The following is a 48,521-nucleotide window of genomic DNA, read 5'->3' on the forward strand; positions in this document are numbered from 1 at the left end:
AACCAACCTAGGGAGTAACCACCCTAGCAGTTTTGATTTTGACTTTAAATTGCATGGTTTCAGTTGCTTGAGGTGCTAACGTATCAATAGTATTCGTAAGCGCAGCTCCAGTATCACTCTTTGTACCACTAGTAACCGTTATAGAATCTTCTACATAATCAGCCTCATTCGAGAATTTAGAGAATTCATCTGAGATAATTACACCTGTAATATTAAAACCTGCGCCTGTAGGAGAAGTCGCGTCAGCAGAAGATGTGTTTTTCGCTTGGATCTTATAAACAATACACTGACCAGGCGAAACGTTTTTAATTTCTGTACGGACGAAGTCTGCATCAGCGGGTGTACCCACACAATCGGCGTTTATCGCTTGTGTTTTCAGCAATGTTAGGCCGCGAACAGTGGTTTTATCAGTGACTGAAACCGATTGAGGCGCGCCTTCGTTACCTGGAATCAAGGTAACAATAGTGTTTTCGAATGTAGGTGTAGTAGAGTCTACTGGTGTAAATATTTTTGCATCGGCTGATGACACGTTATATTTAATAGTAACGGTACCATTAGGGGCTATGCCTCCAGGTAAAGCAGTAGAGAGGTCATAAACACCATCAACAGCGGTAATAGTTTGATCTATTACTGTTGGTGTTGTGGTGTCGTTACCATCTGGATAATAAGTGACAGTGACGCTAGTAGGAACTATATTAATTTGATCTGGCGGAGTACCATCGTCGTCAGTGATAGTAAAAGTTAATTCCCCAGCTTTACTGCCCTCGATGTCTTTACCGGTATTGGTAATGACTGTTGCATGAGTCACTTGACCGAGAGTACCTGAAGTCGGTGCAATCTCTCTGAACGTTGGGCCAGTTAGCGTTAGAGCTCGCTGAATAGTCGCTAAGGATAAAGGCAGTGTTGAGTCATCACCTGGGCTGGCTGGTGTCTGACCATTGAGATTATTAATCTCGGTAGTAGGATAGAACGCACTAATCTTTTCTTCTCTACTAGTCTCTGTACTATCGATAAGCGTGTTGTCAGTAGCAGCGTTGTTGTCTAGGTCATCAGTCACGGTCACGTGATTGATAGCGGTTGCAGGATCGAGTGCACCTGGTCCTTTTTTGACTTTAAATTCAATAGTTATTTTTTGGCCTACAGGGATATTAACACCAGTAATATTAAAGCCTTCGCTGTCTACAGCACCCGCATTACTGGAATCGATAGTGCCTGTAGTCGCAGTAGAGCTGGGTTTGATATTGGCTAGTGTTAGTGCCTCTGCCATTACTAGACCATCGGGTAGAATATCTGCAATAGCAATATCAGTCGCATCAGTCGTAAATGCAGTGTTGCCATCGTTGGTGACGACAACTCTATAAGTAGCTGTATCATTAGCAAGATCATTGAGGTCTAAACCATTAATAAGCGTTTTGACGATATTAAAGGTAGGAAGCCTTGTAAAAGAGGTATCAGTATTAACGAGTGTTTCACCTTCACCTAACAACGAACTAACCGCAGAGATTTCTAATGGTTTGGTTTCGCCACCTTTATTACCAGTGGTTTTGGCATTGATAACAAATATAATGTAATGCCCTTTTTCTAAAGGAAATACTCTGCCACTAGAGGCACCATAGGGCGCATTATTTACAGTACGAGCTGTATCTTCAACTCCATTCTCGTTATATATTTTATAGGAGACAGTAGAATTCGCTGTGTCATAACCGTCTGGAGCTGCTGGCGTCGTGATAGCATAGTTATCAGTGCGGTTACCCGTGTTGGTCAAAGTATGCGTAAACTGAACAAACCCATTAGGCGCTACTTCTTTTTCAGTGTTAGTGGCAGCAGGAACCAATGAGAAGGATGTTTGCTCTGTTACCGTTATCTTAACTTCATTGGATTCAACCACAGGCTGCGACTGACCACTAACGTTATAGCTTGCGCTAGCTTTGTTAGTAATCTCTACACTCGTTGATGTCTTATCGGTCTCTACTGCATTAGCAGTCGTGCTCATACCGAGCACAGCTGCGACGCCAACAGCAAGCAAGCTATAATTAAAAGTGTTTGATTTCATGTATTACTCCAAAGGTATTAAAAAGCTAAGGTGAAGGTTAAAAGAAACGCACGGTTAGAAATGGCTTAATTAACGACAGTATTGAGCGCAACGTTTGCTGACTTTTGCGCAGGTAATAACTTGATATTCCAGCGCAGTGATTTGTATTCAGAATAAGGGACTTTGACCATCTTGCCGTTTACCTTGCGCATCAGTGGCATATCGGCGTAGTTCTTATTATCGATGCTGGCTTGAGCGCTAGCGGGAACTGCTTCACCGGTGAACGTCATGTTGGCAGGAATAGGCAACACCACTTCTAAGTCTTGGATATCTTGATTAATGGTATTAGAGTAAGTCGCTTTGTACTGTACAACCGTACCAGCAGGTGCCGTATTAACTGGCACGTAAGAAACCTTACCTTCACTATTGGTCACAACCTTATTAGCAGATAGCTGCATCTTGAGCGCATCTTCAGCATGAGCCAAGCCCATCAAGCTGACTGAGGCTAGCGTAGCGAGTAGTGCATTACGTAGAGTAGTGGCGTATTTCATAAATATATCCTTGCTTATGTCGCGATTATTCGTAAAAGTCATAGTGTTGATTTGGCTTATTTGCGATCTTTAATAATAACTTTAGATAGCTGTTTGAAGTTACATAAGCAATATCTATGCCAACACTATATCTGCGTTCCTTAATATAGACAAATATGGGGCATTTGATTACAGGCTGTATTTTTACAGAGAAGGGCGCAATAATCATCTAAAAACCGATAGATGGTATTGGAAATCTGATAGATGGCAAGGTATTCGTAGGTAGAAAAGTAATTCTTGAATCAGTGCTTTAGATAAGGTACTCAAGCCACAATAGCTGTGACTTGAGTATAGGTAGTGGGATGAGCGATAGGATTGAAGTTAAGGATTGCTACCGTTAGTGGTGCCGTACTGGGTATTGAAATAGAAGGAACGTGGAGCTTCTTTATTTAAACTAAAGGGTTGAGTGGTTATCGTGCCGTTATAACCTATCGCTCGATCAGTAGCGAAGCCATCAGCAGTGCTAATCGCATCAGCTAGCGTTGATGTCACTGTAGCACCGTCAACACCTTCTTTTTGCAAGGTGTCGCTGATAACGATGTTATTAAGCACGATATTGCCGCGATTGGTCGCGGTGATTTTATAGGCGATACACTGACCGGGATCGACTTTAGCCGTCACCTCACTAAAACCCAGACTGGGATCAGTCTCGTTATCAAGAATACTAGAGTAGTTAAGAGTGGCACTACAATCATGGACGTACTGCTGTTTTTCAAGTACCAATGCAGTATTATTAATTTGTACCTCACCGAAATTTAGATTATCGTAGGTATAGTTACCTTCAGTAATCGTGATAGGTATCTCGTTAGCAGTGGTATCGACACTATAAGTCCATTCATTCGGCTCGTCTTGAACTACGCAGCCTGATTGTCCTACACTTATAAAGTTGCTAGGGAAACTAAAGCTGTATTTTCCTTCTTCATTAATTGAAGTTGTAGCGTAGGTTGTATCACTACAATTGGTAAGACGTATTTGAACATTAATGTCGTTTATTCCTGATTCAACTGAGCGATCATAAATGCCGTTAAAGTAAGCTGAGTTACCTGTAAAGGTGCTCGATGTATCAAATTTATCTTCGCTAGAAATACCACCATTATCGTTAAAGACATATCCAGTGAATGTGTAAGACTTTAGACCATTTGTGACTGTACAAGTCCAATCATCACCATAAGTAAGCTGTAAACTATTAGGGTTCAACGTAGTAATTGTCGCCCCATTTGGTCCTGATTTTCTACAAGCATATAAGGCATTATAATCTGCTAAATTTGTCGATCCTGAGCCTGACTCTGTCAATGTATAGGTTTTGGTAGGGTTAACTTTGAAAGTTCCTGTAGTACCTGTACCAGTCGTGACAGTGTTATTCGATCCCGTTGTAGTAACAGAAGTAATGCCACTCGTAACTACCGAATTATCTGCATTGTCTTTAATTTGAACAGTGAATTGATCCGTATTTTTTTTACGAGAAGTTGAAAGCGCTTTTGTATATGTTAGACGCGGCTGCGGTTGATAGCAGTAGCCATCAAACACAATATTAATTAGTTGGTCACCTGGGTTGCCGATACTATTAAAGTCATAATATTCTAAATTAGGATTATTGCCGTAAGTTACATCTACTCTGACTATAGGTTGATCAAAAGCTACCGACACTTTGCATTTCTCGTCTATTGAGTCTGTGCTACATAGAACGTCAGAAGTTGTGGTCGTTTGGCGATAAGGTGCAGTAGTTGTCATTCCAGCACCACTATACTTTCGAATTGGAATTACACTTGTGCCTGAACTAGTAATACCTGTTATCGTAACTTGGTCAGAAAACTCAAAGTATCTGGTACCTGTAAAAATACCAGTTCGAGCGTAATTTGCATCTATATCATAAATACTTAGACTTACATTTTTAAGCGCTTGCGGTTTCTCAGTAAACTTATTATTAAAAGTATATGAAACAGTACGAGTACCTGCTTTATCAGTAAAGTCTTGGAAAAGCTCGAACGACTCGACGCCGCCAGTCAACGTTTTAGGTCTATAAAAATTTGAGCCTCTTGTCTCTAAAGTTCCAGTAGCGACCGTATTTAAACTGTTAGAAGCAATAATATAGCTTTCATTTTTAATACCATTTAAAAGCTGATTAATACCAAGCACAGGTGGAGAGGCATTAGATCCCAAATTTCCATAATCAGCTGGCGCAAACTCATCAGAGACAAAACCAGCATCACAAGTTACTGCTGCTATAGTATAGCTACTAAATACTAATGTAGTAAATATAACCAACAGCTGTTGTAAGTACCTACGATATAAAGACATATCGATAGCTTCTAAAAATTTATGAGACTGACGCATTTTGTCACCTTTAATATAATTATTTATTCGATATCTTTGGCGTAGGCAATACATTTCTTGCTAATGAATGCCATAATTTTAGCTATATTTATGCAGCTTGTTAAACTTTTCGATGAACGGTAGGTATCATAGGATAGAAGGTTATTTAAGTAAACTTATGTTTGTTTTATAGTTCATTGCATCTATTTAATGAAAGGAGTGTTTTTTATACCTCTTTGATAAACGGTTAAATAAAACGATATACCGCTCATACAACTATTACTGACTATAAACACGGCAATAAGTATGCCAAAGCAATCTCTAACTCTTAATATAATTATAGGGAAATACGCTACAGGCCTTTTTGTATAAAGGATTAGCTGCATTTTATAGTGCAGCTTAAAATTTAAGACAGATAAGGTATGACGAGATGACCCAATAACTTTTAGTTATACAGGACAAGTTCTGCATTGACCAAAATTTGTCAAAAACTAGGATGTTAATGATAAATTTGGTCATATTCGTTATCCAGCATAATTATAAAATCAAAAAATTAGACGAGTAGTTTATTAGATTATTACGGATTCACGAACTTATGTTTTTTATATTGCGCTTAAATTGATAAATAGGAAGCAGGTAGATAGCAGGAATATTGTAAGAATAGGATCGCTTTTACAGCGCTATTTTTCTAAAAAATGCCTAACGTATCGGTATTTACTAATAGCCATAAACATTTAGCTCATAAGCGCCTATAATAGAGCTCAGTGATTATATGTAAACTGACTTTTAGATTGCGATTGTTCTCAACCCAATTGACAAAGTCCTCTCATGTCAGCCTCGCATTGAAACCCAAATCAGTAGACAGTACCCTTTGGCAATATAAGGAAGTTGCAAAATTGTCTGTTTCTTCATTATTTTAATGAATAACAGTTATACATAAAGTAATATAGAAGCCTTAATGACAGGCTTTCACCTTATTTTATAACCAATAAGTCTCACCTTAGTATTTAAGCGAAACCACCCATCCTGTAGCAAACAGGAATGACTCATAAAAAGGACAAGTAAAGATGAATTATTACAAGGATGCCGATAGCACCGAAACACAGGAATGGCTAGATGCTTTTGAATCAGTGATTAAGCATGCCGACAAGGATCGTGCCCAGTTTTTATTAAAAGCGCTCTATAACATGTCGGTACAAGAGGGCTTGCCATTTAACCGTTTGGACACCGCTTATATCAATAGTATCGCAGTCGAAGACGAGCCGATGTACCCCGGTGATTTGGGCATAGAGCGTAAGATTCGGGCGCTCATTCGCTACAACGCGCTGGCTATGGTGATGCGCGCGAATAAGAACGATGATGATTTGGGTGGGCATTTAGCGACATTCGCCTCTAGCGCTACGCTGTATGAGACGGGTTTTAATCACTTTTTCCGTGCCGCTAATGATCACTTCGGTGGTGATATGATCTATTATCAAGGTCACTCCGCGCCCGGTATCTACGCGCGCTCATATTTAGAAGGGCGTTTGAGTGAGGATCAACTAGAGAATTTTCGCCGCGAAGTTGGCGGTAAAGGCTTGTCGAGCTATCCGCATCCTTATTTGATGCCTGATTATTGGCAGTTCCCAACGGTGTCTATGGGTCTGGGCCCCATCATGTCGATTTATCATGCGCATGTGCACCGCTATATGGAAAACCGCGGCTTACTTGAGTTTGAAGGCCGCAAGATTTGGACATTCTTAGGGGATGGCGAGACTGATGAGCCAGAGAGCTTGGGAGCCATTTCTCTTGCTGGCCGCGAGAAGCTTGATAACCTCATTTGGGTCATCAACTGTAATCTGCAGCGTCTCGATGGCCCAGTACGTGGTAACGGCAAAATCATTCAAGAGCTAGAGTCGGTATTTCGCGGCGCCGGTTGGCACGTTATCAAGGTCATTTGGGGCGGCCAGTGGGATAATCTACTCGACAAAGATGACACTGGAGTACTCAAGCACCGTATGGAAGAAGCGGTCGATGGCGAATATCAGCTCTATGAGGCGCGTGATCCAAGCTTTGTGCGTAAAGAGTTCTTTGGGAAATATCCTGAGCTTGAAGAGATGGCCAATGAATTATCTGATAAGGATATCTCTCGCTTGAATCGCGGCGGCCACGATCCGGTGAAAGTCTACGCCGCCTTCAGTGAGGCGATGAAGACCAAAGGTCAGCCAACCGTTGTACTAGTAAAAACAGTCAAAGGATATGGTTTATCGACGCAAGCGCAAGCGGTCAATAAATCGCATCAGATCAAAAAGCTCGATCATGAGTCGTTGATGTATTTCCGTGATCGTTTTGATTTGCCGTTTACGGATGAGCAATTAGAGACGCTGCCTTTTTATCGCCCAGAAGAGGATTCTGCGGAGATGAAGTATCTAAAAGGTCGCCGTGAAGCGCTAGGCGGACATCTGCCTAACCGCCGTAGTGGTCATATCCCGCTTAATATTCCGGATTTGTCTATCTTTGATCGCGTGCTTAAGGGTAGTAAAGGTAAAGAGCAATCAACGACGATGGTGTTTGTGCGTCTGCTATCGGCGATGCTAAAGGACAAAGATATCCAAGACCGCGTCGTGCCTATCGTTCCTGATGAAGCGCGTACCTTTGGTTTAGAAGGCATGTTCCGTCAGTTAGGGATTTATTCTGCTTCTGGACAAAAATACACGCCAGAGGATAGCGAAGCGCTGATGGGTTATAAAGAAGCTATCGATGGTCATATGTTAGAGGAAGGCATCAACGAAGCAGGTGCGATGAGTACTTGGATTGCGCTGGCGACCAGCTATTCAGTCAATGCGCTGCCGATGATTCCGCTATATATTTACTACTCAATGTTTGGTTTCCAGCGTGTCGGCGATCTGGCTTGGGCAGCAGGCGACTGTCAAGCGCAAGGCTTCTTATTAGGCGCCACCGCAGGCCGTACCACCCTAAATGGTGAGGGCTTACAGCATCAAGATGGCCATTCGCAGATTTTATTTGGCGTTGTGCCCAACTGCGTGACCTACGACCCGTGCTTTGGTTATGAGCTAGCCGTCATTATGCATGATGGTCTGCGCCGGATGTATGGCGAGGGTGAGCGCGTCTATTATTACTTAACGCTGATGAACGAAAACTATGAGCAGCCAGCGATGCCAGAGGGCGTAGAGGAAGGCATCAAGCGCGGCATGTACTTGCTTGAAGATAATGGCTCAAGCCAAGTGCAGCTATTAGGCTCAGGGGTCATTTTGCGCGAAGTACAAAAAGCGGCGCAAATCCTTAACGATGAGTTCAATATCACCGCAAACGTCTGGAGCGTGACCAGCTTCAATGAGCTGACTCGTGATGGTATGGCTTGTGATGACTACAACCGCTTGCATCCGATGGAGGAAGAGGTCGTGCCTTGGGTCACAGAGCAATTAGCGCCACATAAAGGTATCGTCGTGGCTGCCACAGATTATATGCGGAATTACTCTGAGCAAATTCGAGCATGGCTACCAGATAACCGCCCATATATCACTTTAGGTACCGATGGCTATGGTCGCTCAGATACTCGTGAGCAGCTGCGTAGCTTCTTTAACGTTGATGCCGCTCATATCGTGGTGGCGACGCTCAAGCGCTTAGCAGACGAGGGCGAGGTTGAGATGCGCTTAGTCAAAGATGCGATCTCAAGCTTCGGCATAGAAGTCGATCAGCCGCCTGCTTGGCAGCAGCAGCCCCATTATGATCATTTCCCAGACGCTCCAGCACCAGATAACGTCAATCCAAATCCTGTTCCTGATTTTGTCGGTGAAGATGATGATGAAATCTCTAGCGAAGGCCGCGCCGAAGATCAAGCCGACGCCGAATTGCTAAATGATGATGACATCAAAGAATAGCCCACAATTACGTGACGATATAATAAGGAGAAACTAGGATGGATATTAAAGCCCCCGATTTAGGTGTCGAGAGCGCCGAAGTCAGTGAGATCATGGTAGCGGTCGGTGATATAATTGCTAAAGACGACAATATCATTTTATTAGAGTCTGACAAGGCATCAGTGGAAGTACCAAGCTCTGCTGCTGGTAAAGTCAGCAAAATCAACGTTGAGGTTGGTGACCAAGTGAGCGAAGGCATGGTGCTAATCGAGGTCGATAGCGATGCCGATAGCGGCGCAGATGATGAGTCTGATGATAGCTCTAAAAATGAGCAAAAACAGCCTGAAGCGGATACGGAGGATAGTAAATCTACAGAAGCAGCTGCTACAAATAACGATAAAGCAGAGCAGACAAAGGATAAGTCTGATACTTCTGAGCCTGAAGAGAGTACTGGCAGTACAACGACTCACGCGTTGCCAGACTTAGGCGTCGAAGAAGCGCAAGTGGCGGAGATTATGGTCAGCGTGGGTGATAAGGTCACCGCTGATGACTCTATCTTGCTCATCGAGTCTGATAAAGCGTCGGTGGAAGTGCCCGCACCCGAGACCGGTACTATTGAGAAAATCCTCGTGCAAGCAGGTGACATGGTCGCCAATGGCCAAGACTTTATCGTGATTGTTGGCAGTAGTGCAGATAACACCAATAGTTCAGATGGTTCGACTGCTGATAATCAAACGTCTAAAAAGGAATCAGAAGCTAAGCAATCAGCAAACGAGAGTGCATCCTCAGAGCAGCATAAAACAGGCGAGCCCAAACAAGCTGCAGCGCCATCGGCAAGTAAGTCGACTACTACTGATAGTCAGACTAAAAGCTCTGGCGGTAAGCTTACCGAAGCGCAAGTGAATGAGAAGCTCACAGAGGTGTATGCCGGTCCCGCCGTACGTAAGCTGGCGCGTCAATTGGGCGTAGATATCACCCAAGTATCCGGCTCAGCGCTCAATGATCGTATCTTAAAAGAAGATCTATTTGCTCATGTCAAAAAGAGTCTAACCACTCAAAAAGCTGCGACGACTAGCGGTAGTGTAGAGCGTGGCAGCTTACCAAGCTTGCCAGATATGAGTAATAAAGAGATTTGGGGCGAGACTGAAATAGAAGACTTAAGTCGTCTACAAAAGGTCTCGATTCCGCAGCTCAATTACAATACTTACTTGCCGCAAGTCACGCAATTTGATCTCTCCGATATTACTGAGACAGAAAAACTGCGTAGCGAGCTCAAAGGAGGTATGAAAGCAGAAGGTATTGGTTTTACAATTTTGGCCTTTATTGTCAAAGCGACCGCTTATGCTTTGACCCAGCATCCGCGCTTTAATAGTCATTTAAGCGATGATAATACGCAGCTGATTCTACGTAAAACGGTGAATATGGGCATTGCGGTGGCAACCGATGACGGTCTTATTGTGCCAGTGATAAAAAACGTACAAGACAAAGGTCTCAAACAAATCGCTATCGAGATTGGCGAGCTGGCAGGTAAGGCTCGTGATAAAAAGCTTGGCGCTAAAGACTTGCAAGGCGCGAGCTTTACGATTTCGAGCCAAGGGAATTTAGGCGGTACGGCATTTACGCCGCTGGTCAACTGGCCACAAGTCGGTATCTTAGGCGTGTCTGAAGCCAGTATGCAGCCGCGCTGGAATGAGAGTAAGCAGACTTTTGAGCCGCGTCTGATGTTACCGTTATCTTTATCGTATGATCACCGAGTGATCAATGGCGCTGATGCCGCGGTATTTACTCGCTATATTACGACTTTGTTAGCGGATCCGCGCCGTATTTTGTTATAAATAGCTTCTATCTAATATTTACCATTAATGTTATCAAAAGATCGTCTAAGGACGGTCTTTTTTTATACTTGTTGTGCCCGTCGTTTTTAATATAGGCTTTGAATAACCGTTCAACCAAACAAAAAAAAGCCAGCAAATAAGCTGGCTTTTTCTAGCGTCTGTGGTAAGACCTATTAGCAATATTAGAACTGTTTAACGAAAGCAATACCATAAACCCAAGGGCTGATGTCTACTTCGCCGATGTCATTACCGTCAAGCTTGGCATCAGTTTTGATATCCATGTAGCGCGCATCGATACGGAAGGCTTCTGTTGGTGCAAATGGAATGTCAAGACCGACATGACCGGCAACGCCTACGCTGTCGTCAAGCTCTAAGTCGCCAAGAGCAACCTTTTCTTCAAAAAAAGTGGTGTAGTTCACGCCTACGCCTACAAATGGCTTAAGGTTCATTGGCATATTATAGCCATCGAAGTGATACTGCAGTGATAGCGTAGGTGGTAGGTGCTGGGTTTTACCGTCAACTGTGTCGCCGTTTGCATCGGTCAAAGTGATGTCATGATGAAACGGAATAGCGGCTAGTAGCTCAATGCCAACGTTATTGGCGATAAAATACTCACCACTGATCGTCGGACGAATATCGTCATCAACTTCAACAGAAAAAGCACCGTCAGCCAAAGTACCGTTATCGCTTTTTGGGTCAACCATATGAGCACCGGCAGCGATACTCCAAGTACCAGCAGGTACGGCAAAGGCGGAAGTCATAGTCAGGGCAGTAGCAGCAGCTAAAACTAGGGATTGTAGTTTCATCATTTGATCCTTAAGGTAATAAGTGACTATCAGCGAATGACTAGTGAGGGATGACACCAGTTCTGATATCCTATGTTACAGTGATAAGATAAAGTGTTTATCTTATGTTTATTATAATATAAAAACCTTACAAAGAGTAGTGAATTAAAATATATTAGCAAGGTTTTTTGATTATAGATGGGTCTCAAAAGGATTTAGATGAATATTAAAGTTAAAAAGAGAATGGATATAAAATATTAATAGCGCTTTGTGATAAGGAGGGATAGATGACAGGTTATTGTAGTAATTCGCCGCTTCGTTGTAGCAAAGCGATGTCAATGACAGTCTTAAGTGAGACAAGTAATAGTTGCCCTCAGTGTGGTCTCGCTTTAGTATCTGATACTAGCAATAGCGGCTCAGTTATAGAGCAGCGCGTGCTACAACTAGGGTTAGTCGTTTTTATCCTTTTGCTGTTAGCGCTCATTTATATTTATTATGGACTATCAATCTAAAACAATTTTCTTTATAAGTAATGAACGATTCCGTGTGCTAAATCAGTTTTGATAAGCAATGAAAGTTTGATAAGCAATGAAAGTTTGATAAGCAATGAAAGTTTGATAAGCAATGAAAGTTTGATAAGCCCTAGAATTTTGATAAACATTGAAAGCTTATCAATCAGTGTAAACAGATCTTTTAAGCTCAGGACTTCTAATAAAGTTAGTCACTATTTGCCATAAATTTGATTTTACTACATACCAGCTATGTGCTTAGAGTGGTAAACTTTAAACCTCGTAACGTCTTCTCTGTATTTAACTGTTTTAACTATTTTAACTATCGCTCTTGTTAAAAGGATCAGCATGGCCTTTCACCCCATCAGGCAAACTCGGCTCTTCGTCTATAATGTTTTGCAAAACGATGAACATGACACGCTAGTTAGCCGTAGTGTTGATTACTTCCTAATTTTCTTAATCATGGCTAACGTCACAGCGGTGATCGCTGAGTCTGCTGACCAGTGGTATTACCCTTATCAAGAGTATTTTACGTTATTTGAAAACTTCTCAATCGTGGTGTTTTCGATAGAGTATTTACTGCGGTTATGGAGCGTGGCCGAGGCAAAACCTGATAACACCACTTGGCAGCAACGCTGGGAGTGGCTAAAGAGTCCCTCAGCCTTGATCGACTTGATCGCAATTGCGCCAGCTTTCTTAAACTTCTTTGTGACTATCGATCTGCGCTTCTTGCGGATACTGCGTTTATTTCGTATTTTGAAGCTTACCCGCTATTTTGCTTCAATGCGTATTTTACTGGTGGTCATCAGTAAAGAAAAAGGCTCGTTCCAAGCGGTCATTTTTATCTTAATCATTATGATAGTGACAGCGTCTAGTGGTATCTACTTAGTGGAGAATCACGCCCAGCCAGAAGAGTTTGAGTCGATACCTAAAGCGATGTGGTGGGCGGTGGTGACTTTAACGACGGTTGGTTACGGGGATGTCACACCGATTACCAACGCTGGTAAAATATTAGGCGCGATTATTACCATCTTAGGGGTAGGCTTGGCGGCGCTACCCGCGGGTATTTTGGCCACAGGCCTTGCTAATGAGCTGACGCAGCGCCGTGATGAGCTAGAACAAGACTTTCGTGAGCAGCTGATTGAAAGTGATTTTGATCTGGTGCAAAATCAGGCGATGATCGACAAAATCCGCCGCGAGCTTGGGCTGGATCGCGAGCAGGCGCAAGATATTGTGCTACAAGTGCTGCGTGAGCAGGAGCTTGAGCGCCGCGAAAAAGAAGTCTCTAAAGCAAAAAACTTCTGCCCGCACTGCGGAGAGGCACTACGCTAACGGCTCTCTAAAGAGGAGTGGCCGTTGGCTGTGCAATCGGTAGCGCGCGAGCAAGTTCGTGGGCGACTTGCTGCGCTAATTTTTCGATATCTTTAGCTTCTAGAGGTAGCTGCTGCACCGTTAGATACCAGTCATCAACTCCGCGGCGCAAGTTTGCGACCCAAAGTCCGTAGCAGTCACGCGGCAGCTGTTTTAGATCGACAGTAAAAGCTCGGTTGTATTCGTCGTCACTCAAGTGCACTTCACCGGCTTCTACGCCGGCAAGCGGTTGTTGATTGTAGGAATGGACAATCATAGCCACATGACGAATATGAGCGGGAATATGATCTAAATATAGGCGGATTTGTTCTTGATCTAAGGGCGCATTATATAAAGCCTGCTCACCGCGATCTTTACCATTTAGGCTATCGCCTTGATGCCTTACTGACTCCGCTTTATCACGCAGCTGCTTGAACCAAACGATATCATCTATGACACAATCATTATCATAGAGTACGCAGGCAATATCGACATCGATAGCTTTGTCATTTTGTTTGAGGCGTTTTTTTAGTCCGGTCGCTTTTGGCGGCGTGAATTGATAATTCATCGCAAAAAACAATCTATCTGTGGCGAAACCAAGAGCGCTTAAGCTCTCTGATAAAGGCAGTGTAGGGGTAGAGACTGACATAAATATCCTTCAATAACGGCGGTTTTTATTATTTGTTTGAGCCTAATGAGTTTGGTAAAAGCTTATAGTGGATTATGACTGTTTCCTAAGACCGCTTGATAAAGCAGATCAGGTTTGGCAGCTAGTAAACCGTCACCAAAGCCGCGCAGCCACCAGACCAATTGTGAGGTCATATTGACGGTCGCTTTCACGCTCAAAGTATCGTCATCATTGATAGTGACGGTTTGATCTTCACTGAGCTGGCTTTCGGTCAAGCTTTTACCTGCCCGTCTTGTAAAGGTCAGCTCGACAGCAGTATTCTTGCCATGATCGGGTAGCTGGCTCAGTAGCGGATGGCTAAAGCCCATACCGCCAGCATCTAGATAGCTGTCTAATAGGAAATCCTCAGGCGTTATCGCACTGGTCTCTAATATCTCAACACTCGCAAACCGATGCAGCGCAAAGGTGCGAATAATGAGCTCAGGGTCATCTGTACGCGTGGCTAACAGATAGATAATAACCCCGCGCTGAATAATGGCAATAGGGTTTAGGGTATATTCGCTAGCCTCACTTTTATTGCTACGCGTATAACGAGCTTTGATTTGTTGTTGATAAAATAGTGCATGATAGATGTTGTCTTTACTTTCTATATCGATAGGCGGCGCGATTAGCGGCTGCGTTGCCGGCTCAATACGCACGCGGTCGAGCCATGAATGGGTGACTTTGCTGTTTTTGAGCTGACGGCGCGCCAGATCAAACCAAGGAAATAACTCATCTAAGATAGCGGGCGGCAACAGCTGGGTCAGATTGGCCTCGACCATGTTGAAGGCGACCGCTTGCGATAGATTCATATGCGGCAGGCTCTGTAATGGCGCATCGTCACGCCAGCGCCAGCCTTGCGGATTAGCATTGTTTTTCTCAATAGGAAAGCGCTTAGCTAAGGCGTTGAGATCGCGCTGTACGGTACGCAAGCTAATATCAAATCCGGCTAATTTTAGCTGCTCATAAATATGAGTCGTACCGACCCAGCGATTGCGCTGTAGTTGCGATAATACTTGCCATTGCCGCGCAGTGGTAGCGGCACCATGGCGGCTAGCTGCCGAATCAGCCGCAAGATCGCCAGCTGAACTCATAGCATCAGAGTCGCTCAGTGGTTTTTCCATATTCTTTATGGTATCGGTGTCAGTCGCCTTAGTATGTTGCGCAGTCATTGGCTGATAACCTATATAAAGTCAAAACAAAATCAAAATTTGATATCTGAAGATCAAAGCTCTAGTGCAATATCGACTATAGCATCAAATCTGCTTTGCTTGTGTAGAGCAATACGAATTGACGCGCCATAATCAAAGGGTTTTATCATCGCAGAAAACATGACTAGCGTCTAGGGATGATTGCGCATGCTAAACTATCTGATACGCCTTATCGCTCATCGCTAGCTGCCGCGCTCATCGCTATCTACATTATCGTTGCAGGCTAAATCATCGTTTGCTTGGCTTGAGCTGTTATTATCGCGATCACGTTTTTCGCTGAGCTCATCGCGGCGCTTATCTGCCTTTTTTTGGCGTTTGGCTTTGCGCTTTTTTTTGGCCTTTTTATCAGATTTTTTGTCTTCGATCAGCTCATCCGCTGCTTGACTTTCGTCCCATGAGATAAGGCGCCTTAAAATTTTGCCAAATAAAGTCTCTTTATGGTAGCGACCTTTTTTATTAAGGGTATCAATCGGTAGACCGGTCATCAAAGTCAGCGCTTCATTGATAGTGCGCACGCCATAGATATAAAAGCGACCTGCTTCGACCGCTTTAATAATATCGTCACGGAGCATCAGCTGGTTGACATTGGCCATAGGAATGACCACCCCTTGCTCTCCTGTTAGCGCTTGCTCGCGGCAAGCGTCAAAGAAGCCGGCTATCTTGGCGTTAATACCACCAACGGCTTGTACTTCGCCTAATTGATTCATCGAGCCGGTAATCGCTAAGGCTTGATTGATAGGCACGTTGGCAAGTGCTGATAGGAGTGCACAAGCTTCGCTCACAGTAGCACTATCGCCGTCGATATGAGCGTAGCTTTGCTCAAACGCTAAGGAAGCGCTAAAGTTCAGCGCATGATGTTCGCTAAATAGTGCGCGCAGATAGCTGGTCATAATCAGCATGCCTTTTGCATGTAAGCTGCCGCCTAGATCGACATCACGCTCGATATCTAAGATATCTCCTGCGCCGGTGTTAGGCTGAATCACCGCCGTCAATCGCGCAGGCATGCCAAACTCACTATCAGCGTAGCTGACGACCGTTAGCGCATTGACTTGCCCAACGGCTACTCCCTTCGTTTGAATCAGTTGCTGACCGTTTTTTAACTCATCCCAGTACAAGTCGCGCAGGTAGCCTGAGCGTTCATCCATATCGTTAATGGCTTGCTTGACATGCTGAGCGCTAACGATTGTTTCATTAGTTTGATTCGTGCTTTGCTGCGTAGAAGTCTTGGTATCTAAACGCGCATGACGATGGGACTCGTGTAGCAGCTTGATCAAGCTATCACTATGTAAGCTAAGCCGGTTTTGATCTTCTGCTTGTAAGCTCAAATGCTCTAAAAGCGCCGCTTGTGCGTAGCTATCGAACGGATACAGATTGGCATGATCAATAATATCAGCCATCTTCGCGACTAGCGCGAGCTCATGCTCTTGACTGCGAATGACGTCGTCATGAAAGTCTGCGCGCACCTTAAATACCGCATCAAACTCCGGCTCTAGCTCTAACAGCTCGTAATATAGATCCGCTTCACCCAGCAAGATAACTTTGACATCGAGATCGATAGGGGCAGGCGCTAAAGATAAGCTACCGGTCAAGGTGAGCATTTGCTCAAGACTTGAGAGCTTGATCTTGCGCGATTGCAGCGCGCGCTTGAGACCTTGCCAAGCATAAGGATGCTCAAGCAAGTGGCTGGCCTCTAGCAGTAGATAACCGCCATTGGCGCGATGTAGGGCGCCGGCACGTATCATACTGACATCGGTCGTCACTGTACCTAACTGAGTGATTTGCTCCACATGACCGAGTAGGTTTAAGTGAGTCGGTAAGTCTTCAAATATCACCGGCGCGCCGCTATTAGGCTGATGACTGACCATGACGTTGACCGCATATCGACTCGGTGTGGTGGCCAGTAGCGCTGTGACAAACTCTTCATCATCCCCATTGACGATGTGCGGCGCGTGCGCGATCATATCGTTAAGTAGCGCTTGCAGATAATCAAGCACAGATGATTGGTCCGCGAACTGCTCGCGCACTTCAGTGAATAAAGGCTGCAGCGCTCGCTCAGCGATATCGCGATGCAGAGTTTCAATGGTGTCATTGGCTTCATCTTCTAATTGCTCTAAGGCAATGGTTAGCTGATTGAAGCGTTTTTGCATATGGTTTTTATGAGTGAAGTGACCTTTATCGTTATCGGCTTGCGTATTTTTATTGGCTCTGTTTTGCTCAGTAGCGTTATTTTTGGGGGCATCATCAGTACGGTTCTCAGCTACTGATGCCAATTGGCTAGGATGCACAAACATCGCTTTATTGTCCGAGGCGCGAAAACTCAAAGCTAAGTCATATTGTTTGCCTTCAGCGTTTAAGGCCTCGTAAGCATGGCTTTCTTTTTCATGCGCGTCATTTTTTATCGCTTCAATCTGGCTTTGATAGTAGTCGCTACGAAAGCGCTGACTTAAGCGTTTTTTGGCCTGTAGCCATAAGCTATTGACTTGTTGCTGCAACTGCTTAGCTTGTCCTGCTGGCAGATGTAAGGACAAAGGCGTACGCGGATCGGCAAAATTATGCACATAGACCCAATCATTAGGCGTAGGGTTTTGAGCGGCGATTTGCTGCAATAAGCGGCTGATGATGGTACGTTTGCCAAGCCCATTTTCGCCCGCGGCAAAAACATGGTAGCCACTAGCATCGATATCGATTGCCGTCTGCAAAGCTTTGATAGCACGCTGCTGACCAAAGCCGATATCTAAGGGCGGCGCACAGCGAGTATTATTAGGTAAGGGGTGAGCTTGAGTGTAACGCTTCAATTGCTTGGTATCGATCAGGCAGCGCTGTTTGGTTGCAGCGAAGACAGGATGAGAGCCTATTGATGCTTTATCCTCACTCTGATTGGTATGAGTTGAAAGCTTCGATGGTTTGCTAACAGCAGTGGACGGTTTGATCATAGGGTATAGTAGTCATCTAGATAAAAGAAATGTGGTGAAAAAACAATGTTAGGAGTAAAAGTGATAAGTGCTAGGAATAAACGTGATAAGTAGCAAAAGTAACTGTGACTAACATAACTCAATACAAGGTAGATAGTATAAGATGACCAAGATTGACGCAATCTATAACTATTCAAGTGTTGAGGTGCATGATAAAATAATCGGTTCAATTAAATAATGGATAACGTGTTATATGTCAGCTTCTGCCACTTCCTCATCCGCCAGCCTTACTATTGACCCTACTGGATTTGCAAAGCTTGGCCCGCAGTTGCCGCTACTCGCAGATATCTTGGCGCAGTCAACTGAGCAGTTATCTTTAACACTATCCGCGACCCAGCAGCGCCAGTTATTATTGTACTTAGACCAGCTTTTATTGTGGAATAAAGCGTATAATCTAACCGCCATCACTGATCCTGTCGAAGCCCTTATCAAACACGTTATCGATTGTTTGGCTATTATAACGCATTTACCAGCCGGGGATTTGTTAGATATCGGTACGGGTGCAGGCTTGCCGGCAGTGATTATTGCCATTTGTCAGCCTGAACGCCACTGCACCGCGCTCGATAGTAATCAAAAGAAGATCCGTTTTATCAGACAGATCAGTAGTCAGCTTGGTCTGAGTAATGTGCAGCCTATTGCCGCTCGTATTGAAGTGCACGAAGCACAATATCAAGTAGTGACCTCGCGAGCTTTTGCCAGCTTAACCGATTTTGTATCGGTGGCGCAGCCGCGATTAGCCGAGCAAGGCTATCTGTGTGCAATGAAAGGTAAAGCGCCAAGCGCCGATGAATTATCAGCGCTAAAGCCGGCTTGGCAGATAAAAACTATCAAACTAGCTGTGCCTCGGTTGCAGGATAGCCGACATTTAATTGAATTATGCAATAAAAGTGTCTAAGCTGTCGCCACTTTGTGTATGATAAAGCAGTCGTTATCAAGATAAGGCGACATGGTTAATAATAACAGCCTAGAAACAAAAGCTTGGCAATATTTGCTGCAAGCAGCCTTAGTACTAACCCTATGTTAAAATAAAAAGTTTGATATCAATACCAGTAATAGACCTAATAAATTGAGTGAGTGTATGGAAATCATAGCCATTGCGAATCAAAAAGGCGGCGTCGGTAAAACCACGACGGCTGTGAACTTGACCGCAAGCTTAGCCGATAAGCGTCAGCATGTTTTGCTGATTGACTTAGATCCGCAGGGCAATGCCACTACCGGCACCGGTCTGCATAAAAACGAGCTTGAACTAACCATAGCCGATGTGCTGCTTGATGGTGTGTCGTTACAAGAAGCGATTGTTAAAAGCCCAGCCGGATTCGATGTCATCGCGGCAAACCGTGAGCTGGCTGGTATGGATATTACCCTGATGGGTCAGACCAATAGCCATGAGCTGCTAAAATCAGCACTGAGCGACTTAGTGGCAGAGCAAGCGAATCAGCAAAGCCAGCCCTACGATTATATTATTCTGGACTGCGCGCCAAGCCTGAATCTTTTGACGGTGAATGCGTTGGTGGCGACAGACGGAGTGATTATCCCGATGCAGTGCGAGTACTATGCGCTAGAAGGGTTAGCCGATTTATCACAGACCATAGAGCGCTTAACTGAGCTCAACCCTAAGCTGCATATTCGCGGCGTCGTGCGTACCTTATTTGACGCGCGTAATACCTTAGCCAATGACGTGTCGCAAGAGCTAGATGCGCATTTTGGTGATATTATGTATCGCACCCATATTCCTAGAAACGTGCGTTTGGCAGAAGCACCTGCGCATGGCATACCGGTATTGGCTTATGAGCGTTGGTCAAAGGGCGCTAGAGCGTATCAAAAGCTTGCGGACGAAGTCATCGAGCAAAGCGGTTAGGGTGACAGAGCTGTTAGCGACAAATAGTCGTTAGTGATAAAAAGTTAAAACATTAGGGCGTGTTGAACATTCGACCTTGGCACTGACAGAGACTATTTTTTAGGCGATTTGCAGATAAAAATAGTAAGTTTAGTCGTTCTAAGCGTCTATTTTTATCAATAAAGTGGCAAAAAATAGTCCTGTCCCTGTTGTTGTAGTTAGGGCTGATGCTAAAATCGCCCTAGTCGTTGCGACTGTTTAAATAAAATCAGCTAGCCAATGCAATAAGCATTACCTGCAATTTTAACGACGACTAGAACACAGCTTTGATTAACTAGTAGCGATCAGCAGTGCGCATTTGTGAATGTTCAACACGCCCTAGCATTAATCAGTATTTTTATAAGTGATGGCAGTGTCAAAGAGTCAGTCAATGTCTTCATTATTATCATTTGGTTTTTATTGTAGCGTTAGAGGATAAGGAATCATGGCGAAAAAACGAGGATTGGCTGCCAATCGAGGTTTAGATGCCTTATTAGGGTCAATAAAAAAAGAAAAACAAATTACCGCCTCAGCCTTGCAGGATGACATGGCAGCGCGCGCTGCTAATGCTGAGAACGATGACGCCAATGATAACACGGCTCGTAAGGGTAAGAGTGCTACCACTCCTACAAGCGTTAATGTGACAAGCAGTAAAGCGGCAGCGCCAAAATCGATAGCTGCCAATCAAGATGCCGTTGTTGATACTGATGCTAATAATGATATTGAGCCAGCGCCAGCTAAGCGATCAGCGCGTACTACTCGTAACCCTGTTAAGACGCGCAATAATAAACCTCGTAGCAATGAGCAAGATAATACAGCGACTGAGGATCAAATCAGCTTAGTACAAATAGATGTGGGTCGTCTGCAGGCGGGTAAGTACCAACCGCGCCGCGATATGAGTGAGACGGCGCTCGCAGAACTGGCGGCTTCTATCGAGCAGCACGGCGTCATGCAGCCTATTGTGATAAGACCGCTACTCGCCAATGAAGATAAAAGTACGGATGAGGTCACGCACGAGATCATCGCCGGTGAGCGTCGTTGGCGCGCTGCAAAAATGGCGAATAAAACAGTGATACCAGCGATAGAGCGTGCCTTGTCCGATGAGCTTGCTATAGCGCTAGCTTTGATCGAAAATATTCAACGCGAAGATTTATCTGTTATCGAACAGGCAGCAGCGCTACAACGCTTTCATACTGAGTTTGGTATGAGTCACGCTATGATTGCTGAGGTAGTAGGGAAGGCGCGTACCACAGTATCCAACTTACTACGGCTCAATCAGCTTCATGATACGGTCAAAGACCACCTTTCAAATGGCGCGCTTGATATGGGTCATGCTCGTACGCTTTTGGCTTTATCCTCCAAGCAGCAGCCCATCATCGCCCAAAAAATCATCGATGGGAATATGACGGTGCGCGAGGCTGAAAAGCTGGTGAAGTCTATCTTGCAGCCTACCAAAAAAGCGCAGGATAAAAACGCCGCACAAACTCACGATGTCGAGCGCCTGACCCAGCGTTTGACAGACGCGCTAGGGGCGCAGGTTAAGCTCAAACACAAAAAAGGCGGTCAAGGTAGCGTTGAGATATTCTTCCACAACCAAGACGAGCTATCCGCTCTCATCAAACATCTAAACGTGCAAAGCTAGCCTGTATTGCTGTTATTGATACAGAAACTGGTTAATAAATAAAGCATATTAAAAAATCTCAAAAAAGAGAAGCCTTATGTGGGAGTTGGTAAAAGCAGGCGGTTGGTTAATGATGCCCATTGTCATCTGTTCAGTTGTGGCGCTTATTATCATTATCGAACGGAGTAGTACTCTGCAGTTCAATAAAGTGGTACCGATAAAACTGCGTGAGCAGCTGATCAATCGCTTACGCGAGAACGGAACTATTGGCCGCACTCAGCTGGTCAATGTCAAAGAAAAAACTCCTTTAGGCGATATTCTGGCGACCGGTTTGCTCTATCGCCAGTATGGGCTTGACTCTATGACAATGCATATGCAAAACCGGGCGAGCGTGCAAATTCATCAATTGGAAAAGAATATCAATATGCTCGGTACAATAGGGGCTATAGCGCCGCTATTAGGCTTGTTAGGAACCGTACTGGGTATTATTTCATCGTTTTTAGCCATTACCGATGGCGCTATGCAAGATCCGACTTTGCTGGCCGCTGGCGTCTCGCAAGCGCTGATTACTACTGCTGCTGGGATGATTGTCGCTATACCGGCGCTGGTTGCCTACCGCTACTTTCAGCGGCGTATCGTTGATATTAACGCTCATTTTGAGACTGAAGCGGGGCTGATGATTCAAGAGCTTTATGATTATAAGCTGCTAAATGTCGCTCATAATTCAGCCTATGATCCAGCTCTGTTAGCAGGCGATAAAGCTGGTGTAGAGCGCTCAAATACTCAGCACAGCCATGATCATTCTTTAAACAAATCTTTTAGCTTAGAGTCTTAGTTAAAGATTGGCTCAAATACTGAAATATTGACACTACTTAGCACTATCAAAGAGATTGCTATGCGTTTTAGAAAGCCTACTGTCGAGCCGCTTGAGATCAATCTGACGCCAATGATTGATTGCTTGCTGTTTTTGATTATATTTTTATTGCTTGCAACCTCGTTTAATCACTTCAGCCGCCTCAATATTATCCTGCCTGAAGCAGAGGGCGTTGATGTTGTGGAGCAGCAAGAGAGTATCGAGGTGGCGGTACAAGAAGACGGTAGTTATCTGGTCAATGGTATAGCACTTGCCAGCAGTAATGCCGCAGAATTGACCAGTTTACTTCAGCAAGAGGCAGGAAGTAATCGTCAGCTGCTGTTCGTGATTGCCGCTGATGCAAATGCCACTCATCAATCCGTAGTACAAGTGATGGATGTCGCTGGCAAACTGGGATTTTTAAATATTAATATCAGTACTGTCGTGCCGCTAGGTCAGCCGCTGCCGCCCTAATTACGCGCAAAACGACAGAAAAACCAGCATTATCATTGAGTCATTAAACCATTGATAATACGTTTGTTCATCTGCCATACCCTATATCCACCGTCTTTTGCAGACATAGCTATCTTCTCCCTCATGATGGTATACTTTGTCGCAGTTTTCAGCCGCTCTGGTAAGAGTAATTCCTTTTGTTTTAACTTGGGGCTTTTATGAGCCAATCTCGCCTATCACATACTCATAATAATAAGGCTAAAGCTCAGCCTGAGCGAGTAGCACCGCCCAAACATAAGACCTTACTGCGCTTGCTACGTTATTTAAAGCCATATTGGTGGGCACTATTACTGACTGTGCTTGGCTTTGCGATTAATGCGGCTACTGAGATTTGGATTGCTAAGCTGCTGCAGTACATTACTGACGCAATTAATCAAAACGATCAAGCCAAACAAAACCTATTTCCTTTGTTGATTATTGGTTTATTTTTCGTGCGCGGCGTTGGGAGCTTCTTAGGGAACTACTATTCAGCGCTAGTGTCCAGAAACTTAGTCTATGAGCTGCGAGTAGAGGTCTTTAACAAGCTTTTACGGCTACCAAGCTCGTTTTATTTGGCCAATCCTGCCGGTACCATCTCCTCAAAGCTTATCTTCGATGTCGAGCAGGTCACTGCTGCCAGTACCGACTCTATGAAGACAGTGTTACGCGATGGTCTAACGGTTGTGGCTTTGATAGGCTTTTTACTCTACAGTAACTGGCGATTGACCCTGATTTTGTTTTTGGTTCTGCCGCCTATCTTATGGCTGATCCGCATCGCCTCTAAGCGTTACCTTAAGCTCTCAAAGGGTATTCAGCAAACGATGGGCGATGTCAGTCATATCACCAATGAGGTCATTGGCGGCTATCAAGTGGTCAAAAACTATGGTGGTCAGGCTTATGAGTCGAAGCGCTTTGATAAGACGTCTAAGAAAAACCTACGTCAAGGCATGAAAGTTGTTGTGACCAATAGTATTAATACTCCAGCGGTGCAGCTACTGATGGCGATGGCGATGTCGGTGGTGGTGTGGTTGGCGCTGCGTCCGCAAGTCATCAATAACATCTCGGCAGGGGAGTTTATCTCTTATATTGCCGCCGCTGGACTACTGAGTAAACCGGTACGCTCATTGACAGACGTCAATCAAAAATTGCAAAAGGGCATCGCAGCGGGTGAGTCGATATTTGCGCTGATCGATGAGCCTGAGGAGCAAGATACCGGCACTTTAAACCCCAAACTCTCAGGCGCTCTACAATTAGATAAAGTCGGCTTAGTTTATCCTGACTCAACGGTAGCTTTACAAGACTTTAGCTTAGATATAAAAGCAGGCGAAACGGTAGCGCTAGTCGGGCGCAGCGGCGCTGGCAAGTCATCATTGGTCAATTTGTTGACGCGGACATTAGCGACGTCTTCAGGTCAGATCACGATGGATGGCATGCCTATTGAAGAGATTACTTTGGAGAGCCTACGCTCGCAGATTGCGATGGTCAATCAGCAAGTGGTGCTGTTTAATACGAGTGTCTTTGAGAATATTGCTTATGGTAGTTTGGCGACCAAAAGCCAAGCTGAGGTTGAGCGCGCGGCAAAAGATGCTTTTGCCCATGAGTTTATTATGAAGATGCCGCAAGGTTATCAAAGCCAAATAGGCGCAGAAGGACTGCAGCTCTCTGGGGGCCAGCGCCAGCGCTTGTCGATTGCGCGTGCGCTATTAAAAGACGCGCCTATTTTGATCTTAGATGAGGCAACGAGTGCCCTTGATAATGAGTCGGAATATTATATCCAGCAAGCGCTCGATAATGTTATGAAAGATCGCACCACCTTAGTTATCGCTCACCGCCTGACCACTATCGAGTCCGCTGATCGCATCGCTGTAATGGATGGCGGGCGTATCGTTGAGATTGGTACGCATGACTCGCTGCTACAACAGCAAGGCTATTACGCGCAGATGTATGAGCGCGATTTTGAGTAGTAAAAGATAAGCGACTGCTATATAGTCAGTTCGAAATAAAGTCGATACGCTTAATATGAACGCGCAACTGGTATTCATTTTTCTTGCATGCTGTGTCTTCGCTGTTTCGATGTTGCGCAAAATTAATTCCAGCTGCACCGCATCGGTTTTAAAGTGATTCAACTATACTTCCCAAATCAGATGGCAACCTAAGAGCATCGTTAGCGCTATGAAACTAGAAACACTAATTACTAAAGCATGGCAGCGAGAAGCGCTTTGGCTTTGGTTGTTACTGCCGTTAAGTGCGCTATACGGACTACTAACTGCTATACGCCGTAGAGCCTATCAGCTAGAGTGGCTGAAAAGCTACCGCGCTCCTGTGCCGGTTATGGTCATCGGTAATATCAGCGTAGGCGGTAGTGGCAAAACGCCATTAATTATCAGCTTAGTGCACTATCTGCAGCAGCGCGGCGTCAAAGTCGGCGTCATCAGTCGCGGCTATGGCGGTGACACTGCGCAAATGCCAACGCTGGTGACTAAAGATAGCCTGCCAAGTGCCGTCGGCGACGAGCCTTGTTTGATCGTTGGTACAACTGGCGTGGCTATGGCGGTCTGCCCGAATCGTAAGCAAGCGATAACCACTTTGCTTGAGGCTCATGGGGATATCCAGCTGATTATCGCTGATGATGGCTTACAACATTATGCTATGCAGCGCGATATTGAATGGATTGTGGTGGACGCTGCACGCGGCTTTGGTAATCGCCAGTTGTTGCCAGTAGGCTATCTACGCGAGCCGCTATCACGGCTTAAAGACAGCACAGTCATTTACCACCAAAAACTTGACGGTCTCATCTTAAGCGATAGCCAGCTAGCGACAGATAAATTAACCATGCATTTACAGCCTAGTTCATTAGAGCAGCTGCTAGCGCACGAATTATCACAGATCGGTACGGAAAGCATCAGTCAGCCTGTAGCACCTGAAGCTGGCAGTACGGTACACGGCGTTAGCGGTATTGGCTATCCGCAGCGGTTTTTTGATACTTTGCGTACACTTGGTTTACAAGTCATTGAGCACCCTTATCCTGACCACTATGACTTTAGCTTAACTGAGCTATGGCAATATACTGAGCATCCTATCGTGGTCACTAGCAAAGATGCGGTGAAGATAAAAGCGTTATGGTTGCAACAGCAACAACACGCTGCGAGTAGCGAAGCAGCTAAGATTGATCAGGACTGGCATGCGCTCGCTGCTAGGCTTTGGGTGTTACCTGTAAGCGCAGAATTATCCGCTGCTTGCTATCAGACGCTAGAGCAGCAACTCAAAGCGTTAGGTATTAACACTGCATCAATAGATACTGCCGCTTACGACTGAGCGCTTAACCCACAGTTTTAGCGCTGTGATTTATTATGGAAATAGCTATGACAACTGTACCTTTTAAGACTCACATCGTCATTCCGGCGCGCTTTAAAAGCACGCGCTTACCGGGGAAGCCGTTATTAGAGATACATGGCAAGCCTATGATCTTATGGGTGGCAGAAAAAGCCCGAGCAGCAGATTTTGCGGACGATATGTGTATCGCAACTGACGATGAGCGCATTGCTAAGCTTTGCATAGAAGCGGGCTTTGAGGTGGTTATGACCCGTCACGATCACGCTTCAGGCACTGATCGTCTTGCAGAGGTCGCTGCTATTAAAGGCTGGAGCAAAGAAGATATTGTCATTAATATGCAAGGCGATGAGCCGTTAGTGCCACCTTTGCTGTTAGAACAAGTCAAAACGCTACTGGTTAAGGATAGCGCTAGCGTCATGGCAACTTTATATGAGCCAATCGAAGACTTCGAGAGCTTTATGCGCCCCTCAGTGGTCAAAGTCGTGAATGCTACCGTCAATCAGCAACAGCGCGCGCTTTATTTCAGCCGCGCGCCTATTCCTTGCGATCGTGACCTAGCTTTAGCGATGGCTTGCGATAATAAAGACGGAGCATCACTAGATATAGACCCTAAACCGCCAAAAGCAGCTTATCGTCATTTGGGTTTATATGCTTATAGAGTCAGTCTGCTAGAGCAGTTCGTGGCGTGGCCACAAACACCGCTTGAAGTGCTTGAGAGCTTAGAGCAATTGCGTATTTTAGAAAACGGTGGTCACATTGCGATTGCTGCTGCCGCGTTACAATTACCGGCGGGAGTAGATACGCAGGACGACTTAGATCGGCTCAACGCTATGAGCATAATTGATTTCCAGCAATACCATAACTCATAGGTTTCTAAAACTAATAGTTAAATAACCTAAGCAAAACGTTTGTGAAAACTCATTTGCAGATGCCGGTTGAGGGTAACAATTAAAGGTAATAAGGAATATGACCGACAGTATTTATTTTGCGCCGTTATTACCTTGGCAGCAGTCGCTATGGGATCAGCTGACTGAGCGCTTACTCATGCCGCCGCATCACTTACCGCATGCATTGCTAGCGGCAGGGATGTCAGGGATGGGTAAACGGGCGTTTGTCTGGCGCTTTGTCGCTTGGCTACTGTGTCACCAGCAAGCCAGTCATCGGCAAGGCGCTTGCGGTCATTGTGAGAGCTGTCAGTGGCTAAGATCAGGGACCCATCCAAGCTTACAAGTATTGCCTTTAGCAAGTTTGCCGCTTGCAGCTGAGCCAGATAATGCTCAAGAAGGCACTAAGTCTAATTCTAAAAAATCGAATAGCAGTAATAAGTCATCCAAAGCCAGTAGTAAGGCGCAAGTCACTATCAAAGTCGATGATATTCGCGCGCTGCAGCCTTTTATTTATCAAGGCGGGCAGGGGGTGCGGATTTGTGTATTGGACTATGCCGAGCAAATGACTATCGCCGCCGCTAATGCGCTATTAAAGACATTGGAGGAGCCGCAAGCGCAAGTCCATCTATTTTTACTAAGTGATACGCCGAGCAAATTACTTCCGACTATCAAGAGCCGAGTACAGCAATTGCCTTTGCAGCATATTGAGCCTTCAGTGTCAGCCGACTATGTACAGCAGGCGCTTGGCAGCACCATCAATCGCGAAGCGGTCAGTATTGATGAGATCCAGCAGCTTCTTCAGCTCGCCAATGGTGCACCTTTAGCTGCGATCGCTTTGGCACAAGCTGATTGGTATAGTAAACGCGCACTATGGCTGACGACTTGGCAGGCTCTGCGTAGCGGCAAGCGGAGCAGCCTAGCGGCAAGCGACTATTGGCAGCAGCAGCTGAACCTTGCCGACTTTATCAAATTAACCGAGCTTATGCTTTTGGATATTCGCCGGATAAATATGGGATTAGCAAGTATTCAAAACGATACTGAACTACCCAAAGCGCTAGCGCAGCACCAGCCAACAGAGATGTCGATGCAGGATATTGTCGATAGCTTGCAACACATTAAAATTTCTCTACAACAAAATGTCCAAGAGAAGTTCGCCTATGATAAGCTCATGCAAGCATTAGCAGAGTTATAACATATTGACCTTAAAAACTGCAGTGAGGCTCATACAACTGCTTTAGCTGTTATAAATATATAGTCAAATCTGCAATAAACCTTATATTCAAAAGCCTAACCTTCAAGGAGCTGATTATGGCGATGCCAGGACGCGGTGGAATTCTTACTTGTCATATCGAAGATATCACCACCTTATATGCCAGTTATTTGTCTTTTGTCGACAACGGCGCTTTATTTGTACCCAGCAACCTCGAGCAGTGTTTAGGCGATGAGGTGTTTGTGGCTTTTACTCTGCCAAACTCAAAAGAGCGTTTGCCAATGAGTGGCAAAGTAGTCTGGATCAATCATAAAGCCAACGCCCACCGCCCAGCAGGATTCGCGGTGCAAATCGGTAAAGATGTCACTGGCCAAAGAATTAAGAACGAAGTAGAGCGGCTGCTTGCCGGCAAGATAGACAGTCAACAAAACACTTATACGATGTAGGTTTTTGCCCTATTCTAAAAGATGTAGATTTTAAAATAGTCTACTATCTCTCAAGACCGTTCAATACTGCTCAATAACGCGATGGCACGTACATATCATCGGGGATAGGCTCGCGGTAGTACTCGTCATCACGCTTACGATCCGGCAGATCTACCTCTTCACGTGGTACTTCGACATAAGGGATTTGCTCTAGTAGATGAGCGATGCAATTAAGCCGCGCGCGCTTTTTATTATTACCCTCAACCACCCACCAAGGCGCTTCTGGGATATGAGTGCGCTCAAACATCGTCTCTTTGGCTTTAGTATAATCTTCCCAGCGTCGACGCGATTGTAAGTCCATCGGTGATAGTTTCCACTGCTTTAGCGGATCATGGATGCGGCTCATAAACCGTGAATGCTGCTCATCATCAGTAATTGAAAACCAGTATTTTACGAGGCGGATACCTGAGCGCACTAGCATACGCTCAAACTCAGGTACCGATTGAAAAAACTCTTCGTACTGCGCATCACTGCAAAACCCCATGACTCGCTCAACACCAGCACGGTTATACCAGCTACGATCAAATAAGACAATCTCGCCCGCCGCTGGCAAGTGTGCTACATAACGCTGAAAATACCACTGTGATTGTTCACGCTCGGTAGGCGCAGGTAGGGCGGCTACTCTACAAACCCTTGGATTCAGCCGCTGAGTGATGCGCTTAATCGCACCGCCTTTACCCGCAGAGTCGCGTCCTTCAAAGATAACGACAATGCGCTCGCCGCGATCGACCACCCAGTCTTGTAGCTTGATAAGCTCGCGCTGCAGGCGCACCAGCTCCTGAAAGTACAGTCGGCGATCCAGCCTTTCTTGTTCGCTCATCTCCCGCCCATCAAAACGAAAATCACGCACATAATCATCTATTTCGTTTTCTAGCTCTTCATCATAGGTATCGATTAAGTCTTGGTGCATTTTTCGACGAAGCTCATCGTCAAGAATGTCTTTTTCAATACGTTCGGCTAGGATGGCCTGTTCCTGATTGTATTGATCTAATTGCTCATGAGTGGTTAGAGATTGAAATTCAGTGGTTGTAAGTGGTTCTGTCATCACCTGTTTGTCAGAGCCAAAAATGATTTGTTTCATTTTTCTTAATAAAACTTTCGTCTTACCCATAAACATTACCTTTGTTTGACGTATCAGCTTTTTTTAATTACTATCTTGGTCGGTTCTATCATAGCAAAGTAAAGACAATAAAAAATGCCCTTTAAATACATTAAAGGGCATTTCTTTTGTCAACAAATATGTATTGATTAGAAGAACAGTTCAGCTTGTCTTCTTAACTTGAGAGGTATTGAGCTTACTTCTCTAAGATACAAGTGACGCCTTGACCACCAGCAGCGCAAATAGAGACAAGCGCACGGCCTGAGCCTTTTTCGTCGAGTAATTTAGCCGCTGTGGCTAAGATACGACCACCAGTTGCAGCAAAAGGATGACCAGCTGCTAGTGATGAACCGTTAACGTTAAGCTTGCTACGATCGATGGAACCTAGTGGCGCATCAAGACCTAAACGCTCTTGGCAGAAAGTCTCATCTTCCCAAGCGGCAAGCGTTGATAGTACTTGTGAGGCAAAAGCTTCATGAATCTCGTAGAAGTCAAAGTCCTGTAGGGTAAGACCTGCACGCTCAAGCATACGCGGTACGGCGTAAGCAGGTGCCATGAGTAAGCCTTCAGTTTCGCCAGACTTACCGATGAAATCTACCGCAGCGGTCTCTTGATGGACGATATAAGCCAATGGCTTTAGACCGCGCTCTTTGGCCCACTCATCGTTGGCTAATAGTACACATGATGCGCCATCGGTGAGCGGCGTTGAGTTCGCAGCGGTCATCGTTGGGTTGGCGTTTTTCTTGCCAAATACTGGCTTGAGCTTAGCGAGTTTTTCTAAAGTGGTGTCTGGGCGTAGGTTGTTATCGCGAGTCAGACCTTTATAAGGAGTGATCAAGTCGTCAAAGAAACCTTCGTCATAGGCACGCGCCAAGTTTTTGTGGCTATTGAATGCCAGCTCGTCTTGATCTTCGCGGCTGATGTTCCATTCAAGAGCAGTGATCGCTTGATGATCGCCCATAGATAAACCAGTACGCGGCTCGCCGTTTTGAGGAGAGTCGATGATGTCTTTTGGATTCAGACCCATTAGCGCTTTTAGACGCTGCTTGTTCGTCTTAGCCGCGCCTAGTTTGATCAAGACCTTACGTAGGCCATCACCGACTGCGATAGGCGCATCAGATGTGGTATCAACACCGCCAGTGATAGCTGAGTCGATAAGACCTAATGCGATTTTGTTCGCTGAAGCAAAGGTCGCTTGCAGACCAGTATTACAAGCTTGAGCGATATCATAAGTTGGCGTATGCGGGTTTAGTGCAGTATTCAGCGCCGCCTCACGAGTCAAGTTTAAGTCGCGGCTAAGCTTAAGTACCGCGCCGGCAACCACTTCGCCTATTTGCTCGTCTTGTAAGTTATAACGCTCGACTAGACCATTTAAGGCTGCGGTAAGCATGTCAATATTACTGGCATCGGCATAGGGACCATTTGAGCGTGCAAATGGAATACGGTTACCCCCTAAGATTGCAACGCGCTGCTGACCTGTGCTTGACGCTGCGCTTTTCTTTTTAGGCGTAGTGCGAGGTTTTTTGCTGGCGGCTTTTGTTTCGTCTTTTTTATCTGTCATAGCATCTTTCTCGGTAGTGTTGTTTTTAGTCGTGGTGCTTGTCTTAGTGCTGGCATTAGTGCTTTTGCTAGCAGTTGTGCGCTTGCTGGCTGGTTTTTCGTCAGCGCTGTTTTTACTAGAGCTATTCTTATCAGTGCTGTCTGTTTTGGCTTTATCAGCGCTATCCGTTTTTTCTTTGTCAGTGGTGGTAGACTCAGGAGCTGCACCAAGAGTAGCCAGCTCTTCCTCTTTAGCCGCTTTTTTATCGCTCGCTCTGTCTTCCGTGATCTTTGCTTTTTTATCCGCTTCAGCGCTATTCGCTTGCTCGGTAACCCGATTGCCATCGGCATCAAGAATATCGGTATGCTGCTTTAGGTCAGCGATAGAGTCATACTGCGCGTCGTTGTCTGTAGATGGTGCCGCACTTTGGCTGCTAGTCGTCGTTTTTTTGGCGCTATCATCGTCACCTTTGACGACTGTCGTTCCAACAATAGGGCTGTCTTTTTTGTTACTCATAAAAGTATCCTTAAAGTAGTAGTGAATGTTAGGGTATAAAAGTATTCGTCAATAAAATTAGTCAATACATAATATGATAGCTGCTAATCACAATAATTTTAATAACCTTCTTGTAGGGCTTTAGCAAATATTTACAAGGTAAAGCAACAAGAGTGCAAAAAGTAACCTGCAAAGATTAGACTGAGCAGTATCGACTAGGCTGAATACTGAGTGGCTCATTCAATAATATATTGTTATCATTGACAGTGTAGATCATAACTTATAGTAAGTACCGATCAGATTTTAACATAAGCGGATTTTTTTTAAATGATTATAGAGTAACTGTGCTGTCTACGTTTGTGCTTGCGGCACTCTATTGACTTTTATCTGGTTTGCAGATGGGGCTGGTAATTCGTTACTATAGACGCTTTAGACGCTTTGGTAAGGCGAGTTAAAAGCGGTTTAAGACGGTTATTAATAAATAGGGTTACGGTCGACAAGCGCTAACGTTAGCGATGACAAATTGGTTAAACTCTATAGTAGGCTTATTGTGGCCAAAAGCTGTATAGCCGGAATTACTAAACACTTATAATCATCGCCCAAGTGAGTCTTTATAATAGGTATTATTTTTTAGACTCTATTTTTATCTTTATATACAGGAGTATTTTATGTCAGACCGTTATGGTGATTTTGTACAATCTTCAATTGGTAAAAAAGTAGCCAAAAACTTAGGGTTGCCGCAGCCGGTAAGTCTAGATCGTTTTGAGAGCGGTCAACGTTTGGTACGTGGTAGCGTCTTAGTTGGCCGTGCCGAAGGCGATGACATGAGTGTCAGTAACTCAGTTGCGCGTATCTTATCTGACTTGCATGCTGAGGTTTATGTCAATAGCCGTGATGACGCCAAAGATGCGTTGATAGAGGCAGGTATCGAAGCCAAAGCCAATACAGGCAGCAAAGATAAGTTTAAAGTCTTACTATTTGATGCAAGTAACATCAGTAACGCCGATCAGCTCAAGCAAGTGTATGAGTTTTTTCATCAAGTCGCGCGTAGCGTTGAAAAGTCTGGCCGCGTGGTCATCATTGGTCGCCCGCCTGAAGATATCGACGATGTGCAAACTGCACTTGCTCAGCGCTCGCTTGAGGGCTTTGTGAAGTCAGTGGGTAAAGAGTTCAAACGCGGTATCACCGCACAGCTCATTTATGTGGCTAAAGGTAGTGAGAAGAATCTAGATTCAGCGCTGCGCTTCTTTACCTCAGCTCGCTCCGCTTATGTTTCAGGTCAAGTTGTCCGTGTTGGCGCAGGTAACACCATCGATATCGATTGGTCACAGCCTCTTGCGGGCAAAACGATGCTCGTCACTGGCGCAAGTCGCGGTATTGGCGAAGCTATCGCACGGGTATTAGCTCGCGAAGGCGCGCATGTGATTTGTTTAGATGTGCCGCAGCAACAAGCGGACCTACAAAATGTCGCTAGTGAAATCAGCGGCTCGACCTTGACTGTAGATATCACCAGCGCCGATGCAGGCGAACAGATCGCTGATGCTGCGCAAAAGCGCGGTGGCCTTGACGCTATTATCCATAATGCTGGCGTGACGCGTGATAAGACGCTTGCCAATATGGATGAGAAAAAATGGGATATGGTTATCGATATCAACCTAAATAGCGTAGCTGAGCTCAATAAGTACTTACTTGAAAAACAAGTGCTAAAAGACGATGCGCGTATCGTCTGCGTCTCTTCAATCTCAGGTATCGCCGGTAACTTAGGTCAGACCAACTATGCGACTTCAAAAGCAGGTGTTATCGGTTTAGTCGATGCAACTGCCAGACAATTGGCTAATGAAGGCAAAGGCATGACCATCAATGCGGTTGCCCCAGGCTTTATTGAAACACAAATGACAGAAGCTATCCCGTTCGCTATTCGTGAAGCAGGTCGCCGTATGAACTCTATGAGCCAAGGCGGATTACCTGTCGATGTGGCAGAAACCATCGCTTGGCTGGCGTCTCCTGCCTCTGGCGGCTTGAACGGTAATACGGTACGCGTCTGTGGTCAAAGCATGTTAGGCGCTTAATATACAGATTTTATGCAAGCTACTGATTTTATTAAGATAGTTTAAGTCAGCTCACATATACTTACGAAAAAAATACTAATAATTGTTAAGAAAGCTGCCCGAGGGTGGCTTTTTTATGATAAAAACACAGGAATAGATAGCTATAAGACTTAAACCGTCAGCTCATTCGTTTTATTAAAAGTTTGCTAAGCCCTACCTAGGATAGATTTATGTCAGATACCCATTATGATGCCCTGCCAAAAGCGCATACCACATATGCCAATATCATCAAAAGCTTACTGCCAATCGGTGATAACACTAAAGTCAGTAAGGATGCATTGCCATCAGCTACTTATACTGTAGACGATTTACATATTGATCAAAGCAACTTGGATGATTATCGTAAAATTTGCGGCTTTAGTGACAACGGCAAGGTGCCGATTACTTATTTTGCGGTGCTATCACAGACCCTGCAGATGAATATGATGGTCAAAGAGCCATTCCCATTTCCGATGCTAGGGTTAGTACACGTTGACAACGTAGTGACTCAGCATCGTCCTATTGGTGAGCGTGAGACGGTGACCTTGTCAGTGAGTTTTGCTAATCTGCGTGATCATGCGCAAGGTCAGCAGTTTGATTTTGTGACGACGGTAAAATCGCAAGAAGACATCATTTGGGAGGGTACGTCTACTTATCTGGCTCGCGGTAAAAAACCTAAAGCCAATAGCACTGAGAGAAGTAAACCGCGCCCAGTGACCGTCAAGCCTATGGTTAATGAAAAAGGGGTGCATAAAGTATTTGAGGTGCCAGAGGATATCGGCCGCCGTTATGCTTTTATCTCAGGTGATTTTAATTTGATTCATCTGCATCCTTTATCAGCAAAAGCATTTGGTTTTCCAAAAGCTATCGCGCATGGCATGTGGTCAAAAGCAAAGTGCTTAGCGCTGATGAATGATCTGCCGGATGCTTATAGCGCTGAGGTGTCTTTTAAGTTGCCTATCTTCTTGCCTTCAGAAGTAGAGCTCATCGCTGAACCTGTCGATCAACTTGAAAGTAGCGATGATCGTTGTAATTTTGGCCTATATAGTGCCAAAAATGACAAGCCGCACTTAGCTGGCGTCGTCAAGTTAATAGAAGACTCGCAGTAATAAACAGCACCGTTTTATTTATATTGAAGTAACTCACATTTGAGTAAGTAACGCTGATAGATATTCGCTATCAGCGTTAAACTGCTTTAATTTCGGCACTAAATACGCTCAGTATTTTATGGGGTTACCGCACTAAACATACAACTGTTTAGCGCCAAGACAGCTAACTCAGCCATTCTTAATTATTCACTTACTACGTATCTTCTTTTATCATTATGAGCCAAAATACAACTCAATCGACACCATCACAAGATGCAGATACTCGCTACGACTCTGATAATGGTGTCGTCCTCACCGAGGCGCTGTCGCCTTATTTTCGACCTGCTGAGCAGACTATCGTGTGCGGAGCGCTTGATGAACAAAAAGTGAGCGCTCTTGCGCAGGCAGGCGTGGAGCTTGTCATCAACTTACAAGCCAATGAAGAGCTGGCCTTCGATGAGGCCAAAGCCGTTCAACAAGCTGGCATGGCTTACGAGCATTTGCCTATCGCTAGCGCCGCTGATCTCAAGCAGCTCAACATCTTAGCCTTTGATAATATTTTGCGTCAACATCACGGCAAAAAAACCGTCATGCACTGCGGCTCCGGCAGCAGAGTAGGCGCAGCTGTTGCCCTACGTGCAGGCTGGTTACGTGGCCGGAAGATGGATACTGCTATGGATCGTGGTCATAGCCATGGACTCACTGAGAAGCTTGAGCAAGAAACTTATAATCGGCTACTAGTACCGCGTTAAGCGATAAAAGGTTGCTAGCAGGCACATAGACGTTATAAATAAACAGGCGACCTATATTATATAAGTCGCCTGTTTATTTATAACTAAGTACTTTTATTAGCATAATTTTAAGGAAGAAATAACGATGAGCAAGAGTGTCAATAACGAGCTGCAACAAAAACTGCAACGCTTACTCAATGATTTGCAGCTAGAGGACGCGCCAGCAGGTGGCTCGGTAGTGGTTTATCAGGCAGGCGAGTTCGTAGCTGCTGCTAGCATAGGCCAAGCACAAAGCAATGAACAAAGCAATGATAAGTGGCAAGCAGATACTTTAGCGCTTAATTTTTCTACGGGTAAAGGCGTACTGGCGACGCTAGCACACGTTTTGGTCTCTGAGGGTATGCTGGCTTATGACGAGCCGATTGCCAGCTATTGGCCTGAGTTTGCGGCTAATGGGAAAGCAAAGATTACGCTACGCAAGCTGATGTCGCATCAAGCCAGTTTGTTCGCCATTAGTGCTATCGATGTGGATAACGCGACTTTATTAGACTGGCCGAGAATGCTTGAAGAAGTGGCGGCGATGCCGATCAATGAGATTGATGCTGCTGATCATTTTGTTAGTGCCTATAGCGCGCTGGTATATGGATGGATACTAGGCGGCTTGATAGAAAAAGCGACTGATATGACGCTAGCTGCCGCGCTAGGCAAGTATCTGACTGAGCCTTTAGGCATCGTGGGCAGCTGCTATTTTGGCGTGCCTGCAGATCAAGTCGATAAGGTCGCTAAATTAGCAAAAGACTTTATCAATACTGCGTCAGAAAATCGGTCACTGCCAACAAGACGCCATAAGCCAGTACTAAAAGCGGAGTCGGAGCAGACGTTAGCGGCTTATAGGCAGCTGCCAAGCTATGAGTGTTGGCAACAACTGGCTGACGAGAAAAAGTCTATATCACCAGCTGATAAAAAACAGCACGTTACGTCATTGACCGCTACGAAAATCAACCGTCTATACTTCGATCATAGCGCTATTAATGCCAGCAATTACCGCGCCGCACTAGTGCCAGCAAGTAAGCAACCTATCGATTACTATGACGCACAAACGCTGCAAGCGGTTATACCTGCAGCCAATGGTGTCGCTTCAGCGCAAGCTCTCGCCACTATCTACGGGATGCTCGCTAATGGCGGCGTATGGCAAGGTAAAACTTTGATAGATGCAGAGACGTTTGCACAGCTGTCTCAGCCGCAAGTGATAGGGATGGATGCAGTGATGCCTGCTTCGATGAATTGGCGCTTGGGTTATCATAAGCTCTTTAGTATATGTCAAAGTAGCGATGATAGCGTGACTCCAAGCACTGAGCAAGGGTTTGGTCATATGGGTTATAACGGTTCAGTGGCTTGGTGCGAGCCGTCGCGGCAGTTGTCTTTTGCTTTTATTCATAACTTCGATGTCACAATGCTAAATGATATTCGTCAATTTGCGCTGACCGAAGCAGTGATAAAGATGATTGATACGCAGGATTAAGCACACAGTCTTTACCGGCGTGATTTATCTGGTGTCATATTCAATAGTGACGGCGCGCTTAGCCCATGAATGAAGATAGAGATCAAGATGACAATGATGCAAACTATCCAAAGCTTAGTGGCATCAGCTTCGCTAAATAGATCTTTATTAAGCGCATAGGATAGATAGTACAGTGTACCAATACCGCGAATACCAAGTGCAGAGATGGCATACTTTTCGGTATGATGCATATTCAGCCCAGTGAGTCCTATAACGCCGCCGATGGGACGTATGAGAAACAAGAAGGCCAAGCTGACAAGGTACACCGACCACGTCAGCTCAATGTCAGAATGTAGCCATTGACCAATAAGCATACCAAAAGCTACCAAGATCACTGACATCAGCAGGCCCTCAGATTGCTCTGCAAAGTCGTGTAGCTTTTGATGGTATGAGTGTTCATGTTCTGAGCGGCGAAAAGCAAAGGCGGCGATAAATACCGCGATAAAACCATAACTATGCACGTATTCTGCTACCCCATAAGACAGCAAGGTTAACGCAATAACAGTGTAGCCCTGCGAGATATTGGTCTCATCAGAAGACTTCGAAAAAACAACTTTTGCTAAGAGTTTACCCACTAAGATACCGACGACAACGCCGGCTAATATCTTCCATAGTACCTCATAAGTAAACCACGACCACAACAGATCCCCAGTAATGCGCTGACCATCATTGTAGGCCTCAGCAATATTAATCGCTAAATAAACAAAGGGAAAAGCAAGACCATCATTGAGACCAGCCTCTGAAGTCAAAGTGAAGCGCGGGGTATCCTCACCGCCGCTATTTGGTGGCCCTACTTGAATACTAGACGCTAACACCGGGTCCGTTGGAGCGAGCACTGCGCCTAATAATATCGCTGCGCCTATAGTCAGTCCAAACGTGTAATAGCCGAGTACTGCCATAGCAAAAATACAGATCGGCATAGTGACCAGTAATAAGCGCAGCGTAGGACGCCATAAGTCCCAAGCCAGCTCAGTGTCTATCTTGATACCTGCGCCAACTAAAGACACCAATACCACAATCTCAGTCACCTTTTCGATGAGGAGGCCATTGTCTAAAGGGTTCAAAAAAGATAACGTCAGCCAAAAATAGCCAACGATCATCCCAAAGCCGACTTGCAGCATAGGCAACGAGATAGGGACGCGTTTGGAGATAATAGGAAAGATAGCCCCTAGTAAAAACGCGACGCCGCCTATCAACAGAATATAGTTATAATTTTCGATCATAAAAGTTGCGTATGCCTATAAGTTAGTATTCGCCAGTATCTAAATGGCCTGAATCGTTACTTATCATGTAGAAAAAGGCTAAACATTTCCGCAAAAAAACGTTATCACTTTAAAAAATACGTTGGTTTTTGGTAATAGCGCGTAGAGCAAACAGCGGCTACTGATAATAAGCCAGCTTATATAGACAACAAAAAAGCCAGCACTTAGGCTGACTTTTGAGGCGATAGCGTATTTATAAGTAAGCGATTAGCGCTCCACTTGACTGACATCACGTACCGCGCCAGTATCAGCGCTCGTCGTCATCGCCGCATAAGCACGTAGAGCAGGGGAGACGTGACGGGCACGATCAACGGGCTTCCATGCGTCGCGGCCGCGTGCTTCCATCTCTTCGCGGCGCGCTGCTAAATCCGCATCGCTCACGTCCATATTGATAGTACGGTTGGGGATATCAATGTGAATCGTATCGCCCTCGACCACTAAGCCAATAGCGCCGCCCTCAGCGGCTTCTGGGCTGGCGTGGCCGATAGATAATCCTGACGTACCGCCAGAGAAGCGGCCATCGGTGAGTAAAGCGCACTCTTTACCTAAGCCTTTAGACTTCAAATAAGTGGTTGGATAGAGCATCTCTTGCATGCCAGGACCGCCTTTAGGCCCTTCATAACGAATAATAACCACGTCACCTGCTACGATCTCATCGGATAATACCGCCTCGACAGCCGCATCTTGCGACTCAAACAGACGCGCGCGACCGGTGAACACTAAGATACTCTCATCGACGCCTGCGGTTTTGACCACGCAGCCTCGCTCGGCGATATTGCCGTAGAGTACAGCAAGACCGCCATCTTCTGAGTAAGCATGCTTAGCACTGCGGATACAGCCTGACTCGCGGTTGACATCGAGGTTAGGCCATTCTTTATCTTGCGAAAACGCTTCTGTCGTACGCACGCCGCCAGGAGCTGCTATATAACGCGCCCGCGCTTCAGTATTATCAGGATTCATGATATCCCATTTATCAAGAGCTGCGCGCATTGATGGGCTATGAATGGTAGGCACCTCTGTGCTCAATAAGCCCGCTCTATCTAACTCTGCTAGCAGTGCCATAACCCCGCCTGCGCGGTGTACATCTTCCATGTGGTACTTTTGCGTGGCAGGCGCGACTTTTGATAGGCAAGGCACACGGCGGCTGAGTCTATCGATATCAGCCATCTTAAAGTCAATCTCTGCTTCATTTGCCGCAGCGAGCAGATGCAAGATAGTGTTGGTTGAGCCGCCCATTGCGATATCGAGGCTCATAGCGTTTTCAAACGCCGCTTTGCTAGCGATAGAGCGCGGTAGTACCGAATCATCATCTTGCTCATAACGGCGTTTCGCCAAATCGACGATAGTACGACCCGCTTCTAAAAATAGCTCACGGCGTAGCGCATGTGTGGCAAGCAGCGAGCCATTACCCGGCAGCGATAGACCTAGCGCTTCGGTCAGACAGTTCATGGAGTTTGCGGTGAACATCCCTGAGCACGAGCCACAAGTTGGACAAGCAGAGACTTCGATCTCTCGTACATCTTCATCGCTGATGGTATCGTCAGCGGCGTCCATCATTGCGTCGACTAGATCTAATTTGCGAATAGCGCTACCTTGCGAGTCTTCATTATTATGGCTTTTGCCGACGGTACTAGCGACGACTTTACCCGCTTCCATTGGGCCGCCTGAAACGAAGACTACAGGAATATTGAGACGCATCGCTGCCATCAGCATACCGGGGGTGATTTTGTCACAGTTAGAGATACAGACCAACGCATCAGCGCAGTGAGCGTTGACCATATACTCCACAGAGTCCGCTATCAAATCACGGCTCGGCAACGAGTAGAGCATACCGCTGTGACCCATCGCAATACCGTCATCCACCGCGATAGTATTGAACTCTTTTGCCACGCCGCCTGCGCGCTCGATCTCACGTGCGACCAATTGGCCAAGATCTTTTAGATGGACATGACCGGGTACGAACTGCGTAAAAGAATTGGCAATAGCGATGATAGGCTTACCAAAGTCGCCATCCGTCATCCCCGTTGCGCGCCATAACGCTCGTGCGCCTGCCATATTGCGGCCACCAGTAGAGGTTTTTGAGCGATAATCCATGTGTTATTCCTTACTAATCTAATAAAGGGTACGTTTGTTTTTTGATGCCATCGTTAGAATGTAACAGTGATAATTTGTATTGATATCAATAGTAGACTGCCAGATAGCGCGCGGCACATAATCAGTGGCTAACGCTACTCAATGCGTTCTAGTATAGCCGCCTCAAACCAAGGCAGCTTAGGTTTGTGCTCTTCAAGTTTTGAGAGGATGCTTAGAGCGTGGGTAGCGGGTAACAGTTGGTAGTCATTGCCCGCAGCAATCGTCAGCACCCAATCATCGACACTGCTATCTTTATCGATACTATACTCATCGATGCTGATTAAAGCTTGTTTGTCGTTTTTGTAGAGCACATCAACGCGGCCAAAAAACTGCCAATCTTTAAAGGCAGCAATCACCGCATCAGCTTTGTTTTGGGTGTAAATTTGCTCAGTCGTCTTGGCCGTATTGGTCCAATGTAGCCGTACTGCTAATTGCAGCGCTTCACTAAAGACTACTAACGAGCCGATCACTTTGACATGCCAAGGCGTCGCTATCAAATCGGCGCTGATGCCCAAAGCTGCTGCCGCTTCTTTAGCACTCATCAGAGTATTAAACTGTGCCAGCAGCTTTGGCGTCAAAGGATGGGCCTGTTTAATAGCATCATCAAGGCTATCATAGTGATATAAGAATTGCAGCGGCAACTCCTGACTAACGGTTTTTTCGCTGATTTTGCAGTTATGAATGCGCCAACTAATAGCAGTATCCGTGAGCGCTTGTGCCAAAATAATCGCATTAGGGTCAATGACGTTTGCTTGCTTTTGTGACGAACCATCTTCAGCCTTAGCAGTAGATGTCATGTTATCTGATGACGCTAAGTTTGAGGAGTTTAAGGGAGTATTTTGATCAGTAGTCATATTCGTCGCTGATTGAGTCGGCAAGGCAGTTAAATCCATAACAGTTGTGTTATCAGAGTAGAGGTTTAATATAACATTGATAGCTAGAAAACGTTAATAAATTAGTGGAGTGACAGGGCAAAAGATCGGTTATAACTCTTTACTCTATCTAAAAAGCTGTCAGTCATTATTTATGCTCTCTTGCTATTTCGCTCACTATATTGCAGACTTCTTTTGTATTTGGATCGACGTTTTCAAAATATTTAGAACTAAAAATTACTATTAAGGATATAGACTATGAGTCAAAACAATCAACCTAGCCGCTACGATGACAATAACATCTTTGCAAAAATGCTAAAGGGTGAGATTCCATATCATAAGGTGTATGAAGATGATAAAACCCTTGCCTTTATGGATATCATGCCACAGGCCAAAGGTCATGTACTGGTCATTCCCAAACAAAAAGCAATCGATTTGGCTGATTTGGAGCCAGAATATGCGGCAGCGGTACTGATGACTGCCAAAAAAGTCATGCAAGCGCAGCGTCAAGTGTTTGAGCGCGAAGGTATCATCCAAATGCAGCTAAATGGTTCGCAAGCTGGGCAGACAGTGTTTCATTATCATATACATCTGCTACCTAGTAGTATTCATGAGTTAGGTCGTCATGCGGTGACACAAGCTGACAGCGATGAGCTTGCTACTATTGCAAAACAACTGGCTGAAGCTATAGATAATCAATAGTTTAAAGTACTGATAAGTACTAAACCAATAAGTACGAAAAGGTTATAACCTTAAACAATTTGATGCATTCAATAGGATGGCGAGCATTTCATCGTTGCAATATGGCATATCGAAAATCGCTCATTTCTCGATAAGGGCAGCTGTATAGTTGCCCTTTTTTTACCGTCTTCTTTTTACAGCCTTTTGGTCGGCTATTTATGACTCAGAAGTTTGTTAAAACTTACCTATATTTTTGGATTAATGCCGAGCTATGTTTTACATTGGGTTCAGCTTTATTTATGCTTATAAACGTTTTTGCGCCTAAAAAAGAGTCATAATACTATGAAAAATGAGAATCTGCGTTCTACGATTTTGATGCCGGTCTTTATACCGACAGCCATCGTAATGATACTGCTTGTCATTGGAGCTTCGGTGAATCCGCAACTGGCAAGCGGTCTATTTGAGCAAGTGCTTGTCTTTACTACAGAGGGTTTCGGCTGGTTTTACATGCTTGCCACGGCGCTGTTCTTGATATTTATTGTAGCTTTGGCTTTTTCTCCTTATGGCAGTATCAAGCTTGGCCCGGATCACGGCGACGCGCAATATAACTTTATAGAATGGTTTGCAATGCTGTTTTCAGCCGGCTACGGTATTGCCTTGTTGTTTTATGGGGTGGCTGAGCCGGTACTGCATTTTGCTACGCCGCCACTATCAGAACCACAAACGATTGCCGCGGCAAAAGAGGCCATGCAGATTGCTTATTTTCACTGGGGCTTTCATATTTGGGCGATTAATGGGGTAGTGGCGCTGACCTTGGCTTATTTTGCTTTTCGTCAAGGGTTGCCTTTGTCCATGCGCTCGACACTTTATCCTATCATAGGCGACAAGATATATGGACCTATCGGTCATGCGGTCGATGTTTTTGCTATTTTAGGCACGCTATTTGGCCTTGCCACAAGTTTAGGTATTTCAGTCTCGCAGATTAACACCGGTTTGAATTATTTGGTGCCAAGCATCCCTGTCAATACTACAGTACAGGTCATTGCGATTACACTGATAACGGCTCTGGCACTGATTTCCGTATTAGCAGGGATGGATAAGGGCGTAAAAAGGCTGTCAATATTGAATATGATACTAGCAACGGCGCTCATGTTGTTTGTATTCGTCGTCGGTCCGTCAGTCTTTATTTTGAATGCCTTTATGGAGAATACTGGCAGTTATTTGGGTAATATCGTTGAGCGTACCTTTAGCTTGCAAGCCTATCAGCATGGCGATTGGATCACCAGCTGGACGCTATTTATCTTTGCTTGGACGATTTCATGGTCGCCTTTTGTCGGGATATTTATCGCCAAGATTAGCCGCGGGCGTACGATTCGCGAGTTTATCGCTGGCGTCATGTTAGTGCCGACTATTTTTACTTTCTTTTGGTTTGCCGTCTTCGGTGATACCGCCTTAAACATGATTATGGTGCAAGGCTATGAGTCGCTCATTACGGAAGTACAGAACAACCAAGCGATTGCGCTGTTTAAACTGTTAGAGAACCTACCATTGACGCAAGTGGTGTCGGGGTTAGCAGTCGTGCTGATTATTACCTTTTTTATTACCTCGTCAGACTCAGGCTCACTAGTGATAGACTCGCTAGCGGCGGGTGGCCGTAGTGATACGCCAGCTTGGCAGCGCACGTTTTGGGTGCTTATCTTAGGGGTTGTGGCGTCTGTACTGCTGCTGGCAGGTGGTCTTCAAGCATTGCAGACGGCAGCTATCGTCAGTGCCTTGCCGTTTACTATGATTATCTTGATTGCGATGTTTGGTATGTGGCGCGCGCTCCGTATCGAGGGGCATCGTAATGAAAGCTTAGCCGACAACAATCATCTGCCGCCGCATCTATTAAAGCTTGAGGCTTGGCGAGATCGTATTGACTATATTACTGATCAGCCAAGTCGTGAGGAAGTGCTCGCTTATATTCAGGGTACGGTCATGGAGTCGATGACTAAGGTCGCTGAAAAATTCGCCGAGAGAGGCTGGGTACCTGAAGTCAATTACGATGATATCAATAATCGCGCGGTACTAGAGCTGCAGCGTGGAGATGATGTTGAGTTTTGGTATGAGGTGCGCCTATCTAATCATGAGCTGCCCGACTACTATGCCGAAGACACTGATGGCTCAGCAGACGACAAGACAGCAGTAGATAACACAGAAGAAGCGACACAAGAGCATCAGTACCGCGCGCAAGTGTATCTACGCCGCGGCGCTCAGACCTATGATCTCTATGGCTATCAATCGGAGTCAGTGATTAATGACATCATTGATCACTTTGAGAAGTACCTCAAGTTCTTACATGAATCTCCCAACAGCCTGCCGTGGCGTATGCAAGAGCATGATGACAATATTACCCTAGAGCAGGGCAGTGTGTTTGATAAGTAAGCGGCGCATCGCCTATTTGGAAGTCATATTGAAAGTCATAGCGGCAAAGGATTGACGTGAATGGCTTGCAATATGCGTACGAACCCTTAGAATAACGGCTTGTTTTCTATGCAAATCAAGCCGTTTTTTATGTCTATAAATACTTCTGCGAATTCTGCGATGGCTGATTCTTCAGCACCAGTTGCCGCTCAGCATCCCTTATTACAGCCGCTTGATATCGGTGGTCTGAGTATCGAAAACCGTCTGATGGTCGCGCCCATGGCCGGCGTGACGGACAACCCTTTTCGTAGACTGTGCAAATCTTTTGGCGCCGGGCATGCTGTCAGTGAAATGATCATCGCAGATACCGCGCTCTATGCCCGTAAAAAATCTTTATACCGAGCCAATTTCGATGGTGAGATTGCGCCAATATCAGCTCAGATAGCGGGCGCTGAGCCGGATAAACTTGCTGAGGCGGCGCGTTATCAGATCGACAACGGCGCCCAGATTATCGACATCAATATGGGCTGTCCGGCTAAAAAAGTCTGCCGTAAGCTTGCAGGATCGGCGCTATTGCAGGATGAGGATTTGGTTGCGCGTTTGCTTGATGCGGCGGTAAATGCCGTTGATGCGCCTGTGACGCTAAAGACGCGTTTGGGCTTTGAAAATGGCCGTGAAAATATCTTGCGAGTTGCCAAGCGCGCAGAGCAAGCAGGCATAGCGGCTATCGCCATTCATGGGCGTACGCGCGAGGATATGTACACAGGTAATGCCCGTTATGAGCTTATCCGCGCGGTCAAAGACAGCATCAATATTCCAGTGATTGCTAATGGCGATATCGATAGCGCGCAAAAAGCGCAACAAGTGTATGAGCTGACCGGCTGTGATGCGGTGATGATAGGCCGCGCCGCACAAGGCCAGCCGTGGCTGTTTCGCGATATTGAGCACTACTTGCGTACCGGTGAACAATTAGCTGCGCCTACTATCCGCGAGATCAAAGATATAGTGTTAGCGCACTTGCAAGAGCTGTATGACTTTTATGGTGAGTATTCAGGATGCCGTATCGCACGTAAACATATCGCTTGGTACACCACAGGTATTCCTAGTTCTAACGCCTTTCGTCAAGCGATGTATGGCGAGGAGAGTACAGCAGGACAGTTTCGAGTAGTGGAGGAGTTCTTACAAGCGCACGAATGATAGTAAGCCTTTATTTTTCTGCTCAAACGGTATGCAGCGTCAAAGCTAAGATGAAGTCACTAGATAAAACGTTCTCAAAGCACCTTTTACGCTTAGAGTGTCTCGATGACCATTGTATATATTCTCCAAATCAAGTAAAGTCAAAGACGCAGGTCTTACTATGTAGTCTTTATAGGAGTAGGGGCTATATTTTGCTCGAGGTTACGCTGTACACACAGCCAGTCACATATACAATAATTAAATAACAAGGATGTTTTATGGCAAACCCTTCAAAGAAAAAAATTAGCAAAGTCGTCAAAGGTAAAAATATTATCATCACCGGTGCTTCAAGTGGTATCGGCGAGCGTACGGCTTTTTTACTTAGTGAGTGCGGTGCACACGTTATCTTACTTGCCCGTACTGAAGAGAAGCTAAAAGTCGTCAAAGAAAACATTGAAGTATTAGGCGGCAAGGCCAGCTATTATCCTTGTGACTTGACCGACATGGATGATATCGAAAAGACTAGCAAGCTTATTCAAGAAGACTTCGACAGTATCGACGTTCTAGTCAATAATGCAGGCCGCTCCATCCGCCGCTCTGTTCATGAGTCAGTCAATCGCTTTCACGATTTTGAGCGCACCATGGATATTAACTATTTTGGCGCAGTTAAGATTATCCTGGCTTGCTTACCCGGCATGATAGAGCAAAAAACCGGTCAAATCGTCAATATATCCTCGATTGGTGTACTAGCCAATAGCCCACGTTTTGGCGCTTATGTCGCCTCAAAATCTGCTCTAGATGCTTTTAGTCGCTGCTTAGCTGCTGAGGTCAAAGGCGATAACATTACCATTACCAATATCTTTATGCCGCTGGTGCGCACGCCGATGATTGCACCGACCAAACTATATCGCTACATGCCAGCACTGATGCCTAATGAGGCGGCTATGATGGTAGCCAAAGCTATCGTGAAAAAACCCAATAGTATCGCCAGCGGCATGGGTAAGTTTGCCTCTGCAACTTATTCGCTAGCGCCAGCCATCAACGTTGGCATTCAGTCTATCGGCTATCGTATCTTCCCAAGCTCATCGGCTGCGCAAACGACAGATACTAAGCCTACTTTAGCGCAGCGCGCCTTTGCTAGAATCCTGCCAGGCGAGCATCATTAAAATAGCACTTTAGTGGACTTGGTATGAATAAAAAGGATGCTTCGGCGTCCTTTTTAGTTTTTCGTCAGTTTTGTTAAGGGAACAACGAGTGGTTCCCTAGTGAGGACTTGAATCTTTGGCTGTGAGCTAATGTTATTAAGGTTTCAACTTGCTGAGATAGCCACAGTGTACTTCATGATGTACTTACCATAGATATTCTATCTATGATCGGTGCGCTAGTGAGGACTTGAAGAGACCATCCCAGATTCTGTGTAACTGACGTTTAGATTAAATACTTACACAAAATTTAGGAAGGTCTCCCAGATTCTTATCAAAGACTTCATCATCTATTATTCGCCAAACGGCAACTTGCTGATGGTCTTTGGTGGTGACTAGATTTAAAGTTTGTTCAATCATTGCTTGAGGTCTCATATCCTTATGATGTTTATTTGCTTCAAACCCAGTTACTTTACACTTAGCGGTTTAATTAAGCTACTTACTTGAGCTATTTGCTTCAGTTATTAGGCTTGGCTACTTACTCAACTTCAATATTCTAAAGGCGCCCTGAATAACTAAAGCAAATACGATGCTACCAATAATCAAATCAGGCGTACTAGAGTGTAACCAATTAACCAAAATCCCTGCAACAATTACCCCTAAATTGATAATCACATCGTTTGAAGTGAAAATCATACTGGCTTGCATATGGGCTTCTTCTTCTTTGCTTTTCGATTTTTGTAGTAAATAGAGGCAAATCGAGTTTGCAATTAGCGCAAGAATCGATATGACTATCATGGTAGAAAAGTCAGGTAACTGCTCATTGCCAAAGAAACGTCTTAGTACTTCTAAAAAACCAAGAATCGCTAGCGTAATTTGAAAATATCCGGCAATTCTAGCAATCCGTTTTTTCTTAATGACCGTTCCACCGACCGCAAATAAGCTAATTCCGTACACGAAGCTATCTGCTAACATATCTAAGCTGTCGGCGACCAACCCCATCGAACGAGAAATCAGTCCCGTGCTCATTTCAATAATAAAGAAAGCAAAGTTAATGACCAGCACTATCCATAGTAGCTTTCTTTGCTCAGCATCTTTTTTGTGACTAGAGTCAGCATCAATTTTAAAATTATTGTTGGGATCAGAGGGGTCAATGGTTTCGGTCGAGAGTAGGGTGTCTCCTAATTTTAGGTCATGAATAGCAGTCTCTATCCCTTCTATATTGTCATGATGAAACACAGTTAATTGACGGTTAGGAATGTCGAACTCAAGATGTTCAATATTCGAGTGGCCCTCTAATTTCATTCGGATTAGGTTTTCCTCCGAAGGGCAGTCCATCTTCGATATTTTAAAAGTTGTTTTATTCATAG

General features: G+C 45.2%; 35 protein-coding genes. 21 read left to right on the forward strand and 14 right to left on the reverse strand.

Features of this window, described 5'->3' with window-relative positions; genetic code table 11:
• Window positions 1-7: 7 nt before the first annotated feature.
• The 3 genes from W234_RS0109505 to W234_RS14215 form a co-directional block, all read right to left on the reverse strand.
• Complete coding sequence (locus W234_RS0109505; RefSeq protein WP_025646628.1) at window positions 8-2,053, reverse strand: hypothetical protein; 2,046 nt, start codon at window positions 2,051-2,053, stop codon at window positions 8-10.
• Window positions 2,054-2,118: 65 nt separating this feature from the next.
• The gene (locus W234_RS0109510; RefSeq protein ID WP_025646629.1) at window positions 2,119-2,583 is read right to left on the reverse strand and encodes a hypothetical protein; all 465 of its coding nucleotides are present in this window, start codon (window positions 2,581-2,583) and stop codon (window positions 2,119-2,121) included.
• 360 nt (window positions 2,584-2,943) lie between these two features.
• Window positions 2,944-4,956 (reverse strand): hypothetical protein, encoded by a 2,013-nt coding sequence (locus tag W234_RS14215; RefSeq protein WP_025646630.1) that lies wholly within the window; start codon window positions 4,954-4,956, stop codon window positions 2,944-2,946.
• A gap of 1,046 nt (window positions 4,957-6,002) precedes the next feature.
• On the opposite strand from W234_RS14215, the gene aceE reads away from it, so the two are divergent.
• Window positions 6,003-8,816, forward strand: a complete 2,814-nt coding sequence (gene aceE, locus W234_RS0109520; protein ID WP_025646631.1) for a pyruvate dehydrogenase (acetyl-transferring), homodimeric type — start codon at window positions 6,003-6,005, stop codon at window positions 8,814-8,816.
• A gap of 38 nt (window positions 8,817-8,854) precedes the next feature.
• The gene (locus tag W234_RS0109525; protein WP_025646632.1) at window positions 8,855-10,630 is read left to right on the forward strand and encodes a 2-oxo acid dehydrogenase subunit E2; all 1,776 of its coding nucleotides are present in this window, start codon (window positions 8,855-8,857) and stop codon (window positions 10,628-10,630) included.
• Window positions 10,631-10,812: 182 nt separating this feature from the next.
• On the opposite strand, the gene W234_RS0109530 is transcribed toward W234_RS0109525, so the two are convergent.
• Window positions 10,813-11,436, reverse strand: a complete 624-nt coding sequence (locus W234_RS0109530) for an OmpW/AlkL family protein (RefSeq protein ID WP_025646633.1) — start codon at window positions 11,434-11,436, stop codon at window positions 10,813-10,815.
• An 836-nt stretch (window positions 11,437-12,272) separates the two neighbouring features.
• Between W234_RS0109530 and W234_RS0109540 the strand changes: the two genes are divergently transcribed.
• Window positions 12,273-13,256 (forward strand): ion transporter, encoded by a 984-nt coding sequence (locus W234_RS0109540; protein ID WP_025646635.1) that lies wholly within the window; start codon window positions 12,273-12,275, stop codon window positions 13,254-13,256.
• A 7-nt stretch (window positions 13,257-13,263) separates the two neighbouring features.
• Here the strand turns inward: W234_RS0109540 and W234_RS0109545 are convergent, their stop codons facing one another.
• From W234_RS0109545 to W234_RS0109555, 3 genes are all read right to left on the reverse strand, one after another.
• Complete coding sequence (locus W234_RS0109545; RefSeq protein ID WP_025646636.1) at window positions 13,264-13,923, reverse strand: TerD family protein; 660 nt, start codon at window positions 13,921-13,923, stop codon at window positions 13,264-13,266.
• A gap of 62 nt (window positions 13,924-13,985) precedes the next feature.
• Entirely contained in the window at window positions 13,986-15,035 is a 1,050-nt protein-coding gene (locus tag W234_RS0109550; protein ID WP_227501941.1) for a helix-turn-helix transcriptional regulator, read from the reverse strand.
• Between the two features lie 299 nt (window positions 15,036-15,334).
• Window positions 15,335-18,085, reverse strand: coding sequence for a Lon protease family protein (locus W234_RS0109555; RefSeq protein ID WP_025646638.1), 2,751 nt, complete (start codon window positions 18,083-18,085; stop codon window positions 15,335-15,337).
• A 232-nt stretch (window positions 18,086-18,317) separates the two neighbouring features.
• Between W234_RS0109555 and rsmG the strand changes: the two genes are divergently transcribed.
• The 10 genes from rsmG (at window position 18,318) to W234_RS0109605 (ending at window position 28,842) form a co-directional block, all read left to right on the forward strand.
• On the forward strand, window positions 18,318-19,019 hold the full coding sequence (rsmG, locus tag W234_RS0109560; protein ID WP_037059514.1) for a 16S rRNA (guanine(527)-N(7))-methyltransferase RsmG: 702 nt from the start codon (window positions 18,318-18,320) through the stop codon (window positions 19,017-19,019).
• Between the two features lie 183 nt (window positions 19,020-19,202).
• Window positions 19,203-19,982, forward strand: a complete 780-nt coding sequence (locus tag W234_RS0109565) for a ParA family protein (RefSeq protein ID WP_025646640.1) — start codon at window positions 19,203-19,205, stop codon at window positions 19,980-19,982.
• A 463-nt stretch (window positions 19,983-20,445) separates the two neighbouring features.
• On the forward strand, window positions 20,446-21,642 hold the full coding sequence (locus tag W234_RS0109570) for a ParB/RepB/Spo0J family partition protein (RefSeq protein WP_025646641.1): 1,197 nt from the start codon (window positions 20,446-20,448) through the stop codon (window positions 21,640-21,642).
• 76 nt (window positions 21,643-21,718) lie between these two features.
• On the forward strand, window positions 21,719-22,456 hold the full coding sequence (locus W234_RS0109575) for a MotA/TolQ/ExbB proton channel family protein (protein ID WP_025646642.1): 738 nt from the start codon (window positions 21,719-21,721) through the stop codon (window positions 22,454-22,456).
• 60 nt (window positions 22,457-22,516) lie between these two features.
• Window positions 22,517-22,948, forward strand: coding sequence for an ExbD/TolR family protein (locus W234_RS0109580; protein ID WP_025646643.1), 432 nt, complete (start codon window positions 22,517-22,519; stop codon window positions 22,946-22,948).
• Between the two features lie 197 nt (window positions 22,949-23,145).
• Complete coding sequence (gene msbA, locus W234_RS0109585; RefSeq protein ID WP_025646644.1) at window positions 23,146-24,930, forward strand: lipid A export permease/ATP-binding protein MsbA; 1,785 nt, start codon at window positions 23,146-23,148, stop codon at window positions 24,928-24,930.
• Between the two features lie 208 nt (window positions 24,931-25,138).
• Window positions 25,139-26,281, forward strand: coding sequence for a tetraacyldisaccharide 4'-kinase (gene lpxK, locus W234_RS0109590; RefSeq protein WP_025646645.1), 1,143 nt, complete (start codon window positions 25,139-25,141; stop codon window positions 26,279-26,281).
• A gap of 47 nt (window positions 26,282-26,328) precedes the next feature.
• A complete protein-coding gene (kdsB, locus tag W234_RS0109595; protein ID WP_037059515.1) occupies window positions 26,329-27,168 on the forward strand; it encodes a 3-deoxy-manno-octulosonate cytidylyltransferase in 840 nt (279 codons plus the stop codon).
• A 97-nt stretch (window positions 27,169-27,265) separates the two neighbouring features.
• Complete coding sequence (locus W234_RS0109600; protein WP_025646647.1) at window positions 27,266-28,378, forward strand: DNA polymerase III subunit delta'; 1,113 nt, start codon at window positions 27,266-27,268, stop codon at window positions 28,376-28,378.
• Window positions 28,379-28,494: 116 nt separating this feature from the next.
• Entirely contained in the window at window positions 28,495-28,842 is a 348-nt protein-coding gene (locus tag W234_RS0109605; RefSeq protein WP_025646648.1) for a PilZ domain-containing protein, read from the forward strand.
• 70 nt (window positions 28,843-28,912) lie between these two features.
• Here W234_RS0109605 and ppk2 read toward each other — a convergent pair whose 3' ends face one another.
• Together ppk2 and W234_RS13920 are read right to left on the reverse strand one after the other, a co-directional pair.
• A complete protein-coding gene (gene ppk2 / locus W234_RS0109610; RefSeq protein WP_264673184.1) occupies window positions 28,913-29,992 on the reverse strand; it encodes a polyphosphate kinase 2 in 1,080 nt (359 codons plus the stop codon).
• Between the two features lie 184 nt (window positions 29,993-30,176).
• Window positions 30,177-32,036, reverse strand: coding sequence for an acetyl-CoA C-acetyltransferase (locus W234_RS13920; protein WP_025646650.1), 1,860 nt, complete (start codon window positions 32,034-32,036; stop codon window positions 30,177-30,179).
• A 647-nt stretch (window positions 32,037-32,683) separates the two neighbouring features.
• Between W234_RS13920 and W234_RS0109620 the strand changes: the two genes are divergently transcribed.
• The 4 genes from W234_RS0109620 (at window position 32,684) to W234_RS0109635 (ending at window position 37,443) form a co-directional block, all read left to right on the forward strand.
• Window positions 32,684-34,084, forward strand: coding sequence for a 3-oxoacyl-ACP reductase (locus tag W234_RS0109620; protein ID WP_025646651.1), 1,401 nt, complete (start codon window positions 32,684-32,686; stop codon window positions 34,082-34,084).
• A gap of 209 nt (window positions 34,085-34,293) precedes the next feature.
• Window positions 34,294-35,211, forward strand: a complete 918-nt coding sequence (locus tag W234_RS0109625; protein WP_025646652.1) for a MaoC family dehydratase — start codon at window positions 34,294-34,296, stop codon at window positions 35,209-35,211.
• A gap of 215 nt (window positions 35,212-35,426) precedes the next feature.
• Complete coding sequence (locus tag W234_RS0109630; protein WP_025646653.1) at window positions 35,427-35,942, forward strand: beta-lactamase hydrolase domain-containing protein; 516 nt, start codon at window positions 35,427-35,429, stop codon at window positions 35,940-35,942.
• A gap of 124 nt (window positions 35,943-36,066) precedes the next feature.
• The gene (locus tag W234_RS0109635) at window positions 36,067-37,443 is read left to right on the forward strand and encodes an EstA family serine hydrolase (RefSeq protein ID WP_037059516.1); all 1,377 of its coding nucleotides are present in this window, start codon (window positions 36,067-36,069) and stop codon (window positions 37,441-37,443) included.
• Window positions 37,444-37,454: 11 nt separating this feature from the next.
• On the opposite strand, the gene W234_RS0109640 is transcribed toward W234_RS0109635, so the two are convergent.
• The 3 genes from W234_RS0109640 to W234_RS0109650 all read right to left on the reverse strand — a co-directional run bounded on the left by W234_RS0109640 (window position 37,455) and on the right by W234_RS0109650 (window position 41,770).
• Window positions 37,455-38,705 (reverse strand): cation:proton antiporter, encoded by a 1,251-nt coding sequence (locus W234_RS0109640; RefSeq protein WP_025646655.1) that lies wholly within the window; start codon window positions 38,703-38,705, stop codon window positions 37,455-37,457.
• A 246-nt stretch (window positions 38,706-38,951) separates the two neighbouring features.
• Window positions 38,952-40,838 carry a dihydroxy-acid dehydratase gene (gene ilvD / locus W234_RS0109645; protein ID WP_025646656.1) on the reverse strand — a complete coding sequence of 629 codons (1,887 nt, stop codon included), beginning with the start codon at window positions 40,836-40,838 and terminating at the stop codon, window positions 38,952-38,954.
• 134 nt (window positions 40,839-40,972) lie between these two features.
• A complete protein-coding gene (locus W234_RS0109650) occupies window positions 40,973-41,770 on the reverse strand; it encodes a hypothetical protein (RefSeq protein ID WP_025646657.1) in 798 nt (265 codons plus the stop codon).
• A 237-nt stretch (window positions 41,771-42,007) separates the two neighbouring features.
• Between W234_RS0109650 and W234_RS0109655 the strand changes: the two genes are divergently transcribed.
• From W234_RS0109655 to W234_RS0109670, 4 genes are all read left to right on the forward strand, one after another.
• Complete coding sequence (locus tag W234_RS0109655) at window positions 42,008-42,451, forward strand: HIT family protein (protein ID WP_025646658.1); 444 nt, start codon at window positions 42,008-42,010, stop codon at window positions 42,449-42,451.
• 321 nt (window positions 42,452-42,772) lie between these two features.
• Entirely contained in the window at window positions 42,773-44,854 is a 2,082-nt protein-coding gene (locus tag W234_RS0109660; RefSeq protein ID WP_025646659.1) for a BCCT family transporter, read from the forward strand.
• 129 nt (window positions 44,855-44,983) lie between these two features.
• On the forward strand, window positions 44,984-46,030 hold the full coding sequence (gene dusB, locus W234_RS0109665; RefSeq protein WP_084212653.1) for a tRNA dihydrouridine synthase DusB: 1,047 nt from the start codon (window positions 44,984-44,986) through the stop codon (window positions 46,028-46,030).
• 257 nt (window positions 46,031-46,287) lie between these two features.
• The gene (locus W234_RS0109670) at window positions 46,288-47,175 is read left to right on the forward strand and encodes an SDR family NAD(P)-dependent oxidoreductase (protein WP_025646661.1); all 888 of its coding nucleotides are present in this window, start codon (window positions 46,288-46,290) and stop codon (window positions 47,173-47,175) included.
• 267 nt (window positions 47,176-47,442) lie between these two features.
• Here the strand turns inward: W234_RS0109670 and W234_RS14680 are convergent, their stop codons facing one another.
• Both W234_RS14680 and W234_RS0109680 read right to left on the reverse strand, forming a co-directional pair.
• On the reverse strand, window positions 47,443-47,586 hold the full coding sequence (locus W234_RS14680) for a hypothetical protein (protein WP_178377961.1): 144 nt from the start codon (window positions 47,584-47,586) through the stop codon (window positions 47,443-47,445).
• 99 nt (window positions 47,587-47,685) lie between these two features.
• Window positions 47,686-48,519: a cation transporter gene (locus W234_RS0109680; protein WP_025644116.1), complete on the reverse strand. Its 834-nt coding sequence runs from the start codon at window positions 48,517-48,519 to the stop codon at window positions 47,686-47,688.
• Between the last annotated feature and the right edge of the window lie 2 nt (window positions 48,520-48,521).

The sequence above is a fragment of the Psychrobacter sp. TB15 genome, from assembly GCF_000511655.1.
GTDB classification, from domain to species: Bacteria; Pseudomonadota; Gammaproteobacteria; order Pseudomonadales; family Moraxellaceae; genus Psychrobacter; species Psychrobacter submarinus.

Coding starts and splice junctions, on each gene's coding strand:
- aceE (WP_025646631.1), top strand. CDS start 6,003: ATGAATTATTACAAGGATGCCGATAGCACCGAAACACAGGAATGGCTA.
- W234_RS0109620 (WP_025646651.1), top strand. CDS start 32,684: ATGTCAGACCGTTATGGTGATTTTGTACAATCTTCAATTGGTAAAAAA.
- W234_RS0109525 (WP_025646632.1), top strand. CDS start 8,855: ATGGATATTAAAGCCCCCGATTTAGGTGTCGAGAGCGCCGAAGTCAGT.
- W234_RS0109680 (WP_025644116.1), bottom strand. CDS start 48,519: ATGAATAAAACAACTTTTAAAATATCGAAGATGGACTGCCCTTCGGAG.
- W234_RS0109505 (WP_025646628.1), bottom strand. CDS start 2,053: ATGAAATCAAACACTTTTAATTATAGCTTGCTTGCTGTTGGCGTCGCA.
- W234_RS0109600 (WP_025646647.1), top strand. CDS start 27,266: ATGACCGACAGTATTTATTTTGCGCCGTTATTACCTTGGCAGCAGTCG.
- W234_RS0109550 (WP_227501941.1), bottom strand. CDS start 15,035: ATGAGTTCAGCTGGCGATCTTGCGGCTGATTCGGCAGCTAGCCGCCAT.
- W234_RS0109575 (WP_025646642.1), top strand. CDS start 21,719: ATGTGGGAGTTGGTAAAAGCAGGCGGTTGGTTAATGATGCCCATTGTC.
- ppk2 (WP_264673184.1), bottom strand. CDS start 29,992: ATGGGTAAGACGAAAGTTTTATTAAGAAAAATGAAACAAATCATTTTT.
- rsmG (WP_037059514.1), top strand. CDS start 18,318: ATGTCAGCTTCTGCCACTTCCTCATCCGCCAGCCTTACTATTGACCCT.
- W234_RS0109555 (WP_025646638.1), bottom strand. CDS start 18,085: ATGATCAAACCGTCCACTGCTGTTAGCAAACCATCGAAGCTTTCAACT.
- W234_RS0109630 (WP_025646653.1), top strand. CDS start 35,427: ATGAGCCAAAATACAACTCAATCGACACCATCACAAGATGCAGATACT.
- W234_RS0109510 (WP_025646629.1), bottom strand. CDS start 2,583: ATGAAATACGCCACTACTCTACGTAATGCACTACTCGCTACGCTAGCC.
- W234_RS0109635 (WP_037059516.1), top strand. CDS start 36,067: ATGAGCAAGAGTGTCAATAACGAGCTGCAACAAAAACTGCAACGCTTA.
- W234_RS0109565 (WP_025646640.1), top strand. CDS start 19,203: ATGGAAATCATAGCCATTGCGAATCAAAAAGGCGGCGTCGGTAAAACC.
- W234_RS0109660 (WP_025646659.1), top strand. CDS start 42,773: ATGAAAAATGAGAATCTGCGTTCTACGATTTTGATGCCGGTCTTTATA.
- W234_RS0109605 (WP_025646648.1), top strand. CDS start 28,495: ATGGCGATGCCAGGACGCGGTGGAATTCTTACTTGTCATATCGAAGAT.
- W234_RS0109530 (WP_025646633.1), bottom strand. CDS start 11,436: ATGAAACTACAATCCCTAGTTTTAGCTGCTGCTACTGCCCTGACTATG.
- W234_RS0109625 (WP_025646652.1), top strand. CDS start 34,294: ATGTCAGATACCCATTATGATGCCCTGCCAAAAGCGCATACCACATAT.
- dusB (WP_084212653.1), top strand. CDS start 44,984: ATGTCTATAAATACTTCTGCGAATTCTGCGATGGCTGATTCTTCAGCA.
- W234_RS14680 (WP_178377961.1), bottom strand. CDS start 47,586: ATGAGACCTCAAGCAATGATTGAACAAACTTTAAATCTAGTCACCACC.
- lpxK (WP_025646645.1), top strand. CDS start 25,139: ATGAAACTAGAAACACTAATTACTAAAGCATGGCAGCGAGAAGCGCTT.
- W234_RS0109580 (WP_025646643.1), top strand. CDS start 22,517: ATGCGTTTTAGAAAGCCTACTGTCGAGCCGCTTGAGATCAATCTGACG.
- W234_RS0109655 (WP_025646658.1), top strand. CDS start 42,008: ATGAGTCAAAACAATCAACCTAGCCGCTACGATGACAATAACATCTTT.
- W234_RS0109640 (WP_025646655.1), bottom strand. CDS start 38,705: ATGATCGAAAATTATAACTATATTCTGTTGATAGGCGGCGTCGCGTTT.
- W234_RS0109545 (WP_025646636.1), bottom strand. CDS start 13,923: ATGTCAGTCTCTACCCCTACACTGCCTTTATCAGAGAGCTTAAGCGCT.
- ilvD (WP_025646656.1), bottom strand. CDS start 40,838: ATGGATTATCGCTCAAAAACCTCTACTGGTGGCCGCAATATGGCAGGC.
- kdsB (WP_037059515.1), top strand. CDS start 26,329: ATGACAACTGTACCTTTTAAGACTCACATCGTCATTCCGGCGCGCTTT.
- W234_RS0109540 (WP_025646635.1), top strand. CDS start 12,273: ATGGCCTTTCACCCCATCAGGCAAACTCGGCTCTTCGTCTATAATGTT.
- W234_RS0109670 (WP_025646661.1), top strand. CDS start 46,288: ATGGCAAACCCTTCAAAGAAAAAAATTAGCAAAGTCGTCAAAGGTAAA.
- W234_RS0109570 (WP_025646641.1), top strand. CDS start 20,446: ATGGCGAAAAAACGAGGATTGGCTGCCAATCGAGGTTTAGATGCCTTA.
- msbA (WP_025646644.1), top strand. CDS start 23,146: ATGAGCCAATCTCGCCTATCACATACTCATAATAATAAGGCTAAAGCT.
- W234_RS0109650 (WP_025646657.1), bottom strand. CDS start 41,770: ATGGATTTAACTGCCTTGCCGACTCAATCAGCGACGAATATGACTACT.
- W234_RS13920 (WP_025646650.1), bottom strand. CDS start 32,036: ATGAGTAACAAAAAAGACAGCCCTATTGTTGGAACGACAGTCGTCAAA.
- W234_RS14215 (WP_025646630.1), bottom strand. CDS start 4,956: ATGCGTCAGTCTCATAAATTTTTAGAAGCTATCGATATGTCTTTATAT.